The organism is Pseudomonas sp. P5_109, assembly GCF_034009455.1.
GTDB lineage: Bacteria > Pseudomonadota > Gammaproteobacteria > Pseudomonadales > Pseudomonadaceae > Aquipseudomonas.
The window spans coordinates 6,095,406-6,152,319 of record NZ_CP125380.1 but is presented as its reverse complement, the minus strand read 5'-3'; the positions used below and the strand labels follow the sequence as shown (position 1 = coordinate 6,152,319).

Annotated in this window: 51 protein-coding genes (2 of these 51 only partly in view); 28 read left to right on the top strand and 23 right to left on the bottom strand. The window is 61.4% G+C overall.

Translation table 11 applies throughout. From position 1 onward, the window contains the following. A protein-coding gene (locus QMK54_RS27340; RefSeq protein ID WP_223594680.1) for a hydroxymethylpyrimidine/phosphomethylpyrimidine kinase crosses the window boundary here: on the bottom strand, window positions 1–155 show its beginning. 643 nt of this gene lie to the left of the window's left edge; only the first 155 of its 798 coding nucleotides appear in the window; the start codon lies at window positions 153–155; its stop codon lies off the left edge, out of view. Between the two features lie 383 nt (window positions 156–538). Between QMK54_RS27340 and QMK54_RS27335 the strand changes: the two genes are divergently transcribed. The 4 genes from QMK54_RS27335 (at window position 539) to QMK54_RS27320 (ending at window position 7,023) form a co-directional block, all read left to right on the top strand. After that, window positions 539–2,923: a hybrid sensor histidine kinase/response regulator gene (locus tag QMK54_RS27335; RefSeq protein WP_223594679.1), complete on the top strand. Its 2,385-nt coding sequence runs from the start codon at window positions 539–541 to the stop codon at window positions 2,921–2,923. A 74-nt stretch (window positions 2,924–2,997) separates the two neighbouring features. Beyond that, a complete protein-coding gene (locus QMK54_RS27330; RefSeq protein ID WP_320401629.1) occupies window positions 2,998–4,644 on the top strand; it encodes an acyl-CoA dehydrogenase family protein in 1,647 nt (548 codons plus the stop codon). Between the two features lie 172 nt (window positions 4,645–4,816). Next, window positions 4,817–6,316 carry an AMP nucleosidase gene (gene amn / locus QMK54_RS27325; protein ID WP_181432088.1) on the top strand — a complete coding sequence of 500 codons (1,500 nt, stop codon included), beginning with the start codon at window positions 4,817–4,819 and terminating at the stop codon, window positions 6,314–6,316. Window positions 6,317–6,387: 71 nt separating this feature from the next. Continuing rightward, window positions 6,388–7,023: a pseudouridine synthase gene (locus tag QMK54_RS27320; protein WP_110660964.1), complete on the top strand. Its 636-nt coding sequence runs from the start codon at window positions 6,388–6,390 to the stop codon at window positions 7,021–7,023. Here the strand turns inward: QMK54_RS27320 and QMK54_RS27315 are convergent. Both QMK54_RS27315 and QMK54_RS27310 read right to left on the bottom strand, forming a co-directional pair. Continuing rightward, complete coding sequence (locus QMK54_RS27315; protein WP_007975837.1) at window positions 7,018–7,227, bottom strand: DUF2788 domain-containing protein; 210 nt, start codon at window positions 7,225–7,227, stop codon at window positions 7,018–7,020. The two genes, QMK54_RS27320 and QMK54_RS27315, sit on opposite strands and share 6 nt — an antisense overlap. A 228-nt stretch (window positions 7,228–7,455) precedes the next feature. Further along, a complete protein-coding gene (locus QMK54_RS27310; protein ID WP_056855781.1) occupies window positions 7,456–7,935 on the bottom strand; it encodes an Lrp/AsnC family transcriptional regulator in 480 nt (159 codons plus the stop codon). A 450-nt stretch (window positions 7,936–8,385) separates the two neighbouring features. Here QMK54_RS27310 and QMK54_RS27305 point away from each other — a divergent pair, with 450 nt between their 5' ends. Beyond that, window positions 8,386–9,489, top strand: a complete 1,104-nt coding sequence (locus QMK54_RS27305; RefSeq protein ID WP_320401628.1) for a DUF6515 family protein — start codon at window positions 8,386–8,388, stop codon at window positions 9,487–9,489. Here QMK54_RS27305 and QMK54_RS27300 read toward each other — a convergent pair. Next, a complete protein-coding gene (locus QMK54_RS27300) occupies window positions 9,483–10,379 on the bottom strand; it encodes a cation diffusion facilitator family transporter (protein ID WP_110663005.1) in 897 nt (298 codons plus the stop codon). The two genes, QMK54_RS27305 and QMK54_RS27300, sit on opposite strands and share 7 nt — an antisense overlap. A 41-nt stretch (window positions 10,380–10,420) precedes the next feature. After that, complete coding sequence (locus QMK54_RS27295; RefSeq protein ID WP_103396525.1) at window positions 10,421–10,840, bottom strand: polyribonucleotide nucleotidyltransferase; 420 nt, start codon at window positions 10,838–10,840, stop codon at window positions 10,421–10,423. A gap of 100 nt (window positions 10,841–10,940) precedes the next feature. Here QMK54_RS27295 and hrpB point away from each other — a divergent pair, with 100 nt between their 5' ends. Further along, the gene (hrpB, locus tag QMK54_RS27290) at window positions 10,941–13,457 is read left to right on the top strand and encodes an ATP-dependent helicase HrpB (RefSeq protein ID WP_320401627.1); all 2,517 of its coding nucleotides are present in this window, start codon (window positions 10,941–10,943) and stop codon (window positions 13,455–13,457) included. Window positions 13,458–13,584: 127 nt separating this feature from the next. Here hrpB and QMK54_RS27285 read toward each other — a convergent pair whose 3' ends face one another. Further along, a complete protein-coding gene (locus tag QMK54_RS27285) occupies window positions 13,585–14,505 on the bottom strand; it encodes a LysR family transcriptional regulator (RefSeq protein WP_320401626.1) in 921 nt (306 codons plus the stop codon). A 226-nt stretch (window positions 14,506–14,731) separates the two neighbouring features. Here QMK54_RS27285 and QMK54_RS27280 point away from each other — a divergent pair, with 226 nt between their 5' ends. The 5 genes from QMK54_RS27280 (at window position 14,732) to QMK54_RS27260 (ending at window position 20,609) form a co-directional block, all read left to right on the top strand. After that, on the top strand, window positions 14,732–16,222 hold the full coding sequence (locus QMK54_RS27280; RefSeq protein ID WP_320401625.1) for an aldehyde dehydrogenase: 1,491 nt from the start codon (window positions 14,732–14,734) through the stop codon (window positions 16,220–16,222). Between the two features lie 21 nt (window positions 16,223–16,243). Beyond that, a complete protein-coding gene (locus QMK54_RS27275) occupies window positions 16,244–17,614 on the top strand; it encodes an aspartate aminotransferase family protein (protein WP_110661171.1) in 1,371 nt (456 codons plus the stop codon). Between the two features lie 375 nt (window positions 17,615–17,989). Beyond that, the gene (locus QMK54_RS27270) at window positions 17,990–18,976 is read left to right on the top strand and encodes an ABC transporter substrate-binding protein (protein WP_057400544.1); all 987 of its coding nucleotides are present in this window, start codon (window positions 17,990–17,992) and stop codon (window positions 18,974–18,976) included. Between the two features lie 8 nt (window positions 18,977–18,984). Next, window positions 18,985–19,788: an ABC transporter permease gene (locus tag QMK54_RS27265; RefSeq protein ID WP_007990681.1), complete on the top strand. Its 804-nt coding sequence runs from the start codon at window positions 18,985–18,987 to the stop codon at window positions 19,786–19,788. Next, window positions 19,776–20,609 carry an ABC transporter ATP-binding protein gene (locus tag QMK54_RS27260; protein WP_103396519.1) on the top strand — a complete coding sequence of 278 codons (834 nt, stop codon included), beginning with the start codon at window positions 19,776–19,778 and terminating at the stop codon, window positions 20,607–20,609. The genes QMK54_RS27265 and QMK54_RS27260 overlap by 13 nt, the downstream gene beginning before the upstream one ends. A gap of 168 nt (window positions 20,610–20,777) precedes the next feature. Here QMK54_RS27260 and QMK54_RS27255 read toward each other — a convergent pair whose 3' ends face one another. Together QMK54_RS27255 and QMK54_RS27250 are read right to left on the bottom strand one after the other, a co-directional pair. Then, window positions 20,778–21,857, bottom strand: a complete 1,080-nt coding sequence (locus tag QMK54_RS27255; RefSeq protein ID WP_110662134.1) for an endonuclease/exonuclease/phosphatase family protein — start codon at window positions 21,855–21,857, stop codon at window positions 20,778–20,780. A 66-nt stretch (window positions 21,858–21,923) separates the two neighbouring features. Further along, the gene (locus tag QMK54_RS27250) at window positions 21,924–22,598 is read right to left on the bottom strand and encodes a YciC family protein (RefSeq protein WP_110662135.1); all 675 of its coding nucleotides are present in this window, start codon (window positions 22,596–22,598) and stop codon (window positions 21,924–21,926) included. A gap of 179 nt (window positions 22,599–22,777) precedes the next feature. Between QMK54_RS27250 and QMK54_RS27245 the strand changes: the two genes are divergently transcribed. The 3 genes from QMK54_RS27245 (at window position 22,778) to QMK54_RS27235 (ending at window position 24,867) form a co-directional block, all read left to right on the top strand. After that, window positions 22,778–23,554 (top strand): DUF2076 domain-containing protein, encoded by a 777-nt coding sequence (locus QMK54_RS27245; protein ID WP_320401624.1) that lies wholly within the window; start codon window positions 22,778–22,780, stop codon window positions 23,552–23,554. A 199-nt stretch (window positions 23,555–23,753) separates the two neighbouring features. Then, window positions 23,754–24,233: an NYN domain-containing protein gene (locus QMK54_RS27240; RefSeq protein ID WP_007990686.1), complete on the top strand. Its 480-nt coding sequence runs from the start codon at window positions 23,754–23,756 to the stop codon at window positions 24,231–24,233. 22 nt (window positions 24,234–24,255) lie between these two features. After that, a complete protein-coding gene (locus QMK54_RS27235) occupies window positions 24,256–24,867 on the top strand; it encodes a PolC-type DNA polymerase III (RefSeq protein ID WP_110662138.1) in 612 nt (203 codons plus the stop codon). A 112-nt stretch (window positions 24,868–24,979) separates the two neighbouring features. Here the strand turns inward: QMK54_RS27235 and QMK54_RS27230 are convergent, their stop codons facing one another. Then, window positions 24,980–25,429 (bottom strand): Lrp/AsnC family transcriptional regulator, encoded by a 450-nt coding sequence (locus QMK54_RS27230; RefSeq protein ID WP_108216372.1) that lies wholly within the window; start codon window positions 25,427–25,429, stop codon window positions 24,980–24,982. 164 nt (window positions 25,430–25,593) lie between these two features. Here QMK54_RS27230 and yedA point away from each other — a divergent pair, with 164 nt between their 5' ends. Both yedA and QMK54_RS27220 read left to right on the top strand, forming a co-directional pair. Next, a complete protein-coding gene (yedA, locus tag QMK54_RS27225) occupies window positions 25,594–26,526 on the top strand; it encodes a drug/metabolite exporter YedA (RefSeq protein ID WP_110662139.1) in 933 nt (310 codons plus the stop codon). Window positions 26,527–26,604: 78 nt separating this feature from the next. After that, entirely contained in the window at window positions 26,605–27,945 is a 1,341-nt protein-coding gene (locus QMK54_RS27220; RefSeq protein ID WP_007975800.1) for a DEAD/DEAH box helicase, read from the top strand. 116 nt (window positions 27,946–28,061) lie between these two features. On the opposite strand, the gene QMK54_RS27215 is transcribed toward QMK54_RS27220, so the two are convergent. Beyond that, complete coding sequence (locus QMK54_RS27215; protein WP_320401623.1) at window positions 28,062–29,303, bottom strand: TIGR03862 family flavoprotein; 1,242 nt, start codon at window positions 29,301–29,303, stop codon at window positions 28,062–28,064. A 281-nt stretch (window positions 29,304–29,584) separates the two neighbouring features. Beyond that, window positions 29,585–30,505, bottom strand: coding sequence for a histone deacetylase (locus tag QMK54_RS27210; RefSeq protein WP_320401622.1), 921 nt, complete (start codon window positions 30,503–30,505; stop codon window positions 29,585–29,587). A gap of 79 nt (window positions 30,506–30,584) precedes the next feature. Here QMK54_RS27210 and QMK54_RS27205 point away from each other — a divergent pair, with 79 nt between their 5' ends. From QMK54_RS27205 to QMK54_RS27195, 3 genes are all read left to right on the top strand, one after another. Beyond that, window positions 30,585–31,154, top strand: coding sequence for a GNAT family N-acetyltransferase (locus QMK54_RS27205; RefSeq protein WP_110662364.1), 570 nt, complete (start codon window positions 30,585–30,587; stop codon window positions 31,152–31,154). A gap of 106 nt (window positions 31,155–31,260) precedes the next feature. Beyond that, window positions 31,261–32,130 carry an acyl-CoA thioesterase II gene (gene tesB, locus QMK54_RS27200; protein ID WP_223594659.1) on the top strand — a complete coding sequence of 290 codons (870 nt, stop codon included), beginning with the start codon at window positions 31,261–31,263 and terminating at the stop codon, window positions 32,128–32,130. Beyond that, on the top strand, window positions 32,127–32,720 hold the full coding sequence (locus tag QMK54_RS27195; protein WP_223594657.1) for an HAD family hydrolase: 594 nt from the start codon (window positions 32,127–32,129) through the stop codon (window positions 32,718–32,720). Before tesB ends, QMK54_RS27195 begins: the two co-directional genes overlap by 4 nt. 141 nt (window positions 32,721–32,861) lie before the next feature. Here the strand turns inward: QMK54_RS27195 and QMK54_RS27190 are convergent, their stop codons facing one another. The 5 genes from QMK54_RS27190 to QMK54_RS27170 all read right to left on the bottom strand — a co-directional run bounded on the left by QMK54_RS27190 (window position 32,862) and on the right by QMK54_RS27170 (window position 38,410). Then, window positions 32,862–33,821, bottom strand: coding sequence for an alpha/beta fold hydrolase (locus QMK54_RS27190; RefSeq protein WP_110662367.1), 960 nt, complete (start codon window positions 33,819–33,821; stop codon window positions 32,862–32,864). After that, window positions 33,822–34,715 carry a neutral zinc metallopeptidase gene (locus QMK54_RS27185; protein WP_223594654.1) on the bottom strand — a complete coding sequence of 298 codons (894 nt, stop codon included), beginning with the start codon at window positions 34,713–34,715 and terminating at the stop codon, window positions 33,822–33,824. It abuts the gene before it with no gap. A 134-nt stretch (window positions 34,716–34,849) separates the two neighbouring features. Then, window positions 34,850–35,707: a neutral zinc metallopeptidase gene (locus QMK54_RS27180; RefSeq protein WP_223594650.1), complete on the bottom strand. Its 858-nt coding sequence runs from the start codon at window positions 35,705–35,707 to the stop codon at window positions 34,850–34,852. Between the two features lie 137 nt (window positions 35,708–35,844). Beyond that, the gene (locus QMK54_RS27175; protein WP_223594649.1) at window positions 35,845–36,678 is read right to left on the bottom strand and encodes an aldo/keto reductase; all 834 of its coding nucleotides are present in this window, start codon (window positions 36,676–36,678) and stop codon (window positions 35,845–35,847) included. Next, window positions 36,662–38,410 (bottom strand): FAD-dependent oxidoreductase, encoded by a 1,749-nt coding sequence (locus QMK54_RS27170; RefSeq protein ID WP_320401621.1) that lies wholly within the window; start codon window positions 38,408–38,410, stop codon window positions 36,662–36,664. Before QMK54_RS27170 ends, QMK54_RS27175 begins: the two co-directional genes overlap by 17 nt. A gap of 175 nt (window positions 38,411–38,585) precedes the next feature. Between QMK54_RS27170 and QMK54_RS27165 the strand changes: the two genes are divergently transcribed. The 4 genes from QMK54_RS27165 (at window position 38,586) to QMK54_RS27150 (ending at window position 42,527) form a co-directional block, all read left to right on the top strand. Continuing rightward, complete coding sequence (locus QMK54_RS27165; protein WP_223594647.1) at window positions 38,586–39,362, top strand: IclR family transcriptional regulator; 777 nt, start codon at window positions 38,586–38,588, stop codon at window positions 39,360–39,362. Window positions 39,363–39,616: 254 nt separating this feature from the next. Next, window positions 39,617–40,672, top strand: a complete 1,056-nt coding sequence (locus QMK54_RS27160; RefSeq protein ID WP_320401620.1) for a Gfo/Idh/MocA family oxidoreductase — start codon at window positions 39,617–39,619, stop codon at window positions 40,670–40,672. 2 nt (window positions 40,673–40,674) lie between these two features. Beyond that, a complete protein-coding gene (locus QMK54_RS27155; RefSeq protein WP_320401619.1) occupies window positions 40,675–41,490 on the top strand; it encodes a sugar phosphate isomerase/epimerase in 816 nt (271 codons plus the stop codon). A gap of 155 nt (window positions 41,491–41,645) precedes the next feature. Beyond that, complete coding sequence (locus QMK54_RS27150; RefSeq protein WP_223594643.1) at window positions 41,646–42,527, top strand: DMT family transporter; 882 nt, start codon at window positions 41,646–41,648, stop codon at window positions 42,525–42,527. Window positions 42,528–43,421: 894 nt separating this feature from the next. Here QMK54_RS27150 and QMK54_RS27145 read toward each other — a convergent pair. Next, window positions 43,422–44,759 carry an MFS transporter gene (locus QMK54_RS27145; protein WP_110661703.1) on the bottom strand — a complete coding sequence of 446 codons (1,338 nt, stop codon included), beginning with the start codon at window positions 44,757–44,759 and terminating at the stop codon, window positions 43,422–43,424. A gap of 353 nt (window positions 44,760–45,112) precedes the next feature. Here QMK54_RS27145 and quiC point away from each other — a divergent pair, with 353 nt between their 5' ends. Both quiC and QMK54_RS27135 read left to right on the top strand, forming a co-directional pair. Beyond that, window positions 45,113–47,014, top strand: a complete 1,902-nt coding sequence (gene quiC, locus QMK54_RS27140) for a 3-dehydroshikimate dehydratase QuiC (protein WP_320401618.1) — start codon at window positions 45,113–45,115, stop codon at window positions 47,012–47,014. Window positions 47,015–47,116: 102 nt separating this feature from the next. Further along, on the top strand, window positions 47,117–47,794 hold the full coding sequence (locus QMK54_RS27135; protein WP_110661701.1) for a TetR family transcriptional regulator: 678 nt from the start codon (window positions 47,117–47,119) through the stop codon (window positions 47,792–47,794). A 94-nt stretch (window positions 47,795–47,888) separates the two neighbouring features. On the opposite strand, the gene QMK54_RS27130 is transcribed toward QMK54_RS27135, so the two are convergent. From QMK54_RS27130 to QMK54_RS27110, 5 genes are all read right to left on the bottom strand, one after another. Continuing rightward, a complete protein-coding gene (locus tag QMK54_RS27130) occupies window positions 47,889–48,743 on the bottom strand; it encodes a shikimate dehydrogenase (RefSeq protein WP_320401617.1) in 855 nt (284 codons plus the stop codon). A gap of 5 nt (window positions 48,744–48,748) precedes the next feature. Then, complete coding sequence (gene aroQ / locus QMK54_RS27125; RefSeq protein ID WP_223594640.1) at window positions 48,749–49,189, bottom strand: type II 3-dehydroquinate dehydratase; 441 nt, start codon at window positions 49,187–49,189, stop codon at window positions 48,749–48,751. A 139-nt stretch (window positions 49,190–49,328) separates the two neighbouring features. Further along, a complete protein-coding gene (locus tag QMK54_RS27120) occupies window positions 49,329–50,240 on the bottom strand; it encodes a LysR family transcriptional regulator (RefSeq protein ID WP_223594639.1) in 912 nt (303 codons plus the stop codon). A gap of 113 nt (window positions 50,241–50,353) precedes the next feature. Beyond that, window positions 50,354–51,433, bottom strand: coding sequence for a tRNA (uridine(54)-C5)-methyltransferase TrmA (gene trmA, locus QMK54_RS27115; protein ID WP_110657150.1), 1,080 nt, complete (start codon window positions 51,431–51,433; stop codon window positions 50,354–50,356). After that, the gene (locus QMK54_RS27110; RefSeq protein ID WP_110657148.1) at window positions 51,430–52,725 is read right to left on the bottom strand and encodes an NCS2 family permease; all 1,296 of its coding nucleotides are present in this window, start codon (window positions 52,723–52,725) and stop codon (window positions 51,430–51,432) included. The genes trmA and QMK54_RS27110 overlap by 4 nt, the downstream gene beginning before the upstream one ends. Before the next feature lie 223 nt (window positions 52,726–52,948). On the opposite strand from QMK54_RS27110, the gene QMK54_RS27105 reads away from it, so the two are divergent. Both QMK54_RS27105 and QMK54_RS27100 read left to right on the top strand, forming a co-directional pair. Then, entirely contained in the window at window positions 52,949–53,395 is a 447-nt protein-coding gene (locus tag QMK54_RS27105; protein WP_320401616.1) for a DUF4879 domain-containing protein, read from the top strand. A gap of 68 nt (window positions 53,396–53,463) precedes the next feature. Continuing rightward, entirely contained in the window at window positions 53,464–54,015 is a 552-nt protein-coding gene (locus QMK54_RS27100) for a DJ-1 family glyoxalase III (RefSeq protein WP_110657146.1), read from the top strand. Here the strand turns inward: QMK54_RS27100 and QMK54_RS27095 are convergent. Then, window positions 54,012–55,271: an MFS transporter gene (locus tag QMK54_RS27095; RefSeq protein WP_320401615.1), complete on the bottom strand. Its 1,260-nt coding sequence runs from the start codon at window positions 55,269–55,271 to the stop codon at window positions 54,012–54,014. The genes QMK54_RS27100 and QMK54_RS27095 overlap by 4 nt on opposite strands. Before the next feature lie 385 nt (window positions 55,272–55,656). Between QMK54_RS27095 and QMK54_RS27090 the strand changes: the two genes are divergently transcribed. Beyond that, a protein-coding gene (locus QMK54_RS27090; RefSeq protein ID WP_110657142.1) for a cytochrome ubiquinol oxidase subunit I crosses the window boundary here: on the top strand, window positions 55,657–56,914 show its 5' portion. The gene runs 179 nt beyond the window's last position; the window shows 1,258 of its 1,437 coding nt (coding positions 1–1,258); the start codon lies at window positions 55,657–55,659; the stop codon falls past the right edge of the window.

Here is a 56,914-nt window from a genome sequence, read left to right as displayed (position 1 = left end):
TTGACGGTGTCTTGCACGGTCAGGGCGGTGACGGCCGGAGCCGCATGGCAACCCTGAGCGAGCAGGGCTTCGATATCTGCCTGCAAGCCGGCGCCACCACTTGGGTCGTGGCCGGAGAGACAGAGGACAACGGGGCGAGAGCTGTAGATATTCATGGTGCGCGAGCTTACCACCAAACCTGTTTTTCGGGGGCAGCGACATGCCATTGTGGCGAGGGAGCTTGCTCCCGCTGGGTCGCGAAGCGGCCCCCCATAACCTGCCTGGTTGAACGCGTTGGCGGGTTTCACGACTGCTTCGCAGCGGAACGAGGGCAAGCCCCCTCGCCACAGTGACTAGCCAACCACAAAATGCCTTCCCGGAGCTGCTCTGAGACGCCCGGTCTAGAGCCTCTGTAGGAAAAGTTTCAATGGTGTTTAATGGCCATCAACGGCTATGCTAGAGTGGATCCAAACCAATAACAGGTGATACCGGTTCTACGTCTGCTCAAAAGGAATGGGGGGCTTCCTGACAGAATCGGACAGGCCACGCTGGGGCTTCAATGCGCTATTTGCTGATGTTGCTGTTGTGTTTGCCCCTCTTGGCAAACGCCGTCGAGTTCGATGAGTTCACTCAAAGCCTCCCCTTGGGCCGAACCCTGCAGGTCTACGAGGACGCAGGTGGTCAGGCGACCATCGCGGATATCCGTGCACAAGCGGCGGCCGGCAACTTCAAACCGCACCATAAGGACACGCTCAACGCCGGGTACTCGCGTTCGGTGTTCTGGTTGAAAATCGACCTGCATTACCGTCCGGCCAATCCGGCGGCGCAACGGACCTGGCTGCTGGAACTGGCCTATCCGCCCCTCGATCGTCTCGATCTCTATTTGCCCGATGCGGCCGGCAACTATCAGTTGGTCAGGCAGACCGGCGATGCCTTGCCCTTCGCCAGCCGCGAGATTCGTCAGAACAACTATCTGTTCGACCTGACGTTCAAGCCTGACCAGGCCGAAACCCTATTCCTGCGCTTGCAAAGCGAAGGCTCGATCCAGGCACCGGTCACCTTGTGGTCAAGCACCGCCTACCTCGAAGAACAGCCCGTGCGCCTCTACGTACTGGGGCTGATCTACGGCGTGCTGCTGGGGATGCTGGTCTACAACCTGTTCATCTACCTCAGCGTGCGCGACACCAGTTACCTCTACTACATCTTCTATATCGCCTCGTTCGGCTTGTATCAGCTGTCGGTAAACGGTGCGGCCGTGCAGTATTTCTGGCCGGATAATCCATGGTGGGCCAACGCCGCGACGCCGTTTTTCATCGGCTGTGCGGGGCTGTTCGGCAGTCAGTTCGCCCGCAGTTTCCTGCAAATGGCTACCCATAGTCGCTGGCTCGACCGCTTGTTGCTGGCGCTGGTTGCCTTCGGTGCGCTGGTGGTCGGCCTGTCGTTGATGACCAGTTATGCCCTGGCCTTGCGCCTGGCCACGGCCCTGGCGCTGACGTTCACCGTGGTGATTTTTGCCGCCGGGATCTTTGCCTGGTTGCGGGGCCTGCGGGTGGCGCGGTATTTCATCATTGCCTGGTCGGCGTTCCTGCTCGGCGGCATCGTCAATACGCTGATGGTGCTGGGCTACCTGCCGAACGTGTTCCTGACCATGTATTCCAGCCAGATCGGCTCGGCCATCGAAGTGGCGTTGCTGTCCCTGGCGCTGGCCGACCGCATCAACGCCATGCGCGAGCAGCAGGCGCAAACCCTGTTCGACGCCAGCCAGAAACTTGAAGTGCTCAACCAGCAACTGGCTCGCAGTAACAAACTCAAGGACGAGTTCCTTGCCACCCTGACCCACGAACTGCGCACACCCATGAATGGTGTGATCGGTTCGCTGGAGCTGATGCAGACGGTCGATATGGACCCGGAGCTTGAGCAGTATCAGCAGACGGCTTCGGGGTCGGCGCGGGACATGATGCGCATGGTCAACGGCATCCTCACCCTCACCGAATTGCAGGCCGGCAAGCTCAAGGCCTCGGCCGACACCTTCAGCCTGCGCGGCATGGTCGAGGCGTTGCGCACGCAGTTCGAGGGCAATGCATCGGGCAAGTCGCTGGACTTCAAGGTCGATGTCGCACCGGGTGTGCCGGATCGTTTGCACGGCGACAACGTCAAGATCGCGCAATGCCTGGAGTGCCTGCTGGATAACGCCATCAAGTTCACCAAGATCGGCGGCCTGGCGCTGCGGGTGACCGGCAAGGCCGTTGAGCCCGATCGGCTGGCGTTGACCTTTGCGGTGATCGACACCGGCATCGGTTTCACCGACTTGGGGGAGGCCACGATGTATCAGCGGTTCTTCCAGCTCGATGGCTCGATGACTCGTGAATACGGTGGCCTGGGGGTTGGCCTGGCGATTTGCCGACAGTTGGTCGAATTGCTCGGTGGGCGCCTGACGCATCGCTCCGAGCCAGGACGTGGCAGCCGGTTTCAGCTGGATGTGGAAGTCGGGCTGCCGGTGGCCGAGCGTCCGGTGACGCCGTTGATGCCCCGGGATTTTCCGCGCCTGCGCTTGCCTCAGGATTGTGCCGTGCTGCTGGTCGATGGCAACAGCGTCAGTCAGTTGGTGATGCGCGGCATGTTGCTCAAACTGGGCTTCCGCGTGCGCACGGCTGACAGCGGCGATGTCGCGCTCGACCTCTTGCCGCGCGAAGTGTTTGACGCGGTACTGGTCGATTGTCAGTTGCCGCTTCAGGACGGTGAGTCGCTGTGCTGCCGGATCCGCGCGGTGGCGGGCTATGCCGAACTGCCGTTGTTCATGATCGCCCTGAGCGGTGACCGAGAACGTTGCCCGACCGGCGCGCTGATTGATTACTTGAGCAAGCCGGTGAAATTCGAAGACTTGCAGGCCGCGCTCTATCGCCGAGTGCTCTGCCCGCAACAGGGCGAAAGCGCCGACAGTTAGGCGGATATGACACTTTGTTCGGCGGAGGGGCGGTGCTTAACTGAAGTCCCTTGGCCGACCAAAGGAGCCCAGTCATGAACTTGCATCAGTTCGCCGAAACCCACGAAGTCACTAACCAGCCACCGTCACTGGACGGCGCCAACCTGTACCGCATCGACTTGCCGTTGCAGGAATGGTCGCGGCGTTTCGGGGCCGGTTGGGCCGAGTCGCGGATCGACGCCTATGGCGCGCTGGCCGGTGGGCCGTTGATGGAAGCCGGGTTCCTGGCCAATCAGAACAAGCCGGTGTTCAACAGCCATGACCGCTTTGGTCATCGCATCGATCTGGTGGAATTTCATCCGGCATATCACCAATTGATGCGCACGGCGGTAGAGCACGGCTTGACCTCGCTGCCCTGGGCGCACCCGCAGGCTGGCGCCCATGTCGCCCGCGCCTCGATGTCGTACCTGCATAGCCAGGCCGAAGCCGGCAGTGGCTGTCCGTTGACCATGACCTTCGCCAGCGTTCCGGCCATGCGCCTGCAACCGGACCTGGCCGAAAAATGGCTGCCGAAAATCCTCGCCACCGAATACGACCCGCGTAACGTCGGCATGGCCCACAAGGCCGGGGTCACCATCGGCATGGCCATGACCGAGAAGCAGGGCGGCACCGATGTGCGGGCCAATACCACCAAGGCGTATCCGGTCGGTGCCAGCGGCCCAGGCCAGGCTTATGAACTGGTGGGGCACAAGTGGTTTTGCTCGGCGCCGATGTGCGACGCCTTCCTGACCCTGGCGCAGACCGACAAGGGCCTGACCTGTTTCCTGCTGCCGCGCCATCGTCCGGACGACACACGCAATCAGTTCTATATCCAGCGTCTGAAGAACAAGCTCGGCAACTGCTCCAACGCCTCCAGCGAAGTGGAGTTTCGGGGCGCACTGGCGTGGATGGTCGGTGACGAGGGTCGGGGCGTGCCGACGATCATCGAGATGGTCGCCATGACTCGCTTCGATTGCATGGTCGGTTCCAGTTCGCTGATGCGTCAGGCATTGACCCAGGCCAGCCATCACTGCGCTCACCGTTCGGTTGGCGGCAAACTGCTCAGCGAGCAGCCGCTGATGCAAAACGTGCTGGCGGATCTGGCGCTGGAAAGTGAAGCCGCCCTGGCCTTGAGCCTGCGCATGGGCCGGGCGCTGGACCATCTGGACGATTCGCAGGAAGCCAAATTCGCCCGTCTGGTGACGGCGGTGGGCAAGTACTGGATCTGCAAGCGGGCGCCAGCGATGATCAACGAAGCGGCCGAATGTATGGGCGGCGCGGGTTATGTCGAGGAAAGCATCCTGCCGCGGCTTTACCGCGAAGCGCCGGTGAATTCGACCTGGGAAGGTTCCGGCAACGTGCAATGCCTCGACGTACTGCGTGCCCTGTCGAAAGAGCCGGGCGTGCTTGATGCGCTGTTCAGCGAGTTGGGCGATGGTCATGGCGACAAGCGCCTGGCTGCCCATATCCATCAATTGCAGGCGGCTTTCAAGGACACCAGCGAAATCCAGTACCGCGCCCGCCAACTGACCGAGGACATTGCGTTGGGGTTGCAGGCCAAACTGTTGCTGGAGGCGGGGAATTCGGTGGTCAGTGATGCCTTCATCGCCAGTCGTCTGGAGGGCGGCGGCCGAGTGTACGGCGCATTGCCACGTGGTCTGGATGTAGAAGCCATTGTCGCCCGGTCGACTCCATTGGTGTGATCGACGCTGATCCTGTGTGGGAGCGGGCTTGCTCGCGAATGCGGTGTCATATTCAACATTGCTGTGACTGACATACCGCTTTCGCGAGCAAGCCCGCTCCCACATTGGATCTTAGGTGAGTAAGGCATTTGTGTAAGGGCCACTGTTCCCGTGAAGCGACGATGCAGGCAAGATGAAGGTCTGCAAGTCAGAACACAGGATGCTGATCGTGACCGAAGCTTTTATTGTCGTTCAAACCGCCGAGCAAGCCGTGGATCGGCTTGCACTCTTGCACAATCGTGCAACCACCGCGTTGAGCCAGGCGCTCAAGCGCTACCTCAAGGACCGCGTCGAGCCTGATGCCGAGCAACGGGCATTGTTCCGTTATCCCGAACTGCGCCTGACCTACCTTTGCCAGGGCGAAGTTCCGCAGACCACCCGGGCCTATGCCAAGGTTCAGCTGCCGGGCACCTACAGCGTTACCGTCACCCATCCATCGGCTTTCCGTAAGTACCTGCTGGAACAGCTCGTTCCGCTGATGCACGACTTCACCGTGACCGTGGAAGTCGGTGTCAGCCAGCAGAACATCCCGTATCCGTATGTGGTCGAGCAGGGCGATGAGTTGGCCGGCTCCGGCGTCACCGCTGCGGTGCTGGCGCGGGTGTTCCCGAGTACCGACCTGTCGGCCGCGACCGATGGCATTGCCGACGGTCTGTACGATTGGGAAAACACCGATCCGCTGCCCCTGGCCCTGTTCGATGCCGCGCGGGTGGACTTCTCCCTGCGCCGCCTGGTGCATTACACCGGCAGTGACTGGCGGCATGTGCAGCCGTGGATCCTGCTGACCAACTATCACCGCTACGTCGACCAGTTCATCGTCCACGGCCTGGAACAATTGCGCAGCGATCCGCGCTTCGTGCGCATGGTCCTGCCGGGCAACGTGATCATCGACAAGGGCATGGACCACGGCGAAGCCTCGGCAATTGCCGCCGGGGTGGTCTGGCACCGCTACCAGATGCCGGCCTATCACCTGATCGCCAGTGACGGCCACGGTGTGACCCTGGTCAACATCGGTGTCGGCCCGTCCAACGCCAAGAACATCACCGACCACCTGGCCGTGCTCCGTCCGCATTGCTGGCTGATGATCGGCCACTGCGGTGGCCTGCGTCAGTCGCAGACGATTGGCGATTACGTGCTGGCCCACGCCTACATGCGCCGCGATGGGATTCTCGACCGGGTCGTACCGCCGAATATTCCGATCCCGGCCCTGGCCGAAGTGCAGATGGCGCTTCAGCAAGCGGCGGCCAACATCACCGGCGAGAAGGGCGACGAACTGAAGAAGCGCCTGCGCACCGGCACCGTGCTGACCTACGACGATCGTAACTGGGAATTGCGCTGGGCCCAGGAGCGACCATTGATCAACCTGTCCCGCGCCGTGGCGGTGGACATGGAAAGCGGCACCATCGCCGCGCAAGGTTATCGTTTGCGGGTGCCATACGGCACGTTGCTATGCGTCTCGGACAAACCGCTGCACAGCGAAATCAAGCTGCCGGGCTCGGCCAACGCCTTCTATGAGCGCGCGGTCAGCCAGCACTTGAAGATCGGTATCGAGGCGGTGGATCTGTTGCGCACCGAACTCAACTCGCTGCACTCGCGCAAACTGCGCAGCTTCGACGAGCCGCCGTTCCGCTAACGGTTGTCATGGTCATTTGGCGGTCAGGGCACTAGCATTAGCAGCCCTGACCGTTAGATGTTCTCTTCGCCATGTCCCGTCCTCAACGTCCCGTTTCCCGCCGCCCTGGCGCGAAACCTTCTCCCTCAGCCCCGCGTCGTGTCGCCAAGGCACCGCCGGCCGAGCCGAAACTGATCCTGTTCAACAAACCCTTCGATGTGCTGACACAGTTCAGTGACGGCGAAGGGCGCGCGACGCTCAAGGATTACATCGAAGTACCGGGAATCTATCCGGCCGGACGGCTGGACCGCGACAGCGAAGGCTTATTGCTGCTGACCAACGACGGCCAGCTTCAGGCGCGGATCGCCGACCCGAAACACAAGCTGGCCAAGACTTATTGGGTACAGGTCGAAGGCGAGCCGAGTGCCGAGCAATTGCAGCGCTTGCGTGACGGCGTTGAATTGAATGACGGCATGACCTTGCCTGCCGAGGCGCGGCAACTGGACGAACCCGAACTGTGGCCGCGCAATCCGCCGGTGCGCTTTCGTAAAAGCGTGCCGACCAGTTGGCTGGAGTTGGTGATTCGCGAAGGGCGCAACCGCCAGGTGCGGCGCATGACGGCGGCGGTCGGGTTGCCGACCTTGCGTCTGGTGCGGGTCAGAATCGGCGACTGGACGATCGAAGGGCTCGATCAGGGCCAGTGGAAAGAAGTGCCGGCGCGCTTATAAGGCGCCGGATTCGATCAGGCCGATCACCACGCTCTTGATGATGAACGCCGCCACGCCCAGGCCCAGTACGAAGAACAGAATGAACGAGCCAAAGCGCCCGGCCTTGGACTTCTTCGCCAGATCCCAGACGATGAAACCCATGAAAATGATCAGGATCGTGACCAGACCGGTCATCATCCATTCTTCAAAAACTGCAGGATCCATCGAACATCTCCAGCGCGGGCGAGGCTAAAAGGGCGCGGGGAGTATACGCCCGGCAGGCTGCGTGCAGTATTGACCTGCGGCGGTGTGTCGCACCTGTGGCGAGGGGGCTTGCCCCCGTTGGGTTGCGCAGCAGCCCTAAAATCTGCAAGCAGGTTACACCTGACACACCGCATTTGCTGAGATTGCGACTGCTGCGCAGCCGAACGGGGGCAAGCCCCCTCGCCACAATTAGCTGCGCAGATGAGTCAAAGGCAGCTCAGTACTATTCAAAACCTGATTCAGCACAAAACTCGAGCGCACGCTGGTCACGCCTTCAATCCGCGTCAGATGCCCCAGCAGCAGTTTCTGGTAGTGATCCATGTCCGGTACCACGACCTTGAGCTGATAGTCGGCATCCATCCCGGTCACCAGGCTGCATTCCAGTACCTGCGGCAAGGTGCGGATGGCCTGTTCGAAATTCTCGAAACGCTCCGGCGTGTGACGGTCCATGCCGATCAGCACATAGGCGGTCAGGCTCAGGCCGAGCATCTTGCGGTCGAGCAGGGCGACCTGGCGGGAAATGTAGCCGTCGTCCTCCAGTTGCTTGACCCGTCGCGAGCACGGCGAAGGCGACAGGCCGATGCGCTCGGCCAGCTCCTGGTTGGAGATGCGTGCGTCGCGCTGCAATTCCGCCAAAATACTCAGGTCGTAACGGTCGAGCTTGCTCATCAAACGGTCCTTTGTCGTAACTATTGCTGAGGATTATGTATCCTGGGTTAAAAATTGCGCAAGTGATGTTTAATTCAGCAATCTTCGCAATCCTCTGCCAGCGCTCCCGGCCTATTCTTATCACCAGAATCACTGCTCGGACAAACAGTCCAGTGCGGCCCGCCCAATCAGGCCCGCCGCGGTCGCCACCCCCACCGGGGATGTGCCGGCCCCCGAGCTACACACTGTCCAGAAGACGGCGTGAGGTGAGCCGGCGCCACAAGCGTCGAGCCAGGACGAAGTTTTCCAAGGGGAGGCCGACGGGTCTCCCCTTTTTCTTGCGTGGAATTTGCTGCCGTGAATTAAAGAGCGGCCCTCAATAAATAAGTTGCGTGACTGATAACCTGTAGCAGAACCGGCCACGGCTTTCCCAGTCTTATGTACAGGCCCTAACCCGCAATGAGGAAAAGCATGAAATCGCGCATCTGGCGTTTGGCCGGTGTTGGTTTGCTGTGTGTCAGTGTCACTGCGCAAACGATGGCCGATGAGCCGCAAAACCATGGGCATGATGGCGGACAGCATGGCCAGGGTGGCAATCAGGGCCATGGTGGCAACAACCAGCCAGGTCCGCAAAATGCCCCGCCGCAGAATCAGCCACGTCCGCAAAATGCCCCGCCGCAGAACCAGCCACGTGTGCAAAACGCCCCACCGCAGAACCAGCCGCATGGGCAGAACAACGACAACCGCCAGCACGAGCCCAACGGCCAGAAACAGCATCAGAACAATGGCCAGTGGCAGAACCCTCCAGCGCCGGACTTCAACAGCCGGGTTCGCTCGCCGCCACCACCGCCGCAGGCGCCAGCCACTGACATGCCGATCCAGCCTCGCCCCGACACTGTGCGCCAGACCCAGCAGCCACAGCGCGGTTACTACCAGGATCAGCCATATCGCAACAATTACAATCAGCGCTCGAACGGCTATATCGGTGCACCGACCAATGACAATCACTGGGAGGGGCGCCCGAGTGGACACGGTAACGGTTGGGGGCCAGGCCCCAGGTATCGCCCCGGCCAGGTGATCGACCGCTTTCCCGAGCGTAACTTCCGCGTGCCTTACCGTGGCATGGATTACTTCTATTCCGGTGGCTACTGGTATCGCCCGCTGGGCCCGCGTTATGAGGTGGTAGAGCCACCACGCGGGATTCGCGTCAGCTACCTGCCCGATTACGCCCAGCAGGTATGGATCGGCGGGGCGCTGCTGTTCCTCGCGGCCGGTTCGTATTACGCCTACCAGGAGAACACTCAGGATTACGTCGTGGTCGAACCGCCGGTTGACCAGGCGCAATCGCAACCACCGGCCGCCAGCAATGGCTATGACGTGGAGGCATACCCGGCCAACGGTCAGTCGCCGGAGCAGGTCAGTCGGGATGGCTACGAGTGTTATCAAGACGCGGTGCAGCAGAGTGGTTTCGATCCACGCACCGCCACCTACCAGCCAGACCCGTCGGTGGTGCAAGCTTACCGACAGGCCCAGGGCAGTTGCCTGAGCAGTCGCGGTTATCAGGTGAACTACTGAGCCCGGGCGGCTTTCACCACTTCCTGCGGGTCGGCGTGCACCAGCACTTCGGCTCGCGGGTAGGCGCTGTGAATGGCGGCCGCCGCCTGGTCGCTGATGCCATGGGCAACGGATAGCGTCAGCTCCCCCGGCAATTCCAGATGCAACTGCACAAACCACTGGTTGCCGGAGATCCGCGTGCGCAGGTCATGGGCACCCAATACGCCGGGAACGCTGCATGCCAATTCCAGCATGTGCTGGCTGACATCCGGTGGCAGTTCTTCATCCATCAATACCGCAAAACTCTCCCGGGCGATCTGTACCGCGCTCCACAAGATATACGCAGCGATTCCCAGGCCAAACCAGGCATCGACCTGATCCCAGCCAAACCCGGCCAACACCAACGCGATCAGAATGCTGCCGTTGAGCAGCATGTCCGAGCGGTAGTGCAGCGAGTCGGCGCGCACCGCGTTGGAGCCGGTGGCCTTGACCACCCGATGTTGCAACATCAGCAAGGCCAGGGTCAGGGCGAGCGAGAACACAATCACCCCGATGCTGATCCACGGCGCGCCGACCGGTTCCGGATTTTTCAGCCGATCGTAGGCCTGCAACGCAATCAACACCGCACTGCCACCAATGAACAACGCCTGGGCCATGCCCGCCAATGACTCGGCCTTGCCGTGCCCGTAGCGATGATCATCGTCGGCGGGGCGCAGTGCGTAATGCACCGCCAGCAGGTTGAGCAATGAGGTGACGCCGTCGAGTACCGAGTCGGTGAGCCCGGCGAGCATGCTCACCGAGCCGCTCAGCCACCAGGCGATGGCCTTGGCGACGATCAATGTGCACGCCACTGCCACCGAGGCACGGGTCGCCAGCCGCAGCAGGCGGGCGTGTTCGGAGCTGGAGGTCATAGGGGCCATCGTTCCTTGAAGAGTCCTTTAGCGCGCAGGGATTACGCGGCGGGTTGCAGGCCGAACATCGCCAGTTGCTGGGCGCTGCCCTTGCTCTGGATCAGGCGTGGATCGTCCAGCGGGAAGCTGCGGCCCAGTTCGCTTTCCAGAATAGTCTGCAACTTGCGGTTATCGACCTTGCCGTCGGGGCCGATGGCGTCCTTGAGTTTTTGCGGGTCGACCTGGGCGGTCTTGCCCGGCTCGAAATAAATCGCGCCGGTGGCGAAGTCCACGGCAAACGCGATCAGGCCGGGGATGATGTAGAACAGCAGGCCGACGGCGTCGAGCACGGCGATGGCCGGGTCGATCTTGCCTTCGATCTGGCCACGGCGATCGGGGTAGAAGATCGAACCGCAGGCTGTCACTTGAGTCAGCAAGGTTGCGACCAGAACACCGCCAATCAGGCGAAAGGGAGCACGCATATGAAATCTCCTGGGTAGAACGCCAAGTACGTTACTGGTTTGAGTCCAGACTACGTCAAACAGTTCGCCGTTATACTCGCGCCTCTGTTTTGGAGCCAGCATGATTTCTTTGCCGATCGATGAAGTTTTACCCGCCCTGCGTGAAGCCCTGGCTACACGCCACGAAGCCGTGCTCGAAGCACCGCCCGGCGCCGGTAAAACCACCCGCGTACCCTTGGCCTTGCTCAACGAGCCGTGGTTGGCCGGGCAGACCATCCTGATGCTCGAACCCCGCCGGCTGGCTGCGCGTGCAGCGGCGGAGCGGTTGGCCAGTGAGCTGGGGGAGAAGGTCGGCGAAACCGTGGGTTATCGCATTCGCCTCGACAGCAAGGTCGGCCCCAATACCCGCATCGAAGTGGTCACCGAAGGCATCCTCACCCGGCGCCTGCAGGATGACCCGGCGCTGGAAGGCGTGGGCCTGCTGATCTTCGACGAATTCCACGAACGTAGCCTCGACGCTGACCTGGCCTTGGCCCTGAGCCTCAATGGTCGCGAACTGTTCCGTGACGATCAGCCGCTGAAAATCCTCTTGATGTCCGCCACGCTCGAGGGCGAACGCTTGGCCGGGCTGCTCGACGACGCGCCGATCCTGCGCAGCGAAGGGCGCATGTACCCGGTGGCGATGCGCTGGGGGCGGCCGTTCCAGGCGGGTGAATTCATCGAGCCGCGTCTGGTGCAGACCATCCTGGAAGCCTTGAACGACGAGACCGGCAGCGTGCTGGTGTTCCTGCCGGGGCAGGCTGAAATCCGCCGCGTGCACCAGCAACTGGCCGATGCCTTGGGCGAAAACACTCAGGTACTACTGTGCCCATTGCACGGTGAACTGGATCTCGCCGCGCAACGGGCCGCGATCGATCCTGCACCGGCGGGCAAGCGCAAAGTGGTGCTGGCCACCAACATCGCCGAAACCAGTTTGACCATCAACGGTGTGCGCGTGGTGATCGATGCCGGGCTGGCGCGGGTGCCGCGTTTCGACCCCGGTAGCGGCATGACCCGTCTCGACACCCAGCGCATTTCCAAGGCCAGCGCGACTCAGCGTGCGGGCCGGGCCGGGCGTCTGGAACCCGGTGTGTGTTATCGCCTGTGGTCCCAGGACCAGCACGAGCAACTGGCGGCCTATGGCAGTGCGGAAATCCTTTCGGCGGACCTCGCCGGGCTGGCCTTGCAGCTGGGGCGTTGGGGCGTTCTACCTGGGCAACTGGTGTGGCTCGACGTGCCGCCGGCCGCCGCTTATGCACAGGCTCAGGACCTGCTCGAACGTTTGGGTGCACTGGAGGGCGAAGCCCTGACCCGCCACGGTCAGGCCATGGCCGAGCTGCCGGCGCATCCGCGCATCGCTCACTTGCTGTTGCGCGGCCAGGCACTGGGGCTGGCGGATATGGCCTGCGACGTCGCTGCACTGCTCGGCGAGCGGGATATCTTGCGTGGCGCCGGGGCGGATTTGCACAGTCGGCTGGTGCTGCTGTCTGGCGAAGAACGCGCCGCACGCGGTGCCCAGGGCGGCGTGCAGCGCGCACGGCAACTGGCGCGGCAATATCGTGGTTACCTGCGCGGCAAAGCTTCGGAGCCGGTCAACGATCCGGATCATCCGCGCTGGCTCGGCGCGTTGCTGGCGCTGGCTTATCCCGACCGGGTCGCCCAACAACGGCGTGCCGGTGGCGCGGAGTATCGCTTGGCCAACGGTCGTGCCGCCCTGTTTCCCGAGGCCGATAGCCTGATGAAACAACCATGGCTGGTGATTGCCGATCTGGGCAGTCGTCAGGGGCAGCGTGAGGAGCGGATTTACCTGGCGACGGACTTCGATCCGACGCTCTTCGATTCAGTGCTGGCCGAGCAGGTGCGTTGCGTCGATCAACTTGATTGGGATGAACGCGAGGGCGTGCTGCGGGCTGAGCGCCAGCGCAAGGTCGGTGAACTGATCCTCAGCCGTGAACCGTTGACCGGTCTCGACGAAACTGCCCGTAGCCAGGCGCTGGTGAACCTGGTGCGGCGCAAAGGCCTGGAGCTGTTGCCGTGGACCCCGGAGCTGCGTCAGTGGCAGGCGCGGGTTGCCTTGTTGCGTCAATTGGACTTGGCCGGCAAGGGCGAGAGCGAGTGGCCGGATGTCAGCGACGTGGCGTTGCTCAAGAGTCTGGAGCAGTGGCTGATGCCGTATCTGGGCAAGGTTTCCCGACTCAGCCACTTTGCCAACCTGGACCTGTCGAGCATCGTCCACAACCTGCTGCCGTGGCCGCTGCCACAGCGGCTGGACGAACTGGCGCCGCATCATTTGAGCGTGCCGTCGGGCTCGTCGATTCGTCTGGATTACAGTGAGCAACCGCCGATTCTGGCGGTGCGATTGCAGGAGTTGTTCGGCCTGGCCGAAACCCCGCGCATCGCCGGGGGCCGGCAGGTGGTCAAGCTGCATCTGTTGTCCCCGGCGCGGCGACCGGTGCAGGTGACCCAGGACTTGGCGAACTTCTGGCGCAGCACCTACGCCGAGGTGAAGAAGGATTTGAAGGGGCGTTACCCGAAGCACTACTGGCCGGATGATCCGCTGGTGGCGGAGGCGACTGCGCGGATCAAACCCCGTAAATAACGGTCAACACTGAACTCTGTGGCGAGGGGGCTTGCCCCCGCTGGGTCGCGAAGCGGCCCCAACTCTTCACCTGAAAAGCAGGGCCTGCTGCGCAGTCCAACGGGGGCAAGCCCCCTCGCCACAGAAGTTACTGTGGATTTTCGGATTTGGCGGTCAGCTGCTCGCGGCAATAATCGGCAAACAACTGTGCCGGCTTGGTCAGTTGCCCGCGCTTGAGCCATGCCGCCACTAGCCCGGAACCGGTGACGTCTTCGGCAATGTCCACGCACACCACTTTCTGCCCGTCGTAGGTGCACTCCGAATGCGGCTTGGTCACCAGGATCGAAAAACCGAACCCCTGGCCGACCATGCCGCGCACCATCTCGATCGATGGCGAGCTGAAGGCGATGCGTGGGGTCAGGTCCAGCTCATCGAACAGACTGACGAAATAGGTCCGGCTCGGCTGCACGTCCAGAAGAATCATCGGCTCCAGGTACAGGTCCCGCAGCGACACTTGCGCCTGCTGTGCGAAGCGGTGATCCGCCGGCAGCAGCGCGTACGGTCGTTGCGCCGGCATCAGTGGTTCGGTCTGGATGGTGCCGTCGAGGTCGTGCTCGTAGAGGATCGCCAGATCGAAGGCGCCTGAGGTCAGGCCCTGCACCAGCTCTTGTTGCTCGCCATCACGGATGCGGATTTCCACGCCCGGGTACAACGCCGAAAACCCGGCAATCAATTGCGGCAGGTACAGCGGTGCAACGGTTTCGAAACAGCCGATATCGATCTGCCCGGATACCACATCGTTGTCGGCCAGGGCGTTCTGCTCGAACTCCTTGGCCATGCGCAGCAGTTCCTGAGCCTTGCGGTAAAAGCGTGCACCGCTGGGGGTCAATGACACGCCCTGGGCGTGATGGCGGATCAGCAGTTGCACGCCGAAACTGTCTTCCAGCCCTTTGATGGCCGTGGAGATCGACGGCTGGGCGATGTACAGCTTGCGCGAGGCCTCGGCGACGCTGCCGCACTCGACGGTGGTGATGAAGTATTTCAGTTGACGCAGATTGTAGGCAGCCACAGCAAACCTCGGGGGAGAACGGATCAGGCATCCAGGCAATTTGCGCGCCACCCCTATCCGCTCGGGTAGCGATTTGTTGTGGTTGAACAATAACCACATGCTGCGCCAGAAGGGAGATTGGCTACGTAGTTTTTTCTTGGCCTGCGAACACATTTTTACTGGTTTTCCCCCGCTTGGGCCTGAGCGACTATCCAATACACAAGAATGTCCAACGGAGCATCTGAACGTGTTCGAGCTTGAGTATTGGCAACGCAAGGCCGCTTCCCTGCGGTTTCCCGACCAGGCCGTGATCGACGGCCAGCGCCGTGCGGCGCAGTCGGGGCAGACTTTCGCCGCGATCAACCCTGCTACCGGGCAATGCCTGGCCAATGTCGCGGCATGTGGCGAGGAAGACGTGAACGTGGCGGTGCGCAATGCGCGGCAGGTCTTCGAGGCAGGCGCCTGGGCTGCGCGCTCACCGAGCGAACGCAAGCAAGTGCTGTTGCGCTTGGCCGACTTGATCCTCGAAAATCGCGAAGAACTGGCGTTGCTCGATTCACTGAACATGGGCAAGCCCGTCACCGATGCCTACAACATCGATGTGCCGGGCGCCGCGGGCGTGTTCCGCTGGTACGCCGAGAGCCTCGACAAACTCTACGATCAGGTCGCGCCGAGTGCGCAGAACGTGCTGGCGACCATCACCCGCGAAGCCCTCGGCGTGGTGGCGGCCGTGGTGCCGTGGAATTTCCCGCTGGACATGGCTGCGTGGAAACTCGCCCCGGCCTTGGCTTCGGGCAATTCGGTGATCCTCAAGCCGGCCGAGCAGTCGCCGTTTTCCGCTTTGCGTCTGGCTGAGCTGGCGCTTGAAGCTGGCGTGCCGGCAGGTGTGTTGAACGTTCTGCCGGGACTCGGCGAACAAACCGGCAAGGCCCTCGGCCTGCACCCGGACGTCGATTGCCTGGTGTTCACCGGCTCCACCGAGGTCGGCAAATATTTCATGCAGTACTCGGCCCAGTCGAACCTCAAGCAGGTGTGGCTGGAGTGCGGCGGCAAGAGCGCGAACCTGGTGTTCGCCGATTGCCAGGACCTGGATCTGGCCGCGCAGAAAGCCGCGTTCGGCATCTTCTTCAATCAGGGCGAAGTCTGTTCGGCCAACTCGCGGTTGCTGGTGCAGCGCTCGATCCATGACGAGTTCGTCGAGCGTCTCAAGGTCCAGGCCGAACGCTGGTTACCGGGCGATCCGCTGGACCCGTCGAGCGCCGCCGGTGCCATCGTCGACAGCCGTCAGACCGCGCGCATCATGAAGTTCATCCAGCAGGCCGAGCAGCAAGGCGCGACCCGGATCTGCGGTGGTCGGCAGTCGATCTTCAATGGCTCGGACAATTTCATCCAGCCGACGATTTTCACTGGTGTGACCCCGGACATGCCGTTGTTTCGCGATGAAGTGTTCGGCCCGGTGCTGGCCGTCACGGCGTTCGACGACGAGGCCCACGCCTTGCAGTTGGCCAACGACAGCGTCTACGGTCTGGCGGCGTCACTGTGGACCGACGACCTCAACCGCGCCCACCGTGTGGCGCGGCAATTGCGGGCCGGTACGGTGTCGGTCAACAGTGTCGATGCGCTGGACGTGACCGTACCGTTTGGCGGTGGCAAGCAGTCCGGTTTTGGCCGCGACCTGTCCCTGCACTCATTCGATAAATACACCCAGTTGAAGACCACCTGGTTTCAATTGCGCTGATAACAAAACGGAGAACTGGCGATGACCACACCACGTGAAACCCGCGACTACCAGGCCGCCGACGCTGCGCACCACATCCATGCGTTCGTCGATCAGAAAGCCCTCAACGACGAAGGGCCACGGGTGATGGTCCGTGGCGAGCGCCTGCACCTGTGGGACAACGATGGCCGCCGCTACCTCGACGGCATGTCCGGGTTGTGGTGCACCAACCTCGGTTACGGGCGCAAGGACCTGGCCCTCGCGGCAAGCCAGCAGCTGGAGCAGCTGCCGTACTACAACATGTTTTTCCACACCACCCACCCGCAGGTGATCGAGCTGTCCGAGTTGCTGTTCAGTTTGCTGCCGGGTCACTACAGCCACGCGATCTACACCAACTCCGGCTCCGAAGCCAACGAGGTGTTGATCCGCACGGTGCGTCGCTACTGGCAGGTGCTCGGCAAGCCCGAGAAGAAAATCATGATCGGCCGCTGGAACGGTTACCACGGTTCGACCCTGGCCGCGACGGCGCTGGGCGGCATGAAATTCATGCACGAAATGGGCGGCATGATTCCGGACATCGAGCACATCGACGAGCCGTACTTCTTCGCTCACGAGGGCAACCTGACCCCGGCTGAATTCGGTCTGCGCGCGGCGCAACAACTGGAAGCGAAGATCCTCGAACTGGGTGCGGACAAAGTCGCGGGCTTCATCGCTGAACCGTTCCAGGGCGCTGGCGGAATGATCTTCCCGCCGGAAAGCTACTGGCCGGAAATCCAGCGCATCTGCCGCAAGTACGACGTGTTGCTGTGCGCCGATGAAGTGATCGGCGGCTTCGGTCGTACCGGCGAATGGTTCGCCCACGAGTACTTCGGTTTCGAGCCGGACACCCTGTCCATCGCCAAGGGCCTGACCTCGGGCTACATCCCCATGGGTGGTTTGATCCTGTCGAAGAAAATGGCCTCGGTGCTGGTGGAGCAGGGCGGCGTGTTTGCCCACGGCCTGACCTATTCCGGGCACCCGGTGGCGGCGGCGGTGGCGATTGCCAACCTCAAGGCGCTGCGTGACGAGGGCGTGGTGACGCGGGTCAAGGACGACATCGGCCCGTACCTGCAACAGTGCCTGCGCGAAGTGTTCGGCAAGCACCCGCTGGTGGGGGACATCCAGGGCACTGGCATGGTCGCGGCGCTGCAACTGGCCGAAGACAAGTCCACTCGCAAGCGTTTTGCCAACGAGAATGACATTGCCTGGCGCTGCCGTACGATTGGTTTTGAGGAGGGGGTGATCATTCGCTCGACCCTCGGCCGGATGATCATGGCGCCGGCGTTGATTGCCAGTCGCGAGGAGATCGATGAGCTGATCAGCAAGACCTTGAAAGCGCTGGATCGCACGGCGCAGGAATACGGCCGGATTTGATCTTGTAGCGTTCTCTCGGGCCTCTTCGCGAGCAAGCCCGCTCCCACATTGGATTTGTGTCTGACACGGATCCCCTGTGGGGGCGGGCTTGCTCGCGAATGCCATGGCCCATTCAACACATTTTTAACGCCTTGCACCCACCTCGGGCATCCCCGCCCACAGCGCCCTTTCGCGGTGCGTGCTAACGAGTTTTTTCATCGTTCGCATCGACATATTTCCTCATTTTCCTAATCCCGCCCTTGGGCCAACATCGATCTCGCCAGCCCGCTGAATGCTGCCCGCCGAAGGGTCCCCGAGAGACCACAGGTTGCAGCCGATTCAGGGCTCGCCGTACTGCCCATGACAAAACTAAATCAACAGCTTTGGGAGTGCTCCATGATCAAGTCCTTGCTTACACGCGTTGCCCATCCACTGGCGGTCACCGCCATCGCCGCGACGGTCGCCACCAGCGCCCAGGCCGGCACCCTGTCCATCGGTCATACCACCTGGGTCGGCTACGGCACCCTGTACCTGGCCCAGGACCTTGGCTACTTCAAGGAAAACGGTTTGACCGTCGAGTTGCCGGTGGTCGAAGAAGCGGCGATGTACATGGCCGCACAAGCGTCCGGCGAGTTGTCCGGCTCGGCGTCGACCATCGACGAGGTGCTCAAGTACCGTCCGCAATTCTGCTTCAAGGCTGTTGCAGCACTGGACGACAGCCATGGTGGCGACGGCGTGCTGGTCGGCAAGGACGTCAAGAGCCTGCAGGAGCTCAAGGGCCAGGCCGTGGCGGTGAACGAAGGGTCGACCTCGCAGTTCTGGCTGTCGTACCTGCTGAAAAAGAACGGCATGAAAATGAGTGACATCACGGTGCAGAACATGACGGCTGACGACGCTGCTACCGCGTTCATTGCCGGCCGCGTACCGGCCGCCGTGACCTGGGAACCGCACCTGTCGATGGTGCGCGACAAGCAGCAAGGCAAGGTGCTGATCGACAGCAGCAGCACACCGGGGGTGATTGTCGACGTGGTCGCACTGAACTGCACCGTCATCGAAAAACAGCCGGAAGACGTAAAGGCCCTGGTGGCCGGTTTGTACAAAGCCGTGCAGTACACCAAGGACCATCCACAGGAAGCCTACAAAATCATGGCCAAGGGTGTCGGTGGTTACCTGGCTGATCCGAAGGAACTGGAAGCGGCCGCCCAGGGCGTGCGTTTCTACGATCAGGCCATGAGCGAAAAACTGCTGGGCGCGCCGGGCAAGCCGGGTGACAGCGCGCCACTGATCAAACTGGCCAACGAGACCGCCAGTGAGCTGCAAGGCAAGCCCTACAACGTCAGCAATGATGACCTTATCGACAACCGTTTCGTAACCCCGCTCTAGGAGGCTGCATGTTCAAGCGCAATTCATGGCTGAGCCGCTGCATCACGCCAAAGACCGGTTTGCCGGTCTCGGTGATCTGGAGCGCGAGCGGCCTGGCCTGGGTGCTGTTGGTCGGCCTGTGGGCCGGCTTGTCTTACGGCGGCGTGGTGCCGGGCATGTTCCTGCCGACGCCGGGCGCGGTGGTCGAGGCCGCCGTGCGCCTGGGTCGCGACGGCACCCTCGGCCAGCACGTGTGGGCCAGCGTCGAAGTGGTGATGGTCGGTTTCATCGTGTCGTCCCTGGTGGCCGTGCCGCTGGGACTGTTGATGGGCAGCTTTCGTATCGTCCAGGCTTTCCTTGAGCCTCTGGTGAATTTCATTCGCTACCTGCCGGTGACCTCGTTCGTACCGTTGTTCATCCTGTGGATCGGTATCGGTCTGGAACAGCGGGTATCGGTGATCATCTTCGGCGTGTTTTTCCAGCAACTGGTGATGATCGCGGATGTGTCCAAAGGCATCTCCAAAGACCTGATCAATGCCTCCTACACCCTCGGCTCGAACCGCCGTGACGCGGTGCTGCATGTGATCGCCCCGGCGTCCCTGCCAGGCGTACTCGACACCCTGCGCGTGACCATGGGCTGGGCCTGGACCTACCTGGTAGTGGCTGAACTGGTCGCTGCTTCCAGTGGCCTGGGCTACCTGAGCCTCAAGGCCATGCGTGGCTTCCAGGTGGATGTGATCTTCCTGGCCATCGCGATCATCGGCCTGCTGGGCCTGGTCACCGATCAACTGTTCCGTTTCCTTCGTCTGAGGATCACCGCATGGGCTCAGTAACTGCCGCCACTCATCGTTTTGTCGCCCCTCAGACTGCCCCGGTGAACGCGCCACGGCTGCAAGTGGACAAGGTCAGTCTGCGTTACAAGAAACCCGATGGCGGAACCTTTACCGCATTGCAGGAGGTATCGTTCGAGGTGCCCGACCAGCAGTTCGCTGTGCTGGTGGGACCGTCGGGCTGCGGCAAGTCGAGCCTGTTGTACCTCACCGCCGGCCTGGCCGAACCGACGTCCGGCGAGATTTACGTCGGCGGCAAACAGGTGGAAGGCCCCGGCGCGGATCGCGGCATGGTGTTCCAGAGCTACACGCTGTTCCCGTGGTTGACGGTGCGGCAGAACGTCGAGTTCGGCCTCAAGCGGCGCGGCATGCCGGCGGCGGAGCGCAAAGACATCGTCGATTACTACGTCAACGAAGTGGGCCTGAGCGGCTTTGCCGACAACTACGCCAAGCAGTTGTCCGGCGGCATGATGCAGCGCGTCGCCATTGCCCGCGCGCTGGCCAATGACCCGCAGATTCTGCTGATGGACGAACCCTTCGGCGCCCTCGACAGCCAGACGCGCCTGCAAATGCAGCAGTTGTTGCTGCGGGTCTGGGGCAACAGCAAGAAGACCGTATTGTTCGTGACCCACGACATCGACGAGGCGATTCTGCTCGGCGACCGGGTCTATGTGATGGGCGCCAGGCCCGGGCGGATCAAGCAGATCCTCGATGTGCCGATCGAGCGCCCACGCAACCTGGACATGGTCATGGAGCGTTCGTTCATCGAGATGAAACGCGAGATCTTCGGGCTGCTGCATGACGATCTGGAAGAGGTGCATTAAGTCAGGTTTGCACAGACCCTGTGGGAGCGGGCCTTTGTGGCGAGGGGCTTGCCCCCGTTGGGTCGCGTAGCGGCCCCAAGATTTTCGAACACCGTGTTTACGACTGCTGCGCAGCCGAACGGGGGCAAGCCCCCTAGCCACACCAGCCAGCTCCTACAGGTTTTGGCGCTACGGCGCAGCCGGCAACAGAAACCGGCCAATCACCGGCAGGTGATCAGAGATGCGCAATGTATCGTCCTGCCGCACCATCGCCTCGACCCGTTTGATCCGCGGGCTGTAGAACAGGTAGTCAACGGTCCGGTCCGGGCCGTTCAGCCCGGGATCGTTCGGGTAGTGGGTCAGCCAGCGTTCGCGGTCGATACCACTGGCTTCGTTGTTGGTCGGGATCATCGGGTACTTGTCCCACAGGATATGCAACAGGCTGTCGGCGGAGTAGGGCGTGCGTTGCGCGTCGGGCAAGCGTCGATACTGGCCTAGCGGCAACAGGTTGAAATCTCCGCCGATCAACCACGGCGTGCCACGGCTTTCGAATTTATCGAGGGCCCTGGCCACGGCGTTCACCTGATTTTGCAAGTCGTTGTCGACTTGGCTGGCGCGGTCCAGATGGGTATTGAGCACTGCGATCTGCCCGCCATCACTCAACGGCAAATAGCTCACCAGCAAGGCGTCTCTGGGTTTGAATTGGCGGCTGAGCGGATTGCCCGAGGCGACAGGCAGTTGCCAGCGTTCGGCATGTTCGATCTGGTAGCGGCTCAGGGTTGCCAGTTGCCGGCCGACACTGCCGAAGATGTGCGGGTTCGGTACGAAGTCGGCTTTCCAGTCGAAGGCGCTGGTGCCACAGGGATACAAGTCGGCGAGCCGTTCCTGCAGCAGTTTGAACTGGTGCTGGTAATCGCTGGCCTTGGCGCCGTCGTCCAGTTCCTGCAACAGCAGGATGTCCGGTTGTTCGTCGCGAATTACCCGCGCCACTTCGTCGAGGCTGAAGGCCATGTCTTCGGCTGTGGGGCGTTCGTCGGTACCGGCGGCCAGATCATTCCAGAAAACGTAACGCTTTCCGGCCAGGTACTGGACGTTCCAGGTCATCACTTTCAGTGCCTGCCCGGGGACCAGGGTGGGTGCCTGGTCATTGCAACTGACGGATAACACTTCTTTGGCGTCGGGGCGCCAGGTCAGGCTGTAGATCATCACGGCGATCAGGCCGATCGCGATCAGCAGGCCCAGCAAGGTGTAGCGCAGTAGGCGGGTCATGGCTCGGCTTATTAGCGTTACAAAATTGTTCCCGAGCATACCCGAGAGCGATGGTTGCGCCCAAGGTCAGAGCGAGTTGTCATTTCTCTCAGGCTGCGGATTGATCAGCATGAACAAGCGGAACAGCACCACGCTGGTAAACAGCTGCAGGAAGCTGTGCGCGCTGTCGATCAGCAGCGAGATCACCGGGTTTTGCGGTTCCGGATACACCGCCAGGGTGGCGCCCTTGAGCAGCCACAGCGGCCCCATCACGCACAGAATGCACAGCAGGATGCGCAGGAAGTGACCTTTGGTCATGCGCAGGCTTTCCTTCATGGCCGCCAGCGGCGCCAGGCCGCGCAGCACCAACAGGTATTCGCCAAATGCCAGGGTCACCATCAGGTAGATGCCCGGCAGGAAGTACAGCGACAGGCCCAGCAGAATCAGCACGGTATTGAGCGCCGTCAGCAGGGCGAAACGTGGCCACAGGCTGGCCGACATCGCCAGCAGGTCGCGGTTGCGCGGCGACTCACCGCGGCTGCGGGCGTCGAGAAACAGAATCAGCGCGGCGGTGTACAGCGGGTACACCAGCAGGCCGACGATCACGCTGATGCCGGGGAAACTGTCCGGCTCCGTCGAGTGGTCGACCACTTGTTGCAACAGCGCCTCAAGCATCACCAGCGGCAGGCACAGCTGCACGATCTGGCCCAGATTGCGCTTGAAGAAATACAGCGAGTCACGCAGGACATCTAACGGATTCATCAGTTGGTATCGCAGGTTGGAAGCAGTGGCTCACTTTAACCGATCAAGCGCCCGGGGACGCAAACGTAAACGTTCGGTAAAGGCTATTGAAACATCCTGTTTCAGCATCCATTAAGGTCGGACCCCTTATCCTCAGTGGAAAAGGGCAACGATTTCCCCCGGCAATCTATGAGGTCGCCATGAACAGCGAAGAACAAACCCTGATCGATGGACTGTTTTCCCGGCTGCAACAGGCCGAAACGGACTCAGCCCCGCGCGACGCATTGGCCGAGGCGCGGATCAAGGAACACCTGACGCGCCAGCCTGCGGCCGGTTATTTCATGACCCAGGCGATTCTGGTGCAAGAGGCGGCGATCAAGAGCCTCGATGAACAGAACAAACAACTGAGCCAGCAAGTCCAGCAGTTGCAGGCCGAGCTGCAACAGGCCAAGACCCAGGCGACCCCGGCTCCTGCGCCGAGCAGTGGTGGCTTTTTGTCGAGCATCTTTGGCGGCGCTTCCCGTGATCCACAACCGGCACCCACCCAGAGCGCACCGCCATCGAACGGCGGCTGGCGTGAACCGGGACGCTCGTCGTTCGGTGCGCAACCGCCACAGCAGAACTTCGGCGCACCGCAGCAGAACTTTCCACAGCAGGGCTATGCACCGCAGCAGCAGGCTCCGGCAGCGGCCGGTAGCGGTTTTCTTGGTGGCGCGCTGAAAACCGCCGCCGGCGTGGCAGGTGGCGTGATGCTGGCTCAAGGCATCAGCAGCCTGTTCCATCACAATCAGCAACCGGAAGTCGTCGAAGTCATCAAGGAAGAACCGGCCCAGGTCAACGACCAGGGCAACAATGGCTGGGGCGATGACCAGCGCATGGCCGGTAATGATTCCTGGAGCAACGATCAGGGCGGGTTCAGTGACGCTGACTACAGCGATGACTCGCTCTTCGGCGGCGACGACGACTCCTTCGTCTGACCCCTCTGTGGCGAGGGAGCTTGCTCCCGCTGGGGTGCGAAGCAGCCCCCTTGCTTTTGGAACCCAAAGGGCCTGCTGCGCAGTCCAACGGGAGCAAGCTCCCTCGCCACATAGCCGATTATTCGCGGAACAATCCTCTGGGCTGGCATACTGGGCGACTTTTCGGGCCTGGGGCCTGGTTCAGCCTTGAGGAAAACCGGTGAAAAAAATCGCAGTGTTCGCCGACGTCCAAAACCTCTATTACACCGTGCGTCAGGCCTATGGTTGTCACTTCAACTACGCCGCGCTGTGGGCTGACATCAGCAAACAGGGCGAGATTGTCGAGGCCTACGCCTACGCCATCGACCGGGGCGACAGCAAACAGCAGCAGTTCCAGCAGATCCTGCGCAACCTCGGTTTCACCGTGAAGCTCAAGCCGTACATCCAGCGCAGCGATGGTTCGGCCAAGGGCGACTGGGACGTGGGCATCACCCTCGACATCATGGACGCCGCCGACCATGTCGACGAAATCGTCCTGGCCTCCGGCGACGGTGATTTCGACATGCTGCTCGAGCGCATCATCAGCAAACACGGGGTACAGGCGGTGGCCTACGGCGTGCCAGGCCTCACGGCCAACTCGCTGATCCGCGCCGCCAGCCGCTACGTGCCGATCGAAGGCGCGTTGCTGCTCAAGAATTGATTTTTACGGAGTTCAACCAGGTTTGGAACGCATAGCAGTCATCGACTTTGAAACCACCGGGATCTCCCCGAGCAGCAGCTGCCGGGCCACGGAAATTGCCGTGGTGATCCTTGAACAGGGGCGCATCGTCGAGCGTTACCAGAGCCTGATGAACGCCGGCGTACGCGTCCCGGCCTTCATCGAGCAACTCACTGGCATCAGCAATGCCATGCTGCGCACCGCGCCGCCCGCCGAGCAGGTGATGAACGAGGTCAATGAGTTCGTCGGCACTACGCCACTGCTGGCGCACAACGCCGCATTCGACCAGAAGTTCTGGGACTTTGAGCTGGGGCGAATCAAACGCACCCGCTTGCAGAACTTTGCCTGCTCGTTGCTACTGGCCCGCCGCCTGATGCCCGCCGCGCCGAACCACAAACTCGGCACCCTCACCACGTTTGCCAACCTGCCCCACACCGGCAAGGCCCACCGGGCCATGGCCGATGCCGAGATGGCGGCCAACCTGACGGCGCACTTGGCTGAGGAGTTGCGGCACAAGCATGGTTTGCGCGAGCTGTCCCATGACTTGCTGTGCAAGTTGCAGAAGGTCCCGGCGGCGAAGGTAGGCGAGCACCTCAAGCGTTATCGCGGCTTCTGAAAACACCGCATACCCCCTGTAGGAGCGAGCCTGCTCGCGATGAACCCGAGATCAGTGCGGGGTGTCAGGTATCCCGCGTTATCGTTGGCGACCATCGCGAGCAGGCTCGCTCCTACAGGTTCCCTTCAATGTGTCCCAACGGCACCCGCTTCTCAATCGCACTCGACAACACGATCGACGTCTTGCTGAACCCGAACGTTGCAATCCGGTTGATCAGCTCTTCCAGCTCCGGCATCGAGCCCACCGCCGCTTGCATGATCACGCAGGGGTCACCGGTCACCCGATGACATTCGGTCAACTGCGGGATTTTGATCAGGTCGTCGTAGGCTTTCTGGTTGCCGTGCTGGTTCAGGCGCAGTTCGATCACGCACTGGATGGGCAGGCCGAGCTTGGCCATGTCGACTTTCGCCTGATAGCCGGTGATCACGCCGCTGGCTTCGAGCTTGGCCACGCGCTCGGCCACCGCCGGGGCGGACAGATTGACCTTGCGCGCCAGGTCCGCGTAGGACGCGCGACCGTTTTCCAGCAGGGCGCTGAGCAGCATGCGGTCGTATTTGTCCATGGGGCGACTCCTGAAAATGACTGACTTTCGAAAACATGGTTTATCGCAAGAATCTCCGTGTTTTGAAAAGTGTACCGGTGCGATAAACAGGTTTTGTAACTTATTTTCTGTTGATGGCCTTTCTAGAATAGCCATTCACTTGAATTGCCTGCGAGCTGCTCCCCATGCCTGGCCTCCGTCGTTTTCCCTTACCGTTGATCGCAGCCTTTTTCGCGTTGTACGTGATTTGGGGCTCGACCTACCTGGTGATCCGCATCGGTGTGGAGTATTGGCCGCCGCTGCTGCTCGCCGGTATCCGCTTCGTCATTGCCGGGACCTTGATGTACGCCTTCCTGCGCTGGCGCGGGGCGCCGGCACCGACCTGGGTGCAGTGGAAAGCCGCCGGGGTCATCGGCGTGTTGCTGCTCGCCTGTGGTAATGGCGCGGTCAGTGTCGCCGAGCACACGGGGGTGGCTTCCGGGGTCGCCGCATTGGCGGTGGCGACGGTGCCGCTGTTTACCTTGCTCTGTGGATATTTCTGGGGTGCGCGTAATACCCGTCTCGAATGGGCCGGGATTGTCCTCGGGTTGATCGGCATTGCCATGCTCAATCTTGGCTCCAACCTGCAATCGAGCCCGTTGGGCGCGGCGTTGCTGGTGTTCGCGGCGGCGACCTGGGCTTTCGGCTCGGTGTGGAGTAAACACCTGCCATTGCCTCAAGGGGCGATGGCCAGTGCCGTCGAAATGCTGGTGGGGGGTGTGGTGCTGCTGATTGCCAGTGCGGTCAGCGGTGAACACCTGGAAAAGGTCCCGCCGATCGAAGGCTGGGCGGCTCTGGCGTATCTGACCGTGTTCGGCTCGATCATCGCCTTCAACGCCTACATGTACCTGTTGAAGCACGTGCGTCCGGCCGCGGCGACCAGCTATGCCTACGTCAACCCGGCGGTGGCGGTGTTGCTGGGAATCGTTTTCGTCGGTGAGACCATTGGCATCGAAGAAGCCCTGGCGATGGCCGTGATCATCAGCGCCGTGGTGCTGATTGGCCTGCCGCAATGGCGTCGCACGCCAGAACGGCCGGTGGTGGCGAAGGGAGTACCGACAGAATCCCGTGTGAATTAGGGTAAACTGCGCGGCATTGCATCTTGTTTTGCACACTTGTTTTGAACAACCCGCGCTGAATTTTCCTACGGTACTCCCATGACTTTCGCCACCCTTGGCCTGATCGAACCCTTGCTGCGCTCCCTCGAGACGCTCGGCTACCAGACTCCGACGCCGGTTCAGGCGCAAGCCATTCCGGCGGTGCTGGCCGGTCGCGACCTGATGGCCGCGGCCCAGACCGGCACCGGCAAGACCGCCGGTTTCGCCCTGCCGCTGTTGCAACTGCTGGCCATGGAAGGGCCGAAAGTCACCGCCAATTCGGTTCGCGCACTGATCCTGGTGCCAACCCGCGAGCTGGCCGAGCAGGTTCACGAGGCCGTGCGCCAGTACGCTGAAAACCTGCCATTACGCACCTACGCGGTGTACGGCGGCGTCAGCATCAACCCGCAAATGATGAAGCTGCGCAGCGGCGTCGACCTGTTGGTCGCGACCCCGGGCCGCTTGCTCGACCTGTTCCGCCAGAACGCGCTGAAGTTCAATCAACTGCAAACCCTGGTGCTGGACGAAGCCGACCGCATGCTCGACCTGGGCTTTTCCGAGGAGCTGGCGAACATTTACCGCGCGCTGCCGAAGAAACGTCAGACGCTGCTGTTCTCCGCGACCTTCTCCGATGACATCCGCCTGCTGGCCGGGCAGATGCTCAACGACCCGCTGAGCATTGAAGTCAGCCCGCGCAACGTCGCTGCCAATACGGTCAAGCAATGGATCGTGACGGTGGACAAGAAGCGCAAGCCGGAACTGTTCGTGCACCTGATGCGCAAGGGCAAGTGGAAGCAGGTGCTGGTGTTCGCCAAGACCCGCAACGGCGTGGACGCGCTGGTGGAAAAACTACAGGGCCTGGGCATCAATGCCGACGGCATCCACGGCGACAAACCCCAGGCGACCCGTCAGCGTGCACTCGACCGCTTCAAGGCGAGTGAAGTGCAGATTCTGGTCGCTACAGACGTGGCCGCCCGCGGCCTGGACATCGAAGACTTGCCGTTGGTGGTCAACTTCGATTTGCCGATCGTCGCCGAAGATTACATCCACCGCATCGGTCGTACCGGTCGCGCGGGCTCGACCGGCGAGGCGATTTCCCTGGTCTGCGCCGATGAAGTGAATTTGCTGTCGGCTATCGAGATGCTGACCCGCCAGACCCTGAAGCGGCAGAACGAGCCGGACTTCGAGCCAGAGCACCGGGTGCCGGATACCGATGCCAGCGGCCAGGTGATCAAGAAGCCGAAAAAACCGAAGAAGCCCAAGGCTTCCGGTGGTGGCGGTGGTAAACGCAATCTGGGTAAGTGGGTGGATAGCGGAGAGGTTGCGCCAGCGGAGCCTTCGATCAAGCCTGTGCGCAAGGTGCCGGTGTTCAACACTGGGCCGCGTAAGCGTAAGCCTTAATACTAGCGACGCCTGCTAAGCCGCCTTCGCGAGCAAGCCCGCTCCCACACTGGATCTGTGTTGTTCACAAATCCCCTGTGGGAGCGGGCTTGCTCGCGAAGGGCGCGCCTCGGTCTTCAGCCCTGGCACTGCAACCACTCCACCATCCCCAACCCCGCCGCTCGCCCACTGGCGAAACACGCGGTCAGCAGATAGCCGCCCGTCGGCGCTTCCCAGTCCAGCATTTCTCCCGCGCAAAACACGCCAGGCATTTGCTTGAGCATCAAGCGCTCATCCATCGCCTCGAACATCACGCCGCCAGCGCTGCTGATGGCCTCGTCCAGTGGACGGGTTTTTACCAGTGTCAGTGGTAACGCCTTGATCGCGTGGGCCAGCAAGGCCATGTCGGTAAAGCAGTCGGTGCTGGTCAGTTCTCGCAATAGCGCCGCTTTAACCCCATCGATGCCCAACTGGCTGTGCAGGTGCTTGGCCATTGAGCGCGATCCCCGAGGCTTGCTCAACGCCGCCTGAACTTTATCCACAGGCCGGCCGGGCAGCAGGTCCAGATGAATTGTTGCCGAACCGTGCTGGTTGATTGCTTCGCGGATCGGAGCCGACAGGGCATAGATCAAACTGCCTTCGATCCCGGTCGCGGTGATCACACATTCGCCGAGTCGCGGGACATCGTCGTTAAGGCCGATGGCGATGTTTTTCAGCGGCGCGCCAGCGAATTTGCTGACCATCAATTCGCTCCAGGCCTGCACCTCGAAGCCGCAATTACTCGGTTGCAGCGGCGCCAGTCCTACGCCCTGTTGCTCCAGTGCCAGCATCCATGCGCCGTCCGAGCCCAGGCGCGACCAACTGCCGCCGCCAAGGGCGAGCAGGGTGGCATCGGCCTGAACGGTGCTTTCACCTTCCGGGCTGTCAATGCGCAAACCGCCGCGCTCGTCCCAGCCGAGCCAGCGGTGGCGGGTGTGGATAACTACGCCGCTGTCACGCAGGCGCTTGAGCCAGGCGCGCAGCAGCGGTGCGGCCTTCATGTCGGTGGGGAATACCCGGCCGGAACTGCCGACGAAGGTTTCGATGCCCAGGTCATGAATCCACTGGCACAGCGCTTCGGCACCGAAGCGGCGCAGCAGCGGGGCGATCTGTGGGGCGCGTTCGGCGTAGCGAGAGAGAAACGCCGGGTAGGCTTCGGAGTGGGTGATGTTCATGCCGCCGACGCCGGCCAGGAGGAATTTTCGTCCGACCGAAGGCATGCCGTCGTACAGGTCGACCTTGATCCCGGCCTGGCTCAACACTTCGGCCGCCATCAGACCGGCGGGGCCGCCGCCGATGATGGCGACGTGAGGGGTGAGGGCTGGCGAGGATTGAGTCATGGGGTGCGCTGCGGTCTGACGGGATAAGCCGGGCATTCTACCAGCCCAAACCCATGTGGGAGCGGGCTTGCTCGCGAAAGCGGTGGGTCAGTCAATGAAGATGTTGATGATAAACCGCATTCGCGAGCAAGCCCGCTCTCACATTTGGTTTGTGGTATTCACAACGGCTGGTTAAAAAACAACCACCACTCTGTAGCCTATACGCAGCGTGGCCTGTAGTCCCTTTCACTCAGGTTATCCACAGGCAGCTCCACAGGCATTGTGGGTAAAGCATCCACAGCTCAGTGACAACCTGATGACTGCCAGACGCGCTGCGCACTGTGATGGAGGATGCCGTGACGGCGGGCCAGGGCCTGGCGGTCCTTGCTGTAGCCGCCGCCGATCACCCCGACGAGCGGAATGTCGCGGCCCAGGCAATGGCGCATCACGCTTTCATCGCGTGCGGCGACGCCTTCGTCTGTCAGCTTCAGATAACCCAGGGCGTCGTCCTTATGCACATCGACCCCGGCGTCATACAACACCAGATCCGGTTGGTAGAGTGGCAGCAGGTAGTTGAGCGCATCGTCCACCACCTTCAAGTATTCGGCATTGCCCATGCCGTTTGGTAGCGGGATGTCCCAGTCGCTTTCGGCTTTGCGTGCGGGAAAATTCTTTTCGCAGTGCAGGGAAACGGTCACTGCTTCCGGGGTGTTGTGCAGAATTCGTGCAGTCCCGTCGCCCTGATGCACGTCGCAATCGAAGATCAGCACCCGGTTCACCCGGCCGCTTTCCAGCAGGTAATGGCTGATCACCGCCAGGTCATTGAAGATGCAGAACCCGGCCGGGTAGTCGTAGTGCGCATGGTGGGTACCACCCGCCAGGTGACAGGCCAGGCCATGCTCCAGCGCCTGTTCGGCCGCCAGCAACGAGCCACCGACCGCCCGCACCGTACGCCGGGCCAGGGCTTCGCTCCAGGGCAGGCCGAGGCGGCGCTGGTCTTCGCGGGACAGTTCGCCACTCATGTAGCGTTCGATATACGAAGGGTCATGGGCGAGGGCGAGAATATCCGCGGGACACAGATCCGGGCGCAGCAGGTCGGCGTCGCGGGTCAGGCCACTGTCCACCAGGTGGTCGCGCAACAGGCGGAACTTGTCCATCGGGAAGCGGTGATCCGCCGGAAACTCGGGACTGTAGTCTTCGTGATAAATCAGCGGCAGCGGCATGATGATTTCAGACGGGAATGAGAGACGGATCCTACCAGCGTTGTAGACTGGCGACATTGAAATGGAGGGGCGGGGCACGATGGAGCCAATACTGGAACTTGAAAGCGCTCGGCTGCTATTGCGTCAGTGGCGCGATGAAGACTTGCCGGACTTTGCGGCGATGTGTGCCGATCCGCAGGTGATGCGCTACTTCCCGGCACCGTTGAGCCGGCTGGAAAGCGCATCATTGATCGGCCGAATCCGTGGTCATTTCGCCGAGCATGGTTACGGTCTCTGGGCCTTGCAGCGCAAAGACTCTGGCCAGTTCATCGGCTTTACCGGGCTCGGCGTGGTCGGATTCGATGCACCTTTCACTCCCGCCACGGAAATCGGCTGGCGCCTGGCCCGCGAGCACTGGGGCCTCGGTTATGCCAGTGAAGCGGCGTGGACCGCTCTGCGCTGCGGGTTCGACCGCTTGCCGCTGAAAGAGGTGGTGGCCTTCACGGCGCAAACCAACCTGCCGTCAGAGAAAGTCATGCAGGCCATCGGCATGCACCATGATCCGGCGGATGACTTCGATCACCCACGACTCGAAGCCGAACATCCGTTGCGTCGGCATGTTCTGTATCGCATCAGCCGTGAACAATGGCTGCAAACCTTGCATGGATAAGCTGGCACGGACGTTTACAATGGCCCCCATGATGGCCCTGCCGGGAAACTGAATCGACCGTCGCAGCCAAGCCTGCCCGGTAATGTGTTGTGTGAGGAGAGTCTGAATGAGCCAAGTGTTGGATGATCTGGTCGACCTGCTGACCCTGGAACCGATCGAAGAAAACCTGTTCCGTGGCCGCAGCCAGGACCTGGGCTTTCGTCAGCTGTTCGGTGGCCAGGTGCTCGGCCAGTCGCTGTCGGCGGCCAGTCAGACGGTTGAAGAAGCGCGTCATGTGCATTCGATGCACGGCTATTTCCTGCGTCCGGGCGATGCCGGGTTGCCGGTGGTGTATCAGGTTGACCGGGTGCGAGACGGTGGCAGTTTCAGCACGCGCCGGGTCACCGCGATCCAGAAGGGCCACCCGATCTTCACGTGCAGCGCCTCGTTCCAGTACGACGAGGAAGGCTTTCAGCATCAGAGCGAAATGCCGGTAGTGGTCGGCCCGGAAAATCTGCCCTCGGAGCTGGAAATCACCCAGCAGCGCGCGCACCTGATTCCCGAAAAAATGCGCGAAAAGCTGCTGTGCCCGAAACCGATCGAATTCCGTCCGATCACCGAGAAAGATCCCTACAACCCGCTGCCGTCCGACCCGGTCAAGTACGTCTGGTTCCGCGCCGACGGCGCCTTGGCCGATTCGCCGGCGCTGCATAAATACCTGCTGGCCTATGCCTCGGACTTCGGCCTACTGGTCACGTCGATGCAGCCCCATGGCAAAACGGTGTGGAACAAGGACATGCAGGTGGCCAGCCTCGATCACGCGTTGTGGTTCCATCAGGATCTGCGCGCCGATGACTGGTTGCTCTACGCAATGGACAGCCCGTGGGCCGGCAATTCCCGTGGTTTCTCCCGGGGCAGTGTGTTCAATCGTGCCGGGCAACTGGTGGCCTCGGTCACCCAGGAAGGCTTGATCCGTCACCGCAAGGATTGGGCGTGAGCCTGGCCAATGTGCATCACTGGGTGTTCGACATGGACGGCACCCTGACGGTGGCCGTGCACGACTTCGCGGCGATTCGCGTGGCGTTGGCGATCCCTGCCGAACACGACATCCTGACTCATCTTGCCGCACTGCCGGCCGATGAAGCCGCCGCCAAACACGCGTGGCTGCTGGAGCATGAGCGGGACCTGGCCCTCGGTTCGAAACCGGCGCCGGGCGCGGTGGAGCTGGTGCGCGAGCTGGCCGGGCGCGGTTATCGCCTGGGTATTCTGACGCGCAATGCCCGGGAGCTGGCGCATGTCACGCTGGAGGCCATTGGCCTGGCCGACTGCTTTGCACTGGAAGATGTATTGGGCCGCGATGATGCACCGCCCAAACCACATCCGGGCGGATTGCTGAAACTGGCCGAAGCGTGGAAGGTGCCAGCGAGCGAGCTGGTGATGGTGGGCGACTACCGTTTCGATCTCGATTGCGGGCGGGCAGCGGGTGCACGCACGGTGCTGGTGAATCTACCGGATAATCCCTGGCCGGAATTGACCGATTGGCATGCGGCGGATTGTGTCGAGTTGCGGCAGATGCTGTTGGCTTAAAGAGTCGGTTGTCTGATCTGACGCCTTCGCGAGCAAGCCCGCTCCCACAATGATTCTGTGGTGTTCACGATGTTGTGTGCACTCAGATCCAATGTGGGAGCGGGCTTGCTCGCGAAGAGGTAGGCCCAGGCACTACAAGAGTCATTGCCCAAACAAAGCCTTCTGCCCCTCCGGCGAGGTAAACATCCCGTCCCCGTTATGCCCGACTCCGGGTACTTCAATCAGTTGCTGATTCAACCCTTGCGGTTGCAGCCGCTTCAGATAATCAAAGTAAAAACGCCCGCGGGCCAATCGATACGGCCCTTGGGCCTTGGCTTCACAGCTCTTGTCCAGCGCCGGATGGTTCGGGTCGATGTCCTGCTGCCCCAGTAGATAAACGATTTCACGCTTGAGGTAACTTTCCTGCAACTGCGTGGCGGTTTGCCCTTCGGCGTAGGCGGGCAAATCCGCCAGTCCGTACTTCCAGCGATTGAAATCCGGGCACCCGGCGTGGCTGAACGCCACGGGTCGGCGCTCATCGAAATAGGCGTAGGAGGATGGGTTGGCGATCACGTAGCGCACCTGCACGCCAGCCGCATCGAGACCGGACTGCGCGTGACCGAGCAAGGCATAGCGTTGAACCATCTGCGCGCCGCCGGAGTGCCCGGCGATGACGATTTGCTTCACCTGCGGAAACTGCTGGCGGTCACCCAGGCGGGTGATGATTTCGTCGAGCGCGGCGTAGGAACTCAGCCGAAACGGTGCCGTGGATTCACCGCCGGCCATCCATTCATTGCCTTGCCAGCGCAAAACCGTGTCGGCCACCGGATGCACCGCAACGTCAGTTTCATTGAGGAACTGCGGGGCAATCACCAGTGTCGTCGCGCTCTGCCCAGCCAATTCGGCGGCGTGTTCACCGCTTTGCAGATAGGTTTGCGCATTGCGCAGGCGCCCATGGATGAGGATCAGTACCCGTTCGATTTTTTCCGGGGCGGGGCTGATGCCCACCGCCATTTCACCTGATTTCAACAGCAGACGCCCGGAACTGAGTTCCTTGACCCCATGCTCGGCGGCCTGGGACGTTGCGCAAGTAAACAGAACAACCAACAACCACTTCTTCATTTACAGATTTTTCGTCGCAAAGGTATCGCACTGGCTTACCTGGCCTTGGGCGAAACCGGTTTTGAACCAGCGCACCCGTTGCGCCGACGTACCGTGGGTGAACGAGTCCGGGACCACGCGGCCCTGACCCTGTTGCTGCAAGCGATCATCACCAATGGCGTTCGCTGCATTCAGTGCTTCTTCGATGTCGCCCGGTTCCAGCCAGTTCAAGCGCTTCTGCGCATTGTTGGCCCAGACGCCGGCCAGGCAATCGGCCTGCAGCTCCTGACGAACCAGCAAGCCGCCGTCGCCTTCCATCTGCCGGCCTTGTTGGCGCGCGGCCTGAATTTTTGCGGATACCCCAAGCAGGGTCTGCACATGGTGTCCGACTTCGTGAGCGATCACATAAGCCTGGGCGAAGTCGCCTGCGGCGGAAAAACGTTGGGACATTTCCTGGAAGAACGCCATGTCCAGGTAGACCTTCTGGTCCGCCGGGCAATAGAACGGGCCGGTCGCCGAGGTGGCCAGGCCGCAAGCCGAATTCACGCGGTTGCTGAACAGCACCAGGGTCGGTTCTTTGTATTGGCGACCGGCCTGCTGGAAAATTGCACCCCAGGTGTCCTCGGTGTCGCCGAGGATCGAACGCACGAACTCCGCGCCCTCATCATTGGCCGGTGGTGCCTGGCGACTCTGGTTGGTAGCGGGCGCCGATTGCTGGCCCATTTGCCCGGTCAGTTGTCCGAGGATTTGCAGCGGATCCTGGCCAGTGATCCAGCCGATGCCGACGATCAAAAGGATCGCCGTCAGGCTCAGGCCCTTGCCACCGCCGAAGCGCATGCCACCACCGCCGCCGCCAACATCATCACCACGGGCATCGACCACGTTGTCGCTGCGTCGGCCTTTTTTCCATAGCATGTGGGAATCCTCAGGTTGTCCGTGCGATGAGTGTTGCTGCCAAGTGGGAGTGGCGCCAGTCCGGTCGTCAGACAGCCTTAAGCGGCAGCGGTTCTATCCATGCGGCGATATACCGGGCCTGTTTGACCGGCGGGCTACAGGTTGGCGGCGGCGAAGGTGTCGCAATCTTCTGTGCGGCCCGTGGCAAAACCGGTTTCGAACCAGTTCACGCGCTGCCGGGAGGTGCCGTGACTGAATGTCTCTGGCCGCACGCTGGCGTTTCGCAAGCGTTGCAGGTAGTCGTCACCGAACACCGCAGCGGCATTCAGGGCGGCTTCGATATCACCAGGCTCCAGCCAATTGAGGCGCTGTTGCGCATGGTGCGCCCAGACTCCGGCCAGGCAGTCGGCCTGCAATTCCGCGCGCACCTCCAGGCCACCATCACCGGTGACGGGTTGCTGCTCGAGCAAGGCTGTCTCGAAAGGTTCGGACAGTCCCAGCTCAAGCTGCACGTGATGGCCGATTTCGTGAGCGATGATGTAGGCCCGCGCGAAGTCACCGACCACGGAAAACTGCTGCTCCAGTTGTGTGAAGAAGGTCAGGTCCAGATACACCTGTTGATTGCTCGGGCAATAGAAGGGCCCGTTGGAGGAACCGGCAAAACCACATGCCGAATTCACGCCATTGTTGAACAGCGTCAGCGTGGGGGGCGGGTAGAGTCGTCCCGATTGTGCAAACAGCTGTTTCCAGGTGTCCTCGGTGTCGCCCAGTACCGACTGGACAAACATCATTTGCGGATCCGTATCCGGTTGAATCGAGACGGAGGTGGCGGGTGGGTTCAGGGAGGGTGAAGGAGCATCCGGTGGCGTGCTCAATGCGGAGTAAAGTCCGGCACTCGCCAACGTAACCGCAGCCAGTCCGGTGCCTAAAATTTTCCCTGTCAGTGTGCGGGCATCCTTGCCCTCGCGCGTGTCGTTCACGTTGTCGCTGCGTCTTGCTTTGTTCCATAACATGATTGCGGCCTCTCATAGATGGGTGGGGCGTGTATCGCCGATCTATGAATAACCGCACTGGTAAAAGCGTGTGGGGGAAATGTGTAAGGGTTGGTAAGGCCGACGCCTTTCGTACAGCGTAAGCGGCCTTTTCACGGTTATTGGTCGAACGCATCCCACATCGGCGCAAAGTCCGGGCTGACCTGTCGCTCGCGTTTGCTGAGGCTTGCGATCAATGCACGATCCTGGTCATCCAGACTGACCTCGAGCGCTGCCAGGTTGGCCCGCTGGTTGGCCTCGCTGCTGGCCTTGGGAATCGCGGCCACGTTCGGTTGATCCAGCAGCCATTTGAGCGCGACCTGGGTTGGCAGCACAGCATGTTTGGCGGCGATCTGCTGAATTGCCGGGATGCCCGAAACCTTGTTGCGCGCCAGCGGTGTGAAGGCGGTCAATGCCAGGTCGTGCTGACGGGCGTAGTTCAGCAGGGCGTTTTGTCCGAGCAGTACGTGGTATTCGACCTGAATGGCTGACAGCGGTGCGCCCAGCTCTTCGACAACTTTGCGCAACAGCGGCAAGGGAAAATTCGCCACCCCGATGTTACGCGCCAGGCCTTGTTCCTTGAACGACACCAGGGTGTCGATGGTGCGCGGCAAATCCCAATCGGTGGTTGGCCAATGGAGCATGAACAGGTCGACGTATTCGCTGCGCAAGGCCTTGAGGCTGCGGTCCATGGAATGGCGCATGGCGTCAGGTTGCAGTTGGTCCCACCAGACTTTGGTCGTGACATGGATCTGCTCGCGGGGTGTCGGACTGTTCGCCAGCGCCTGACCGACAGCGTCTTCGTTGTTGTAGGCCGCTGCCGTGTCGATGTGCCGGTAACCCAGGGCCAGCGCCTGCTCCACGGCACGGGTGCATTCCTCGCCGAGCATTGGCCAGGTGCCGAGACCGAGTTTCGGCATATTCAAACCCTGTGCATTAACGATGTGCTGCATGGTCGATCTCCTTTTCATAAGCTGTGACGCCTGCGATATGGCGCGCGGCGATGTAGCCGAAGGTCAGCGCCGGGCCAAGGTTGATGCCGCCAGCGGGATAATGACCGCCCATGATGCTGGCCATGTCGCTGCCCGCCGCATACAACCCAGTAATAGGCTGCGCCGAGTCATCCAGGACCTGGGCATGTTCGTTGACCTGAAGCCCGGCAAAGGTGCCGAAGCAGCCCGGCTGGACTTTCACGGCATAGAAGGGGCCTTGTTCGATCGGCGCGACGCAGGGGTTGGGTTGCTGTAGTGCGTCACCCTGTTTGCGATTGTAGGGCGTGGAACCACGACCGAACTGCGGGTCCTCGCCGTTGCGCGCGTGGCGGTTGTAATCTGACACGGTGCTGCGCAAGCCAATCGGGTCGATGCCACAGGCTGCCGCCAATTCCTCAAGCGTATTGCCGGTTTTCAGATAGCCGCTGCGGATGAAGGATGACAGCGGCACCGGAAATGGCCGAGAGATGCCCAGGCCGTAACGACGCTGAAAGCCGTGGGTGCAGATCAGCCACGACGCCACCTCTTCACCTGGCGGGGCGGCGGCGACCATGGCCGTGACGTAGTCGTAGTAGCCGTTGGCTTCATTGACGAAGCGCTGGCCGTTGCTCAGCACACCGATGATGCCTGGTTTGCCCCGCTCGATGATGTGCGGGAAATGTCCCGTGCTGCCGTCGCGGTGAGGCACTTGTGATACCGGCGCCCAGGCGGCGGTCGACGCCATGTCGGTATTCACCCGGGCACCGGCACTTTCGCCCAGGCGCAGGCCATCCCCGCAAACGCCGAGGGGCGGCAAGGCCAGGTGCTCATGCCCGGTCGGTGTGCGGGGGAACAGTGCCTTGCGGCGTGCAATGTCATTGGCGAAACCACCTGCTGCGAGCACCACGGCCTTGCGTGAATGGATGCGCACCGAGCCCTTGGCGGTGATGACCACGGCACCTCGTACCCGATCATTTTCGCGCAGCAATCGGGTCACGGGCGCTGATTCCCAGAGCAGCACGCCGAGGTCATCGGCGGATTTCGCCAGGCGCGCCACCAAGGCCACGCCGTTGACCAGTTGCATCGCCCGGCCATGGACGGCGAGGTCTAACAGGTGGCGGCTGAAACGCCGCGTAACGTGCCAAGCCGCCGACAGTGAACGGGTCAGGTTGAGGAAGGCCGTAAGATCGGCCCCCGCCATGATCGGCATGCCCATGAACGAGGTTTCCCGCATGGTTTTGCGCAGACGCTTGAGCAGCGTGCCGACTTTTCGTGCGTCGTAAGGGGCCGCGATCACCGAACGTCCACCGGTGCCTGCCCCGGGTGTGTCGCCGTGAATGTCGGCAATGGTGTTGCCATGGGCGAATTGCAGCGCGGTGTGTTGTTCGAAGAACGACACCATCCGCGGGCCGGCCTCCAGGAAAGCGTCGATCATTGCCGGATCAAAGCGCGCGCCTAGCTCATGTTTCAGGTAAGTGCGCGGCAGTTCAACGTCTTCGACGATGCCCGCGCGCCGGGCCAACGGGTTGCACGGCACCCAGGCCCAGCCCCCGGACCAGGCCGTGGCACCGCCGAATACCGGGTCCTTTTCTACCACTATGACTTTGAGCCCGTGCCACGCGGCGGTCACGGCCGCCGACAGTCCCGCCGCACCGGAGCCAACGATCAGCACATCGCAGTCGATGTCGGGAAGGAAGTGCGCTTCGGCAGGCATTGTTTGAACTCCGGTGTTCTATTGTTTTGGAATCTAGTTCCAGAAAATATAAGAAGCAGATGAAGCCAAACAAGTCTGGAGGGCGTAAAGCGGGCGGTTATCGAACGCACAGTTCCAGATTTCGCATTCGTGCTGTTGTCTTCTAGAATCGAGCAAATTTTGCGTGGAAGCGACCATGGCCGGCAGTCAGATCGAACGTGTTTTCAGTGTGCTCGAAAGCCTCACCAGCGATCCCCGTGGCCTGCCGATGCAGACCCTGGCGGAGCAACTGGACATCCCCAAGAGCGCGACTCATCGCCTGCTGGCCGAGCTGATCCGTCTCGGTTACGTGCGGCAGAATCCGGACAATTTGCGTTATCACCTCTCGACCAAACTGGTGGCGATGGGTTTCCGCTACCTGTCGAGCAGCGGTGCCGACATCGTGCAGCCGGTGCTTGACCGCCTGGCTCAGGAAACCGGCGAGCTGGTCCGCCTGGGTGTGATCGATGGCGAGCGTCAGACCTGGATCGCCAAGTCCCAGGGCGCCCGTTCCGGTCTGCGTTACGACCCGGACATGGGCCGCGATGCGCCGTTGTTCTACACCGCCTCGGGGCATGCGTGGCTGGCGTGCATGAGCGATGCCGAAGCCTTGTCGCTGGTGGAACGGCAGGGCGCGCAGGTGCCGGAACATGTGGGACCGAACGCGCCGCGCTCGAACATCGAATTGCTTGAACGCCTGCGCCTGGCGCGGGAGCAGGGCTACGCCTGGGTCGAGGAGAGCTCGGCGGTCGGCACTTCGGCAATTGCGGCCGTAGTGCGCCATCCCGCCGATGGACGGGTGATCGGCGTGCTCAGCATTGCCGGGCCGAGTGCGCGGATGCCGGGGGCGAGGTTGCATGAGCTGGCGCCGTTGCTGTTGGCGTTTACCGAGGAGTTGTCGGCGGCAAGTCTGGCGTCGGAGTTGTTCAACTAAAAGCGCCGAAATCCCTTGTGGGAGCGGGCTATCCCGGGATTTGTGTCTGCCTGCAGTCCCCTGTAGGAGCTGGCTTGCCAGCGATGGCGGAGTGTCATGGTGATGACAGTTGCACCCACACTTTGAACAGCGTTCAGCTTGAGAAGCTGTGCGCTGTTCGAACACTTTCAGAATGGCTCTGTGTGAGAATCTGGAACCAGGTTCTAAATTATTGGAATTCATCGCTCCAATAACATTCACAAGAGGACCGTATCTTGAATTCGCCACTTCGCATCGCTTTGATTGGTGCTGGCAACATGGGCCAGCAGCATTACCAGCATCTGCAATCCATGACCGAAGCGACCTTGTGCGCCGTGGCCGATCCCGGGCCACAGGCAGCAAGACTTGCGGCGCAATGGGATGTGGCGTATTTCGCCGATCATCGCCAGATGCTGGAGCAGGCGAAGCCGGACGCCGTCATCGTCGCCAACCCGAACACGCTGCACGTCAGCTCGGCCCTCGATTGCCTCGCGGCCGGTGTGCCGGTACTGCTGGAAAAACCGGTGGGCGTGCACCTGGATGAAGCCAGGGAGTTGGTGGCTGCCTCGAAGGCGAGTGGCGTTCCGGTACTGGTCGGACATCATCGTCGCCACAATCCGCTGATCGTCCGCGCCCATGAACTTATCCACAGCGGCGCACTGGGTCGGCTGACCACGGTCACGGCGCTCTGGCAGTTGCGCAAGCCCGACAGCTATTTCGAAACACCCTGGCGCCGCGAGGCCGGTGCGGGGATGTTGCTGACCAATCTGATCCACGACCTCGATCTGCTGCGGCATTTGTGCGGTGAAGTGCGTCAGGTTCAGGCCATCACCAGCAACGCCATTCGCGGGTTTGCCAACGAGGATTGCGCGGCGGTGTTGTTGCAATTCGACAACGGTGCGCTGGGCAGCCTGACCGGCTCCGATGCGGTGGCTGCGCCCTGGAGTTGGGAGCTGGATTCGGGGGAGAACCCGGTGTACCCGCGTCATCCTGATCAACCCTGCTACCTGCTGGCCGGGACAGGTGGGGCGCTGAGCATTCCGCAGCTTAAACGCTGGCACTACAACGAAGTCGACGGCGGCTGGCATCAACCGTTGCTGGCAACCCAGGAAAACTTCAGTGCCGATGAAGCCCTGCGTTTGCAGTTGCAGCACTTCGTGCGCGTTGCGCGCCGGGAGGTCGAGCCGCTGGTGAGTGCCGCCGATGCCGCGCGTACGTTGGCGCTGATCGAAGCCATCCGCGAAGCCGCCGAAACCGGGCGTGCCTGCGCGCCATCCTTGATCGAGGGTTGAGCATGAGCGAGCGAATCTTCTCCCTGGCCAGCCTGACCGTGCTGGAGTTGTCACCGCCCGACATGGTCGAGGTCGCCGCGCGGGCCGGGTACAGCCATGTCGGCTTGCGCCTGGTACCGGCAACCCCTGAGGAGCACCATTTTTCCCTGGTGGCCGACCACGAATTGCGGCGCCAGACCCTGGCGCGTCTGCGCGCCACCGGTATTGGGGTGCTGGACGTCGAAATCCTGCGGCTCAAGCCGGAAACCGTCGTCGCCGATTTCGAGAAAATCCTCGCGGTGGGTGCCGAGTTCGGTGCCAGTGAATTGCTGGTGGCCGGTAACGATCCTGACGAACAGCGGCTGACGGAGCATTTTGCCGAGCTCTGTGATCTGGCGGCAGTCTATGGGCTGCACCCGCATCTGGAGTTCATGCCCTGGACCGATGCGCGCAATCTTCAACAAGCTGCGCGTATCGTGGAAAACGCCGGGCGTGAAAACGGCGCAGTGTTGGTCGACGCCTTTCACTTCGACCGCTCTGGATCACGGTTGGAAGAACTGGTCAAAGTTGCCCCCTCACGGTTACGGTATGCACAGTTGTGTGACGTCGCAGGGCCACGGCCTGGCGATATGGCGGAAATCTTGCGTCAGGCGCGTAACGAACGGCGTTTTCCCGGTGATGGCGATTGCGACCTGCCGGGGTTGTTGCGCGGTTTGCCGGCTGGCATACCGTTGAGCCTGGAGATTCCCACCCTGCAGTTGCTGGAGCAGGGTGTGAGTGGATTGGATCGGGCGCAGATGGCACTGGATAAAACCCGGGAATTGTTGGCGCGGCTATAAGTGCTGCTGCGCACCTTTCGCTTGTAGGAGCGAGCTTGCTCGCGATGGACGTGAGGGCGCCGTGTTTGTCCAGGCGGCCATCATCATCGTTGACGACCATCGCGAGCAAGCTCGCTCCTACAGGTGATGCTTTTGATTTCAAGTAAGGAAACCCAATGACCGTCAGCACCCCGCTTTCCGGCGTCAATCAGCCCTTCAAAGGGATCCTGCTGATCGTTGTCGCAACCTTCCTGTTTTCCAGCCACGATGCCTTTTCCAAATACCTCTCGGGTTTCTATCCCATTGTCATGGTGGTGTGGGCGCGTTACGTGGTTCACACCTTGTTGATGGCCGGGATTTTCCTGCCGCAGTCCGGGCTGGGGGTGCTGCGTACAAAACGGCCGTTAATGCAGGTGACCCGGGCGCTGTGTTTGCTGGGCACCAGTCTGTTTTTCACCACGGGGCTGATGTACATCCCGCTGGCCGAGGCCACCTCGGTCAACTTCCTCGCTCCGGTGCTGGTGACCGCGTTGTCGGTTCCGCTGCTTGGCGAGCGGGTGACGCGGGGACAATGGCTGGCGGTGATTTTCGGTTTCAGCGGGGTGCTGATCATCGTTCACCCAGGCGGAGACCTGTTTACCCCGGCGGTGTTGCTGCCGTTCTGCTCGGCATTGTTTTTCTGCTTCTATCAACTGCTGACGCGCAAGCTCAGCGAGATCGATAGCCCAACCACCAGCAACTTTTTCGCAGGCTTGTGCAATACGCTGGTGATGAGTGCGCTGGTGCCGTTCTTCTGGCAGACGCCGAATCTGGTACACGGCGCGATGATGCTGGCGCTGGGTGCCTGCGGGATGACGGCTCACCTGTTCCTGACCCAGGCTTTCCGCCTCGCGGCACCGGCACTATTGGCACCGTTCAGCTATTGCCAGATCATCTTCGCGGGTCTGCTGGGCTGGCTGCTTTTTTCCCACACGCCGACACTGACCACCGTGCTCGGTATTGCCGTGATCTGCTGCAGCGGGTTGGCCGCGGCCTGGCAGCAAAGCCGCAAAGGTTAATCAGGAAGTCCTGGGAAATCGTAGGAGCCGGCTTGCTGGCGATGGACTCCAGTGCGCCGCGTTTATCCGGTTCACACGCGTCATCGTTAACGACCATCGCTGGCAAGCCAGCTCCTACAAGGGACCGCGCCCGAGTCGAAATAGTGTGAACACCAAACTGTAGGAGCCGGCTTGCTGGCGGCGGACTCAAGTGCGCCGCGTTTATCCAGTTCATGCGCGTTTTCGTTAACGACCATCGCTGGCAAGCCAGCTCCTACAAGGGACCGCGTTCCAGTCGAAATAGTGTGAACACCAAACTGTAGGAGCCGGCTTGCTGGCGATGGACTCCAGTGCGCCGCGTTTATCCAATTCATACGCGTTTTCGTTAACGACCATCGCTGGCAAGCCAGCTCCTACAAAACACCGCGTCCGAGTCGACATGATGTGAACATCAAACTGTAGGAGCCGGCTTGCTGGCGATGGACTCCAGTGCGCCGCGTTTATCCAGTTCATGCGCGTTTCCGTTAACGACCATCGCTGGCAAGCCAGCTCCTACAAAACACCGCGTCCGAGTCGAAATGATGTGAACACCAAACTGTAGGAGCCGGCTTGCTGGCGATGGACTCAAGTGCGCCGCGTTTATCCAGTTCATGCGCGTTTTCGTTAACGACCATCGCTGGCAAGCCAGCTCCTACAAGGGACCGCGTCCGAGTCGAAATGATGTGAACACCAAACTGTAGGAGCCGGCTTGCTGGCGATGGACTCCAGTGCGCCGCGTTTATCCAGTTCATGCGCGTTTCCGTTAACGACCATCGCTGGCAAGCCAGCTCCTACGAGACCGCGTCCGGTCGAAAAGGAACAGTGAAAGAACCAAAAAAAACGCAGGCCCGGGATCGGGCCTGCGCTGAGGGAACATCAGCCTTCTACTTGCGGAATCTTGCGGGGTGCCATGAAGTACATCCAGGTCAGCGCGATGAAGTACATCGCCGGGATCAGGGTGAACAGCACTGTGTAGTTGTTGTTGGTGACGGTCAGGATATGGCCGACCAACTGGGTCATGAACATCCCGCCAATCGCCGCGCACATGCCACCGAAGCCGAACACCGTACTCATCATGTGCTTGGGCGTGTAGTCCATCACCAGGCTCCAGATGTTCGCGGTCCAGGCCTGGTGCGCGCCGATGGCCAGGGAGATGGCGGCCACCGCGACCCACAGGTTGCTGGAGCCGGCCGCCATGATCACGCCGATGATGCAGCAGGCAAACAGGAACATGGACATCAGTCGCGCCTTGATCGGGTTGACGCCGCGGCCGATCAGGAACGAGGAAAGGATGCCGCCGCCAACGCTGCCGAAGTCGGCAGTGAGGTAGATGATGATCAGCGGAATGCCCATCTGGGTCACGTTGATGCCCAGGTTGTATTGCTGGTTGAGGAACGGCGGTAGCCAGTACAGGTAGAACCAGAACACCGGGGCGGTCATCGAGTAGGCGAGGGCGAAGGCCCAGGTGCCGCGCATGCGCAGGATTTTCGAGAACGGCACGCGGGTTTGTTCCGGTTCGACTTCATTCTGGATGTAGTCCAGCTCCGACTGTTTGACGCTCGGGTGGTCTTCCGGGTTGAAGTACTTCAGGCCCCAGAGTACCAGCCAGATCCCGCCCAGTGCCGACATGCACAGGAACGCGGCTTGCCAGCCCCAGACGTGCAGGATCAGTGGCAGCAGCATCGGGGTGAACATCGCACCGACGTTGGTGCCAGCGTTGAAAATGCCGGTGGCCACGGCGCGCTCGCCGGCCGGGAACCACAGGCGCGTGGTTTTCACGCAAGCCGGGTAGTTCGCGGCTTCGGTCAGGCCGAGGATGAAGCGGCAGACCATGAAGCCGACCGCCGAAGTGGCCAGGCCATGGGCGCCGGTCGCCAGGCTCCAGAGCAGCACGGCGCAGAAGAACACGCGTTTGACGCCGACCCGGTCGATCAGGCGGCCCTGCAATACGAAACCGATGGCGTAGCCGACCTGGAACCAGAAGTTGATGTTGGCGTAGTCCATCGCCGTCCAGCTCATTTCCTTGGCCAGGATGGGTTGCATCACGCCCAGGGCGGCGCGGTCGATGTAGTTGAGGGTGGTGGCGAAAAACACCAGCGCCAGCATGCCCCAACGGGTCTTGCCGACTGCCATGGCGCCGCGGATTTTGTCGCCGATACCGCCGGCAGTGACGCTCATGGCCGGAGCCATGCGTGAGCTTTGGGAAGGAAGCATATGTACCACCCGTTTTTTGAATTTGTTATTTGGTGTTTTGGACATCGCGGCCGGTGCTGCGAGTTCGGACTCAATGTGTGGTCGATGTTGGGCAGTGGACAAAAAATCGTCAATTCGCCAACTACCATTTTGTTCGATAATCGAACACAAAACTAACTGGGTAGTACACTTTAAATTGCTGTGTGGGATCGCGCAGCCAATAATTCACTCAAAGCTAAACACGATCCCTGTAGGAGCCCGGCTTGCCGGCGATAGCGTCCGCGAGATCGCCCTCGCCGTCGCCGGTATGCCGGGCTCCTGCAAAAGCGTGCGATGTCCCTAACAAGATTGCCTCCACCACCGGGAGTCGAAATATGCAGCGTTCCATTGCCACCGTATCCTTGAGCGGTACCCTGCCGGAAAAACTCGAAGCCATTGCCGCCGCCGGGTTCGACGGCGTCGAGATTTTCGAAAACGACCTTCTCTACTACGACGGCAGCCCGCGGGAAATTAAACAGATGTGCGCCGATCTCGGGATCGCCATCACCCTGTTTCAACCTTTCCGTGATTTCGAAGGCTGTCGACGTGACCGGCTGTCGCGCAACCTGGAGCGCGCCGAGCGCAAATTCGACTTGATGCAGGAACTGGGCACCGACTTGGTGCTGGTGTGCAGCAACACCTCGGCCGAGTCCATCGGTGATGAACAGATTCTGGTCGACGATCTGCGACTGCTGGCTGAGCACGCCGGGGCACGCGGCCTGCGTATCGGTTACGAAGCGCTGGCCTGGGGCCGGCATGTGAACACCTATCAACAGGTGTGGAACATCGTGCGCCAGGCCGATCACCCAAGCCTGGGCGTGCTGTTGGACAGTTTTCACACCTTGTCGCTCAAGGGTGATCCAAGTGCCATCGCCGAGATTCCCGGCGACAAGATTTTCTTCGTGCAAATGGCCGACGCGCCGATCCTGGCCATGGACGTGCTGGAGTGGAGCCGGCATTTTCGCTGCTTCCCGGGCCAGGGTGAATTCGACTTGCCGGGGTTCCTCGCGCCAATCATCAAGAGCGGCTACACCGGGCCATTGTCGCTGGAAATTTTCAACGACGGTTTCCGCGCCGCGCCGCCGCGAGCCAACGCCGCCGACGGTTTGCGTTCGCTGCTGTATCTGGAAGAGAAAACCCGCGAGCGTCTGGCGCAGGAGACCAAGCCTGCGGCCAACCCTGAGATTCTGTTCGAAACGCCCAAGGCCAGTGAGTACAACGGCATCGAATTTCTCGAGTTTGCCGTGGACGAAAGCCTTGGCGCCAAGCTCTCCCATTGGCTGGAACGACTGGGCTTCGTCAAGGCCGGGCAGCATCGGTCCAAGAGCGTCAGCCTGCTGCGCCAGGGCGATATCAACCTGATCCTCAACTCAGAGCCTTACTCCTTCGGCCACAGCTTTTTCGAAGCCCACGGCCCGTCGTTGTGCGCCACCGCCGTGCGGGTCAAGGACAGCGCGAGCGCATTGGCCCGTGCCGTGGCCTACAAGGGCCAGCCCTATCGCGGACTGGTCGGCCCCAATGAACTGGAACTCGCCGCTGTGCGTGCGCCGGATGGCAGCCTGATTTATCTGGTGGACCAGGATGCCGACGTCTACGGCACCGACTTCAATCTGCTGGCGGATGCGCCAGTCAGCGGTGGCCTCAAGCGCATCGACCACATGGCCATGGCGCTGCCGGCCGACAGCCTCGACAGCTGGGTGCTGTTCTATAAGAGCCTGCTGGATTTCGCGGCGGACGATGAAGTCGTGCTACCGGATCCTTATGGTCTGGTGAAGAGCCGTGCCTTGCGCAGCCGCGACAGTTCGATCCGCCTGCCGCTGAACATTTCCGAGAACCGCAACACCGCGATCTCACACGCGCTGTCGAGTTATCGCGGCTCCGGTGTGCATCACATCGCGTTTGATTGCGATGACATCTTTGCCCAGGTCAGCCGTGCAAAAGAGGCGGGTGTGCCGCTGCTGGATATCCCGCTCAACTACTACGATGACCTGGCGGCGCGGTTCGACTTCGACGACGAGTTCCTCAGCGAACTGGCCTACTACAATGTGTTGTACGATCGCGACGCCCAGGGCGGTGAGCTGTTTCATGTGTACACCGAGCCGTTCGAGGGGCGATTCTTCTTCGAGATCATCCAGCGTAAAAATGGTTATGCCGGCTACGGCGCGGCCAACGTCGCGGTGCGCCTGGCGGCCATGGCCAAATCCCGCAGCGGCGCATTGCGTCAGGCGAAGTTGTAGGAAATTCGTAAACGCGGGATTAAACGTGGGCTGCGCGGGTTCCCTCACCGTGTCGCGCGGCCCATAATCGCCAGCCTGTGCAGTGATGGCCGTGAGCCCGCAATGACAATGACCTCAGAACTCCCCGCAGCTTCCGTAGAACCAGGTGTCGAGCCGCGCAAGAGTCGCAAGAACAACCCGGAAAAGACCCGCGAGAACATCCTGCAGGAGGCGATCGTCGAATTCGTCCAGCAGGGGCTTTCCGGTGCTCGTGTCGATGCCATCGCCGAGCGCATCCACACCTCCAAGCGCATGATCTATTACTACTTCGGCAGTAAGGAGCAGCTCTACGTCGAGGTGCTGGAGAAACTCTACGGCGATATCCGCAACACCGAAAATCGCCTGCACCTGGCGGAGTTGGCGCCGATCGAAGCCATTCGGCGGTTGGTGGAGTTCACCTTCGACCACCATGATCGCAACGTCGATTTCGTGCGCATCGTCAGTATCGAGAACATTCACAACGCCGAGTATGTGAAGCGCTCCGATGCGATCAAGGCGATGAACAACACCATCCTCGATTCACTGGGCGAGATTCTGCGTCGCGGCGCCGAGCAGGGGCTGTTCCGTACCGGGCTTGATCCGCTGGATGTGCATTTGCTGATCAGTTCGTTTTGCTTCTATCGCGTCTCGAACCGCCATACATTTGGTGAGATTTTTCAGATCGACCTGCCGGACGAACGCATCAAGCAGCGTCATCGCGAGATGATTTGCGAGTCGGTGTTGCGGTACCTGCAAGCCTGATACAGCTGTGTGAATCGCCTTTGTAGGAGCCGGCTTGCTGGCGATCGCGTCTGCATGATCGCCATCGCCAGCAAGCCGGCTCCTACAAGTCGCGTCAGCCATTCATGCTCTGGAAATGCTCAAGCATCCGCTGGGCATCCGGTACCACGCCGCTGAACAACTCGAACGCCTTCACCGCCTGAAACACCGCCATGTTGCCGCCGTCCAGCGTCCGGCAACCGAGGGCGCGGGCGTTGCGCAGCAGTTCGGTTTCCAGCGGGAAGTAAACGATCTCCGCCACCCACAATTCGGCGCGCAGCAACTCCACCGGCACCGGCATGCCCGGCAGCTTTTTCATGCCCATCGGCGTGGTGTTCACCAGGCCGTCAGCCTGGGCCATGGCGCTGGGCAGGTCATGCCCGGCCACCGCCCGACCGGCATTGAAATGCTGATTGAGGTTGTCGGCCAGATCCTGTGCGCGGTGGATGTCCACATCGAAAATGCTCATCTGTTGTACGCCTTCACTCAACAACGCGTGGGCCACCGCCGCACCTGCGCCGCCAGCGCCCATTTGTACGACACGCTCAACGGCAACGCCCTTCAAGCCCCGGCGAAAACCCTCGGCAAAGCCCAGGCAATCGGTGTTGTGGCCGATGCGTTTGCCATCCTTGAGCACCACCGTGTTGACCGCACCGATACCGCGCGCCTCCGGCGAGAGTTCGTCGAGCAGCGGGATGATCGCCTGCTTGCATGGAAAGGTGATGTTCAGCCCGGTGAAATGCATGCGCTCGGCAGCCATCAACAGGTCGGGCAGGGCGTTGCTGTCGAGTTTCAACTGATCAAGATCAATCAGGCGATACAGGTAGCGCAGCCCTTGGGCGTCGCCTTCGTGCTCGTGCAGCGCCGGCGTGCGGGAAGCCTGGATGCCGGCGCCGATCAGCCCGGCCAGTACCGCGTGGTTCTGAGTCACGGCGATCACCCCTTCAAACGTTGGCTGAAGTGTTCCAGTGCCAGGCGATAGCCATGACTGCCGAAACCGGCCATCACGGCAGTTGCGATGGCGGAAACGAACGAGTGGTGGCGGAAGGGCTCGCGGGCGTGGACGTTGGACAGGTGGACTTCGATCACCGGCAGTTCGCTGGCGACCAGGGCGTCGCGAATGGCGACGGAGGTGTGGGTCCACGCGGCCGGGTTGATCAAGATCCCGGCACAGCGGCCACGGGCGCCGTGAATCCAGTCGAGCAGTTCGCCTTCATGGTTGGTCTGGCGAAACTCCACTGCCAGGCCGAACTCTTCGGCGGTACGTGCGCACAGGGACGAAATGTCTGCCAGGGTTTCGTGGCCGTAAGTCGCCGGTTCACGGGTGCCGAGCAGGTTCAGATTCGGGCCGTTGAGCACCAGAACGATAGGGGACATCGGAATCTCTCCACTTATTATTTTTGGAATTGGCCGAGGTTCCCGGCCTGTGGGGATAAATTGTACTAACTGGTTAATACGGTCAATTGGAGAGACGGCACGCGGGCGCTTTGTGGGCGGTGATCGGACACTTTCGCTGTCAGCGCGGCAAATGCTCCACCAGAAAATCGATGAACGCCCTCAGGCGCAACGGCATGTGGCGACTTTGCGGGTACAGCAGCGTGAATGGCCGCGAGCGCCCGCCATAGGGCTTGAGCACTTCCACCAGCGAGCCGTCGGCCAGTTCCTTTTCAACGATAAAGCGATAGGTCTGAAACAACCCCGCCCCGTGTTTGGCCAGCGTCACCCCGCCCAGTACATCATCGGAACAACTGAGGTTGCCCTCGGCCAGAATCTCCCGGGGTACGCCTTCATCATTGAACAACCAGGCAATGCGCCGGCCGCTGCTGGGCAGTTCGTACTGAATGCATTCGTGGTGTTCGAGGTCGCCCAGGGTTTGTGGAGTGCCGGCCCGTTTCAGGTAATCCGGGCTGGCGATCAGCACCAGGGCGGCATCTTCCAGTTGTCGGGCGATCAGGCCGGAGTCCGGGATGGCTCGCACCCGAATCGCCATGTCGTAGCCTTCGCCGACGAAATCGATGTTGCGATTACTGATGTGCGACTCGACCTTCACTGCCGGATAGCGCGCCCGGAATTCGGGCAACAGCGGCAGGATTCGATGATGCGCGTAGGTGGTCGGAATACTGATGCGCAAGGTTCCGGACGGCACTTGCTGCTGGCCCATGACCTCGCGCTGGGCCTCGACCAGTTGCGCCAGGGCCTGGCGACATTCCTCGTAATAACGGCGACCACTGTCGGTCAGCTTCACGCTGCGGGTGGTGCGCGCAAACAGACGCACACCGAGGCGTTCTTCCATGCGCGACACCGAACGGCTCACGGCTGCCGGCGTCACCCCAGCCACCAGTGCCGCAGCGGTGAAGCTACCGGCCTCGGCGGCCAGGCAAAACAGTTCGATGCTGCCCAACTGAAGATCGTCGAATTGTCGCTGCATGATTGATTACACCGGGGATCAGATGAAGTATCCGACCCAGTATTTATCAGTCTCCCGCGCACGAATACAAAAAAACCGTCACGAGGACGGCTTTTTTGTGGTGGCGTTTGCCATCAACGCCGGGTCAGCATCACCCCGGATTCCATGTGATGGGTCCACGGGAACTGGTCGAACATCGCGCATCGGGTGATGCGGTGGGTGTCGTGCAGTTGGGCGATGTTTGCCGCCAGGGTCTCCGGATTGCAGGAGATGTACAGGATGTTGTCGAAGCGTCGGGTCAGCTCGCAGGTGTCCGGGTCCATGCCGGCGCGAGGCGGGTCGACGAACACGCTGCCGAACTCGTAGCTCTTGAGATCGATGCCGTGCAGGCGCCGGAACGGGCGCACTTCGTTCAGGGCTTCGGTCAGCTCTTCGGCGGACAAACGCACCAAGGTGACGTTATCCACCGCGTTTTCGCTGAGATTGCTCAAGGCCGCGTTGACCGATGTCTTGCTGATTTCGGTGGCCAGCACTTTGCGCACGCGGGTGGCGAGCGGCAGGGTGAAGTTGCCGTTGCCGCAATACAGCTCCAGCAAATCATCGGAGCGATCGCCAAGCGCATCGTATGCCCAGTTGAGCATCTTCTGGTTCACCGTGCCGTTGGGCTGGGTGAACGCGCCTTCAGGCTGGCGATAGCTGAAGGTGCGGCCGCCGACTTCCAGCTTCTCGACCACGTAATCGTGACCGATGACTTCGCGCTTGCCCTTGGAGCGGCCGATGACGCTGACGTTCAGGTCCGTTGCCAGTTTCGACGCCGCCGCATGCCAGTGCTCGTCCAGCGGGCGGTGATAGCACAGGGTGATCATCGCGTCGCCAGCCAGGGTGGTCAGGAACTCCACCTGGAACAGCTTGTGGCTCAGGGGCGCGCTGGCTTGCCAGGCGGCCTTGAGCTGCGGCATCAACTGGTTGATGCGCAAGCTGGCAATCGGAAACTCTTCGATCAGGATTGGCGTGCGCTTGTCTTCCTGGGAAAACATCGCGTAGTGACGCTCGCCGGCCTCGCGCCACAGGCGGAATTCGGCGCGCAGGCGGAAGTTTTTCAGCGGCGAATCGAAAACGGCGGGTTCCGGTGCATCGAACGGGGCCAGCAGGTCACGCAGACGCGTGACCTTTTCTTCGAGCTGAACGGCGTAGGCCTGGGAATCAAAAGTCATGCGTTGAACCAACCCAGCTTGATCACGAACAGAATCGACAGGATCACCAGCGCCGGGTTCAGCTCACGGCCACGACCGGACATCAGCTTGATGGCGGTCCAGGAAATGAAACCGAAGGCGATGCCATTGGCGATGGAATAAGTGAACGGCATTGCCAGCGCGGTGATCACCACCGGCGCGGCGACGGTAATGTCGTCCCAGTCTATTTCGGCCAGGCCGGATGTCATCAGCACGGCGACGAACAGCAGGGCCGGCGCTGTGGCGAAGGCCGGAACGCTGGCGGCCAGTGGCGAGAAGAACAGCGCCAGCAGGAACAGGATCGCCACCACGACGGCGGTCAGGCCGGTGCGGCCACCGGCACTCACGCCGGCTGCGGATTCGATGTAGCTGGTGGTGGTCGAGGTACCCAGCAGGGAACCGGCCATGGCGGCGGTGCTGTCGGCGATCAGCGCGCGGCCCATTTTCGGCATATGGCCGTCCTTGCCCATCAGGCCGGCGCGCTTGGCGACGCCGATCAGAGTGCCGGAGTTGTCGAACAGATCGACGAACAGGAAGGCGAAAATCACGCTGACCAGACCGATGTCCAGCGCACCCTTGATGTCCAGTTGCAGGAAAGTCGGGGCCAGCGACGGCGGCATCGACATCACGCCGCCGAACGGGGTGAAGCCCATCACGATGGAAATGATGGTCACCACCAGGATGCCGATCAGCACCGCACCGCGCACAGCAAGTGCTTCAAGCGCGACGATCAGGGCAAAGCCGAGGGTGGCGAGGATTGGTGCCGGTTGTTTCAGGTCACCGAGGCCGACCATGGTCGCCGGGTTGCTGACCACGATGCCTGCGTTGTGCAGGGCGATCAACGCCAGGAACAGGCCGATACCCGCAGCAATCGCCGAGCGCAGCGGTAGCGGGATGCTGTTGATGATCCATTCACGGATGCGGAAGATCGACAGCAGGAAGAAGCACACCGCCGAGATGAACACCGCCCCCAGTGCCACTTGCCAGGTGTGGCCCATGTGCAGGACTACGGTGTAGGTAAAGAAGGCGTTCAGGCCCATGCCCGGTGCGAGGGCGATCGGGTAGTTGGCGATCAGGCCCATGACCGTGGAGCCGATGGCGGCGGCCAGGCAGGTGGCGACAAACACTGCGCCCTTGTCCATGCCGGTCTCGCCGAGGATGCTCGGGTTGACGAACAGAATGTAGGCCATGGCCAAAAAGGTCGTGACGCCCGCCAGAATCTCGGTCCGCACGTTGGTGTTGTGTGCCTTGAGTTGAAACAGCCTTTCCAGCATGTCTGCTCCCCGTGGCGCGCCGGGCGCCGTGAATGTATCGACCTCAACAGCAAAGCACAGGCAGCAGAACGCGCCTGGAAATTACTGTGGGCCGGAAAAAGCCGCGCATCATACCAGTAGCTTGGGAATATGGCTGCTTATGGCGGTGATCGTCGTCGATGTTTTGCGCCAAAGCCAAGTGCGCCATACTGCGCGCTGGTTTTTTGGGGTGGATGGGTCCTGCATGAAAAGGCGTCTGGTTAGCGTGTTCGGCGTATTGATGGCGCTGTTGCTCGGGGCACAAACGGCCACGGCGGCATCGGCCCCGCCACTGACGCAATTGAAAGTACTCAAAGTTGCGTCGCCTTCCTGTGGTGTCGAGAACATCGATGAAGGGCAAACCCAGACGCGCTGCGATCACAATGGCCCGAACATCACGGTGTACGTGCTGGAAGTGGGTTACGGGCGTGAGGCCCATGTCGCCCTGGACGGTTTTGAAGTGAACGGCACTCGCACGCCGGTCTGCGCGTTCAAGAACGGCAACCTGACCAGTTGCACCCCCGGGGAAAAAACCGTCGGCTATTTGTACGCCCTTGACCTGGCGGGCAAGCAGGAAGGCACGTTGACCTTCAGCAATACTTCGATCAATGCGCCCGGCAATACGATGTCGACGCAGCTTTACATCAAGTAGCCACAGGTCTCGAACAAGGGGCAGGAAAGCTGACTACGCTTAAAAGATCATTCTGTGGACAAAACCTGATGACCTTTAGAGCCTTGATTGCCCTTGCCGAGGGCACCGACGACCTGCAGACCGTGACCCTGATCGACGTATTGCGCCGCGCCAAGATAGAAGTGGTGGTGGCCAGTATCGAAGGTCGGCGCATGCTCACCTGCGCCCGCGGCACTCGGCTGACGTCCGATGCGATGCTGGTGGACTTGCTGGCGCAACCCTTCGACCTGATTGCCTTGCCCGGTGGCGCGGTGGGTTCGCAGCACCTGGCAGCGCACCAACCCCTGCAACAATTGATCAAGGATCAGGCGGCGGCCGGGCGCCTGTTCGCCGGCATTGCCGAAGCGCCCGCCGTGGCGCTGCAAGCCTTTGGCGTATTGCGTCAAAGGCGCATGACTTGCCTGCCCTCGGCCAGCCATCAACTGTTGGGCTGTAACTTCGTCGATCAACCGGTGGTGGTCGACGGCAATTGCATCACCGCCCAGGGCTCGGCTGCTGCATTGGCATTTGCCCTGGCGCTGGTGGAGCAACTCTGCGGTAAGGCCACGCGTATGGCGGTAGCGGGGGAGTTGCTGGTTTAGCCTGCCTGGACGTTCGCTTCTTCCTTCTCTTCATCTTTAGCCACGTGCATGCGATCGCGGCTGGCCAGTGTCGGGAACAGTTTTACCCACACTCCGGTCACCACCAGCGTGCCGATCCCGCCCATGACCACGGCTGGCACGGTGCCGAACCAGTGGGCAGTCAGGCCCGATTCGAATTCACCCAGCTGGTTCGAAGCACCGATGAACAGACCGTTCACGGCGCTGACCCGGCCGCGCATTTCGTCCGGGGTCTCCAGTTGCACGAACGAGGCGCGGATCACCATGCTGATCATGTCTGCCGCACCCAACACCACCAGCACCGCCAGGGAAAACCAGAACGAGGTCGACAGGCCGAAGGCGATGGTTGCCACGCCGAAAATACCCACGGCGGTGAACATCACACGCCCGACGTTGCGCTCCACGGCAAACCGCGCCAGGAACAGCGACATCAGCAGCGCACCCACCGCCGGTGCCGAACGCAACAGGCCCAGCCCCCACGGGCCGGTCAGCAGGATGTCCTTGGCGAACACCGGCAGCAACGCCGTCGCACCGCCCAATAGCACCGCAAACAGATCGAGGGAGATTGCCCCGAGAATGTCCGGACGACTGCGGATGAAGCGAATGCCCGCCAGCAGTGAATCCAACGTGGCCTTGCCCTTGTTCAGCGGGGTTTGCCGGGCTGGCAGGTTGAGCATCAGCGAACAGGCGATGACATACAGCAGCACCGTCGGGCCATACACCCAGACGCTGCCGAAGGCGTAGAGCAAACCGCCAAGGGCCGGAGCGACGATGGTGGCCGATTGCTGGGCCGATTGCGCGGCAGCCACCGCACGGGGAAACAGCGCGCTGGGCACGATGCTTGGCAGCAGGGCCTGGGTGGTCGGCATCTCAAAGGAACGGGCGGCACCGAGCAGGAAGGCCAGGATGAAAATCATTTCCCGGGTGACATGATCGGTCGCGCTGCCGATGGCCAGCGACAGGGCGATCAATGCCTGCAAGAACTGGCAGATCGCCGCCACTTTGCGCCGGTCATAGCGATCGGCGACGTGCCCGGTGTGCAGCATGAACAGCACGCGCGGGGCGAACTCGACCAGGCCGACCAGACCCAGGTCGAGCACGTTGCCGGTCAACTGATACAGGTTCCAGCCGATGGCCACGGTGAGCATCTGGAAGCCGCTGGCGGTAAAGACCCGGGCCAGCCAGAACGCGAGAAAAGGGCGATGGTGACGTAACAGCAACGGCTCTTGGCTGGGCATCTGCGGGGAAATCTGGGGAAAGGGGAAGGTCGAGATTATCACCAACCTGTAACAGGAAGTTGCCATGACAAAAAATTTAGTTAGCCAGACATCGATTTTTCACAGGAAATGTATTTCAGGTCGTGACCAAGGCCGTGAGGCAACTTGTCACGCGGCAAAAGACCACGCGGTTCATCCCCGAAATTGGGACTACTCTTTCATCGTTGATTGATCCAGATCAAAACCCACAAAAGGAATTGATCCGGCGGCCGCAAGGCCAGACTCCCTGCGTTGTGATGCGTGCAAAAAAAAAAGAACAAACAGAGATTCGCCACACTCCATACCCGTGGGGGCCGTGGGTGCAGGCTTCCAGCCAGCAGCCGTACTACCTGACAGAGGAAGACTTATGTTCGGTTTAGAGGCACTTGATCTCGCCCGAATTCAGTTCGCGTTCACCATCTCGTTCCACATCCTGTTTCCGGCCATCACCATCGGCCTGGCGAGTTACCTGGCGGTACTCGAAGGCCTGTGGCTGAAAACCCATAACGACACCTACCGTGACCTCTACCATTTCTGGTCGAAGATCTTTGCCGTCAACTTCGGCATGGGGGTGGTTTCCGGCCTGGTCATGGCCTATCAGTTCGGCACCAACTGGAGCCGCTTTTCGGACTTCGCCGGTTCGGTAACCGGGCCTTTGCTGACCTATGAAGTGCTCACGGCATTCTTCCTCGAGGCCGGGTTCCTCGGCGTCATGCTGTTTGGCTGGAACAAGGTCGGGCGTGGCCTGCACTTCTTTGCCACTGTGATGGTGGCCATCGGTACGCTGATCTCGACCTTCTGGATTCTCGCTTCCAACAGCTGGATGCAGACCCCGCAGGGCTTCGAGATCGTCAACGGCCAGGTCATCCCCACCGACTGGCTGGCGATCATTTTCAACCCGTCGTTCCCGTACCGCCTGATGCACATGGCCACGGCGGCGTTCGTTGCCACGGCGTTTTTCGTCGGTTCCTCCGCGGCCTGGCATTTGCTGCGCGGCAAGGACAACCCGGCGATCCGCAAAATGCTCTCGATGGCCATGTGGATGGCATTGATCGTCGCGCCGATCCAGGCGGTCATCGGTGATTTCCACGGCCTCAATACGCTTGAGCATCAGCCGGCAAAAATCGCCGCGATCGAAGGCCACTGGGAAAACAAGGGCAACGAAGCGACTCCGCTGATCCTGTTCGGCTGGCCGGATATGAAGGAGGAGAAAACCAAATTCGCCGTCGAGATCCCGTATCTGGGCAGCCTGATCCTCACGCACTCCCTGGATAAACAGGTGCCGGCGCTCAAGGAGTTCCCGCCTGAAGACCGGCCGAATTCGACCATTGTGTTCTGGTCGTTCCGGATCATGGTGGGCCTGGGTTTCCTGATGATCTTCACCGGCCTGTGGAGCCTGTGGCTGCGCAAGCGTGACACCCTCTACACCTCGCGGCCGTTCCTGTACCTGGCGTTGTGGATGGGGCCGTCCGGCCTGATCGCGATCCTCGCCGGCTGGTTCACTACCGAAATTGGCCGTCAGCCGTGGGTGGTCTACGGCCTGATGCGCACGGCGGATGCGTCGTCCAACCATAGCTTCATGCAGATGAGCATCACCCTGATCCTGTTTGTCGTGGTCTATTTCG

Excerpts from the sequence above, each read along its gene's own strand:
- QMK54_RS27335 (WP_223594679.1), top strand. The coding sequence starts at position 539 with ATGCGCTATTTGCTGATGTTGCTGTTGTGTTTGCCCCTCTTGGCAAAC.
- QMK54_RS27330 (WP_320401629.1), top strand. The coding sequence starts at position 2,998 with ATGAACTTGCATCAGTTCGCCGAAACCCACGAAGTCACTAACCAGCCA.
- amn (WP_181432088.1), top strand. The coding sequence starts at position 4,817 with ATGAAGGTCTGCAAGTCAGAACACAGGATGCTGATCGTGACCGAAGCT.
- QMK54_RS27320 (WP_110660964.1), top strand. The coding sequence starts at position 6,388 with ATGTCCCGTCCTCAACGTCCCGTTTCCCGCCGCCCTGGCGCGAAACCT.
- QMK54_RS27315 (WP_007975837.1), bottom strand. The coding sequence starts at position 7,227 with ATGGATCCTGCAGTTTTTGAAGAATGGATGATGACCGGTCTGGTCACG.
- QMK54_RS27310 (WP_056855781.1), bottom strand. The coding sequence starts at position 7,935 with ATGAGCAAGCTCGACCGTTACGACCTGAGTATTTTGGCGGAATTGCAG.
- QMK54_RS27305 (WP_320401628.1), top strand. The coding sequence starts at position 8,386 with ATGAAATCGCGCATCTGGCGTTTGGCCGGTGTTGGTTTGCTGTGTGTC.
- QMK54_RS27300 (WP_110663005.1), bottom strand. The coding sequence starts at position 10,379 with ATGACCTCCAGCTCCGAACACGCCCGCCTGCTGCGGCTGGCGACCCGT.
- QMK54_RS27295 (WP_103396525.1), bottom strand. The coding sequence starts at position 10,840 with ATGCGTGCTCCCTTTCGCCTGATTGGCGGTGTTCTGGTCGCAACCTTG.
- hrpB (WP_320401627.1), top strand. The coding sequence starts at position 10,941 with ATGATTTCTTTGCCGATCGATGAAGTTTTACCCGCCCTGCGTGAAGCC.
- QMK54_RS27275 (WP_110661171.1), top strand. The coding sequence starts at position 16,244 with ATGACCACACCACGTGAAACCCGCGACTACCAGGCCGCCGACGCTGCG.
- QMK54_RS27270 (WP_057400544.1), top strand. The coding sequence starts at position 17,990 with ATGATCAAGTCCTTGCTTACACGCGTTGCCCATCCACTGGCGGTCACC.
- QMK54_RS27265 (WP_007990681.1), top strand. The coding sequence starts at position 18,985 with ATGTTCAAGCGCAATTCATGGCTGAGCCGCTGCATCACGCCAAAGACC.
- QMK54_RS27260 (WP_103396519.1), top strand. The coding sequence starts at position 19,776 with ATGGGCTCAGTAACTGCCGCCACTCATCGTTTTGTCGCCCCTCAGACT.
- QMK54_RS27255 (WP_110662134.1), bottom strand. The coding sequence starts at position 21,857 with ATGACCCGCCTACTGCGCTACACCTTGCTGGGCCTGCTGATCGCGATC.
- QMK54_RS27250 (WP_110662135.1), bottom strand. The coding sequence starts at position 22,598 with ATGAATCCGTTAGATGTCCTGCGTGACTCGCTGTATTTCTTCAAGCGC.
- QMK54_RS27245 (WP_320401624.1), top strand. The coding sequence starts at position 22,778 with ATGAACAGCGAAGAACAAACCCTGATCGATGGACTGTTTTCCCGGCTG.
- QMK54_RS27230 (WP_108216372.1), bottom strand. The coding sequence starts at position 25,429 with ATGGACAAATACGACCGCATGCTGCTCAGCGCCCTGCTGGAAAACGGT.
- yedA (WP_110662139.1), top strand. The coding sequence starts at position 25,594 with ATGCCTGGCCTCCGTCGTTTTCCCTTACCGTTGATCGCAGCCTTTTTC.
- QMK54_RS27220 (WP_007975800.1), top strand. The coding sequence starts at position 26,605 with ATGACTTTCGCCACCCTTGGCCTGATCGAACCCTTGCTGCGCTCCCTC.
- QMK54_RS27215 (WP_320401623.1), bottom strand. The coding sequence starts at position 29,303 with ATGACTCAATCCTCGCCAGCCCTCACCCCTCACGTCGCCATCATCGGC.
- QMK54_RS27210 (WP_320401622.1), bottom strand. The coding sequence starts at position 30,505 with ATGCCGCTGCCGCTGATTTATCACGAAGACTACAGTCCCGAGTTTCCG.
- QMK54_RS27205 (WP_110662364.1), top strand. The coding sequence starts at position 30,585 with ATGGAGCCAATACTGGAACTTGAAAGCGCTCGGCTGCTATTGCGTCAG.
- tesB (WP_223594659.1), top strand. The coding sequence starts at position 31,261 with ATGAGCCAAGTGTTGGATGATCTGGTCGACCTGCTGACCCTGGAACCG.
- QMK54_RS27190 (WP_110662367.1), bottom strand. The coding sequence starts at position 33,821 with ATGAAGAAGTGGTTGTTGGTTGTTCTGTTTACTTGCGCAACGTCCCAG.
- QMK54_RS27185 (WP_223594654.1), bottom strand. The coding sequence starts at position 34,715 with ATGCTATGGAAAAAAGGCCGACGCAGCGACAACGTGGTCGATGCCCGT.
- QMK54_RS27180 (WP_223594650.1), bottom strand. The coding sequence starts at position 35,707 with ATGTTATGGAACAAAGCAAGACGCAGCGACAACGTGAACGACACGCGC.
- QMK54_RS27175 (WP_223594649.1), bottom strand. The coding sequence starts at position 36,678 with ATGCAGCACATCGTTAATGCACAGGGTTTGAATATGCCGAAACTCGGT.
- QMK54_RS27170 (WP_320401621.1), bottom strand. The coding sequence starts at position 38,410 with ATGCCTGCCGAAGCGCACTTCCTTCCCGACATCGACTGCGATGTGCTG.
- QMK54_RS27165 (WP_223594647.1), top strand. The coding sequence starts at position 38,586 with ATGGCCGGCAGTCAGATCGAACGTGTTTTCAGTGTGCTCGAAAGCCTC.
- QMK54_RS27155 (WP_320401619.1), top strand. The coding sequence starts at position 40,675 with ATGAGCGAGCGAATCTTCTCCCTGGCCAGCCTGACCGTGCTGGAGTTG.
- QMK54_RS27150 (WP_223594643.1), top strand. The coding sequence starts at position 41,646 with ATGACCGTCAGCACCCCGCTTTCCGGCGTCAATCAGCCCTTCAAAGGG.
- QMK54_RS27145 (WP_110661703.1), bottom strand. The coding sequence starts at position 44,759 with ATGCTTCCTTCCCAAAGCTCACGCATGGCTCCGGCCATGAGCGTCACT.
- quiC (WP_320401618.1), top strand. The coding sequence starts at position 45,113 with ATGCAGCGTTCCATTGCCACCGTATCCTTGAGCGGTACCCTGCCGGAA.
- QMK54_RS27135 (WP_110661701.1), top strand. The coding sequence starts at position 47,117 with ATGACAATGACCTCAGAACTCCCCGCAGCTTCCGTAGAACCAGGTGTC.
- aroQ (WP_223594640.1), bottom strand. The coding sequence starts at position 49,189 with ATGTCCCCTATCGTTCTGGTGCTCAACGGCCCGAATCTGAACCTGCTC.
- QMK54_RS27120 (WP_223594639.1), bottom strand. The coding sequence starts at position 50,240 with ATGCAGCGACAATTCGACGATCTTCAGTTGGGCAGCATCGAACTGTTT.
- trmA (WP_110657150.1), bottom strand. The coding sequence starts at position 51,433 with ATGACTTTTGATTCCCAGGCCTACGCCGTTCAGCTCGAAGAAAAGGTC.
- QMK54_RS27110 (WP_110657148.1), bottom strand. The coding sequence starts at position 52,725 with ATGCTGGAAAGGCTGTTTCAACTCAAGGCACACAACACCAACGTGCGG.
- QMK54_RS27105 (WP_320401616.1), top strand. The coding sequence starts at position 52,949 with ATGAAAAGGCGTCTGGTTAGCGTGTTCGGCGTATTGATGGCGCTGTTG.
- QMK54_RS27100 (WP_110657146.1), top strand. The coding sequence starts at position 53,464 with ATGACCTTTAGAGCCTTGATTGCCCTTGCCGAGGGCACCGACGACCTG.
- QMK54_RS27095 (WP_320401615.1), bottom strand. The coding sequence starts at position 55,271 with ATGCCCAGCCAAGAGCCGTTGCTGTTACGTCACCATCGCCCTTTTCTC.